The sequence below is a fragment of the Kitasatospora sp. RG8 genome (assembly GCF_017813315.1).
Lineage (GTDB): Bacteria > Actinomycetota > Actinomycetes > Streptomycetales > Streptomycetaceae > Kitasatospora.
Genome location: NZ_JAGIYX010000013.1, coordinates 170,007 through 224,207, shown reverse-complemented (window position 1 = coordinate 224,207; position 54,201 = coordinate 170,007). Strand labels below are relative to the sequence as shown.

Annotated in this window: 52 protein-coding genes and 2 pseudogenes (1 of these 54 cut by a window edge); 39 read left to right on the top strand and 15 right to left on the bottom strand. The window is 73.9% G+C overall.

The window, feature by feature from the left end:
* The 3 genes and pseudogenes from J5Y04_RS41970 to J5Y04_RS21060 all read left to right on the top strand — a co-directional run.
* Positions 1–238, top strand: a pseudogene (locus tag J5Y04_RS41970) (ATP-binding protein); the annotation flags it as partial.
* Between the two features lie 13 nt (positions 239–251).
* A pseudogene (locus tag J5Y04_RS21065) lies at positions 252–551 on the top strand (SDR family oxidoreductase); the annotation flags it as partial.
* Positions 552–593: 42 nt separating this feature from the next.
* Positions 594–1,025 carry an NUDIX domain-containing protein gene (locus J5Y04_RS21060; protein WP_209413614.1) on the top strand — a complete coding sequence of 144 codons (432 nt, stop codon included), beginning with the start codon at positions 594–596 and terminating at the stop codon, positions 1,023–1,025.
* Between the two features lie 495 nt (positions 1,026–1,520).
* Here the strand turns inward: J5Y04_RS21060 and J5Y04_RS43575 are convergent, their stop codons facing one another.
* Positions 1,521–2,522 carry an LAETG motif-containing sortase-dependent surface protein gene (locus J5Y04_RS43575; protein WP_209413613.1) on the bottom strand — a complete coding sequence of 334 codons (1,002 nt, stop codon included), beginning with the start codon at positions 2,520–2,522 and terminating at the stop codon, positions 1,521–1,523.
* 161 nt (positions 2,523–2,683) lie between these two features.
* On the opposite strand from J5Y04_RS43575, the gene J5Y04_RS21050 reads away from it, so the two are divergent.
* The 9 genes from J5Y04_RS21050 to J5Y04_RS21010 all read left to right on the top strand — a co-directional run bounded on the left by J5Y04_RS21050 (position 2,684) and on the right by J5Y04_RS21010 (position 12,814).
* Entirely contained in the window at positions 2,684–3,601 is a 918-nt protein-coding gene (locus J5Y04_RS21050; protein WP_209413632.1) for a LysR family transcriptional regulator, read from the top strand.
* Between the two features lie 59 nt (positions 3,602–3,660).
* On the top strand, positions 3,661–4,749 hold the full coding sequence (alc, locus tag J5Y04_RS21045) for an allantoicase (protein WP_209413612.1): 1,089 nt from the start codon (positions 3,661–3,663) through the stop codon (positions 4,747–4,749).
* 78 nt (positions 4,750–4,827) lie between these two features.
* Positions 4,828–5,067 carry a hypothetical protein gene (locus J5Y04_RS21040; protein WP_148643645.1) on the top strand — a complete coding sequence of 80 codons (240 nt, stop codon included), beginning with the start codon at positions 4,828–4,830 and terminating at the stop codon, positions 5,065–5,067.
* 50 nt (positions 5,068–5,117) lie between these two features.
* Positions 5,118–6,452 carry an amidase gene (locus tag J5Y04_RS21035; RefSeq protein ID WP_209413611.1) on the top strand — a complete coding sequence of 445 codons (1,335 nt, stop codon included), beginning with the start codon at positions 5,118–5,120 and terminating at the stop codon, positions 6,450–6,452.
* Between the two features lie 159 nt (positions 6,453–6,611).
* Positions 6,612–9,143 carry an ABC transporter permease gene (locus tag J5Y04_RS21030; protein ID WP_209413610.1) on the top strand — a complete coding sequence of 844 codons (2,532 nt, stop codon included), beginning with the start codon at positions 6,612–6,614 and terminating at the stop codon, positions 9,141–9,143.
* 118 nt (positions 9,144–9,261) lie between these two features.
* Complete coding sequence (locus J5Y04_RS21025) at positions 9,262–9,951, top strand: TetR/AcrR family transcriptional regulator (RefSeq protein ID WP_209413609.1); 690 nt, start codon at positions 9,262–9,264, stop codon at positions 9,949–9,951.
* 128 nt (positions 9,952–10,079) lie between these two features.
* Positions 10,080–10,982: an alpha/beta hydrolase gene (locus J5Y04_RS21020; protein WP_209413608.1), complete on the top strand. Its 903-nt coding sequence runs from the start codon at positions 10,080–10,082 to the stop codon at positions 10,980–10,982.
* Positions 10,979–11,605, top strand: a complete 627-nt coding sequence (locus J5Y04_RS21015) for a TIGR03086 family metal-binding protein (RefSeq protein ID WP_209413607.1) — start codon at positions 10,979–10,981, stop codon at positions 11,603–11,605. Before J5Y04_RS21020 ends, J5Y04_RS21015 begins: the two co-directional genes overlap by 4 nt.
* A gap of 387 nt (positions 11,606–11,992) precedes the next feature.
* Positions 11,993–12,814 carry an integrase gene (locus tag J5Y04_RS21010; RefSeq protein WP_209413606.1) on the top strand — a complete coding sequence of 274 codons (822 nt, stop codon included), beginning with the start codon at positions 11,993–11,995 and terminating at the stop codon, positions 12,812–12,814.
* 142 nt (positions 12,815–12,956) lie between these two features.
* On the opposite strand, the gene J5Y04_RS21005 is transcribed toward J5Y04_RS21010, so the two are convergent.
* Positions 12,957–13,988, bottom strand: coding sequence for a LuxR C-terminal-related transcriptional regulator (locus tag J5Y04_RS21005; RefSeq protein ID WP_209413605.1), 1,032 nt, complete (start codon positions 13,986–13,988; stop codon positions 12,957–12,959).
* 198 nt (positions 13,989–14,186) lie between these two features.
* On the opposite strand from J5Y04_RS21005, the gene J5Y04_RS21000 reads away from it, so the two are divergent.
* The 14 genes from J5Y04_RS21000 (at position 14,187) to J5Y04_RS20935 (ending at position 28,954) form a co-directional block, all read left to right on the top strand.
* Positions 14,187–14,408 carry a hypothetical protein gene (locus J5Y04_RS21000; protein ID WP_209413604.1) on the top strand — a complete coding sequence of 74 codons (222 nt, stop codon included), beginning with the start codon at positions 14,187–14,189 and terminating at the stop codon, positions 14,406–14,408.
* A gap of 136 nt (positions 14,409–14,544) precedes the next feature.
* Complete coding sequence (locus J5Y04_RS20995) at positions 14,545–16,329, top strand: hypothetical protein (protein ID WP_209413603.1); 1,785 nt, start codon at positions 14,545–14,547, stop codon at positions 16,327–16,329.
* Positions 16,317–18,200: a YcaO-like family protein gene (locus J5Y04_RS20990; protein ID WP_209413602.1), complete on the top strand. Its 1,884-nt coding sequence runs from the start codon at positions 16,317–16,319 to the stop codon at positions 18,198–18,200. Before J5Y04_RS20995 ends, J5Y04_RS20990 begins: the two co-directional genes overlap by 13 nt.
* 11 nt (positions 18,201–18,211) lie before the next feature.
* Positions 18,212–19,798, top strand: a complete 1,587-nt coding sequence (locus tag J5Y04_RS20985; RefSeq protein ID WP_209413601.1) for a hypothetical protein — start codon at positions 18,212–18,214, stop codon at positions 19,796–19,798.
* Positions 19,795–20,778: a thiopeptide-type bacteriocin biosynthesis protein gene (locus tag J5Y04_RS20980; protein WP_209413600.1), complete on the top strand. Its 984-nt coding sequence runs from the start codon at positions 19,795–19,797 to the stop codon at positions 20,776–20,778. Before J5Y04_RS20985 ends, J5Y04_RS20980 begins: the two co-directional genes overlap by 4 nt.
* Positions 20,775–21,248 (top strand): hypothetical protein, encoded by a 474-nt coding sequence (locus J5Y04_RS20975; protein ID WP_209413599.1) that lies wholly within the window; start codon positions 20,775–20,777, stop codon positions 21,246–21,248. The genes J5Y04_RS20980 and J5Y04_RS20975 overlap by 4 nt, the downstream gene beginning before the upstream one ends.
* Before the next feature lie 245 nt (positions 21,249–21,493).
* A complete protein-coding gene (locus J5Y04_RS20970; RefSeq protein WP_148643631.1) occupies positions 21,494–21,664 on the top strand; it encodes a thiazolylpeptide-type bacteriocin in 171 nt (56 codons plus the stop codon).
* A 40-nt stretch (positions 21,665–21,704) separates the two neighbouring features.
* Positions 21,705–21,875 carry a thiazolylpeptide-type bacteriocin gene (locus J5Y04_RS20965; protein WP_148643630.1) on the top strand — a complete coding sequence of 57 codons (171 nt, stop codon included), beginning with the start codon at positions 21,705–21,707 and terminating at the stop codon, positions 21,873–21,875.
* A 189-nt stretch (positions 21,876–22,064) separates the two neighbouring features.
* A complete protein-coding gene (locus J5Y04_RS20960; protein WP_148643629.1) occupies positions 22,065–22,244 on the top strand; it encodes a thiazolylpeptide-type bacteriocin in 180 nt (59 codons plus the stop codon).
* A 49-nt stretch (positions 22,245–22,293) separates the two neighbouring features.
* Positions 22,294–23,379: a hypothetical protein gene (locus J5Y04_RS20955; protein WP_209413598.1), complete on the top strand. Its 1,086-nt coding sequence runs from the start codon at positions 22,294–22,296 to the stop codon at positions 23,377–23,379.
* Between the two features lie 5 nt (positions 23,380–23,384).
* Complete coding sequence (locus J5Y04_RS20950) at positions 23,385–24,449, top strand: LLM class flavin-dependent oxidoreductase (RefSeq protein ID WP_209413597.1); 1,065 nt, start codon at positions 23,385–23,387, stop codon at positions 24,447–24,449.
* A gap of 127 nt (positions 24,450–24,576) precedes the next feature.
* A complete protein-coding gene (locus J5Y04_RS20945; RefSeq protein WP_148643626.1) occupies positions 24,577–25,428 on the top strand; it encodes an ABC transporter ATP-binding protein in 852 nt (283 codons plus the stop codon).
* A complete protein-coding gene (locus J5Y04_RS20940; protein WP_209413596.1) occupies positions 25,425–26,300 on the top strand; it encodes an ABC transporter permease in 876 nt (291 codons plus the stop codon). Before J5Y04_RS20945 ends, J5Y04_RS20940 begins: the two co-directional genes overlap by 4 nt.
* 65 nt (positions 26,301–26,365) lie before the next feature.
* Complete coding sequence (locus tag J5Y04_RS20935; RefSeq protein ID WP_209413595.1) at positions 26,366–28,954, top strand: lantibiotic dehydratase; 2,589 nt, start codon at positions 26,366–26,368, stop codon at positions 28,952–28,954.
* Positions 28,955–29,130: 176 nt separating this feature from the next.
* Here the strand turns inward: J5Y04_RS20935 and J5Y04_RS20930 are convergent, their stop codons facing one another.
* Together J5Y04_RS20930 and J5Y04_RS20925 are read right to left on the bottom strand one after the other, a co-directional pair.
* Positions 29,131–30,081 (bottom strand): pirin family protein, encoded by a 951-nt coding sequence (locus tag J5Y04_RS20930; protein ID WP_209413594.1) that lies wholly within the window; start codon positions 30,079–30,081, stop codon positions 29,131–29,133.
* A 189-nt stretch (positions 30,082–30,270) separates the two neighbouring features.
* Positions 30,271–30,774: an SseB family protein gene (locus J5Y04_RS20925; protein WP_374106062.1), complete on the bottom strand. Its 504-nt coding sequence runs from the start codon at positions 30,772–30,774 to the stop codon at positions 30,271–30,273.
* A 215-nt stretch (positions 30,775–30,989) separates the two neighbouring features.
* On the opposite strand from J5Y04_RS20925, the gene J5Y04_RS20920 reads away from it, so the two are divergent.
* Together J5Y04_RS20920 and J5Y04_RS20915 are read left to right on the top strand one after the other, a co-directional pair.
* Positions 30,990–32,819, top strand: coding sequence for an acyl-CoA dehydrogenase (locus J5Y04_RS20920; RefSeq protein ID WP_209413593.1), 1,830 nt, complete (start codon positions 30,990–30,992; stop codon positions 32,817–32,819).
* Positions 32,820–33,173: 354 nt separating this feature from the next.
* Entirely contained in the window at positions 33,174–34,487 is a 1,314-nt protein-coding gene (locus J5Y04_RS20915) for a M18 family aminopeptidase (RefSeq protein ID WP_209413592.1), read from the top strand.
* Between the two features lie 60 nt (positions 34,488–34,547).
* Here J5Y04_RS20915 and J5Y04_RS20910 read toward each other — a convergent pair whose 3' ends face one another.
* A complete protein-coding gene (locus J5Y04_RS20910) occupies positions 34,548–36,362 on the bottom strand; it encodes an NHL domain-containing thioredoxin family protein (RefSeq protein ID WP_209413591.1) in 1,815 nt (604 codons plus the stop codon).
* Positions 36,363–36,559: 197 nt separating this feature from the next.
* Here J5Y04_RS20910 and J5Y04_RS20905 point away from each other — a divergent pair, with 197 nt between their 5' ends.
* Positions 36,560–37,045, top strand: a complete 486-nt coding sequence (locus tag J5Y04_RS20905; RefSeq protein WP_209413590.1) for an LURP-one-related/scramblase family protein — start codon at positions 36,560–36,562, stop codon at positions 37,043–37,045.
* A 7-nt stretch (positions 37,046–37,052) separates the two neighbouring features.
* On the opposite strand, the gene J5Y04_RS20900 is transcribed toward J5Y04_RS20905, so the two are convergent.
* Complete coding sequence (locus J5Y04_RS20900) at positions 37,053–38,282, bottom strand: glutathionylspermidine synthase family protein (protein WP_209413589.1); 1,230 nt, start codon at positions 38,280–38,282, stop codon at positions 37,053–37,055.
* A gap of 5 nt (positions 38,283–38,287) precedes the next feature.
* Positions 38,288–38,632 (bottom strand): hypothetical protein, encoded by a 345-nt coding sequence (locus tag J5Y04_RS20895; protein WP_209413588.1) that lies wholly within the window; start codon positions 38,630–38,632, stop codon positions 38,288–38,290.
* Between the two features lie 154 nt (positions 38,633–38,786).
* Here J5Y04_RS20895 and J5Y04_RS20890 point away from each other — a divergent pair, with 154 nt between their 5' ends.
* A complete protein-coding gene (locus J5Y04_RS20890; protein ID WP_148643618.1) occupies positions 38,787–39,209 on the top strand; it encodes a DUF350 domain-containing protein in 423 nt (140 codons plus the stop codon).
* Between the two features lie 91 nt (positions 39,210–39,300).
* Here J5Y04_RS20890 and J5Y04_RS20885 read toward each other — a convergent pair whose 3' ends face one another.
* Positions 39,301–39,648 (bottom strand): helix-turn-helix domain-containing protein, encoded by a 348-nt coding sequence (locus tag J5Y04_RS20885; protein WP_209413587.1) that lies wholly within the window; start codon positions 39,646–39,648, stop codon positions 39,301–39,303.
* Positions 39,649–39,746: 98 nt separating this feature from the next.
* Here J5Y04_RS20885 and J5Y04_RS20880 point away from each other — a divergent pair, with 98 nt between their 5' ends.
* Positions 39,747–40,649 (top strand): NAD(P)-dependent oxidoreductase, encoded by a 903-nt coding sequence (locus tag J5Y04_RS20880; RefSeq protein WP_209413586.1) that lies wholly within the window; start codon positions 39,747–39,749, stop codon positions 40,647–40,649.
* Here J5Y04_RS20880 and J5Y04_RS20875 read toward each other — a convergent pair.
* Positions 40,646–41,701 (bottom strand): aldo/keto reductase, encoded by a 1,056-nt coding sequence (locus tag J5Y04_RS20875; protein ID WP_209413585.1) that lies wholly within the window; start codon positions 41,699–41,701, stop codon positions 40,646–40,648. The two genes, J5Y04_RS20880 and J5Y04_RS20875, sit on opposite strands and share 4 nt — an antisense overlap.
* A gap of 276 nt (positions 41,702–41,977) precedes the next feature.
* On the opposite strand from J5Y04_RS20875, the gene J5Y04_RS41960 reads away from it, so the two are divergent.
* The 3 genes from J5Y04_RS41960 to J5Y04_RS20860 all read left to right on the top strand — a co-directional run bounded on the left by J5Y04_RS41960 (position 41,978) and on the right by J5Y04_RS20860 (position 45,195).
* Positions 41,978–42,958 carry a hypothetical protein gene (locus J5Y04_RS41960; RefSeq protein WP_245205126.1) on the top strand — a complete coding sequence of 327 codons (981 nt, stop codon included), beginning with the start codon at positions 41,978–41,980 and terminating at the stop codon, positions 42,956–42,958.
* A 102-nt stretch (positions 42,959–43,060) separates the two neighbouring features.
* Entirely contained in the window at positions 43,061–44,185 is a 1,125-nt protein-coding gene (locus tag J5Y04_RS20865; protein WP_209413584.1) for an NAD(P)/FAD-dependent oxidoreductase, read from the top strand.
* 50 nt (positions 44,186–44,235) lie between these two features.
* Positions 44,236–45,195 (top strand): trans-aconitate 2-methyltransferase, encoded by a 960-nt coding sequence (locus J5Y04_RS20860; RefSeq protein ID WP_209413583.1) that lies wholly within the window; start codon positions 44,236–44,238, stop codon positions 45,193–45,195.
* Between the two features lie 42 nt (positions 45,196–45,237).
* Here J5Y04_RS20860 and J5Y04_RS20855 read toward each other — a convergent pair whose 3' ends face one another.
* Together J5Y04_RS20855 and J5Y04_RS20850 are read right to left on the bottom strand one after the other, a co-directional pair.
* The gene (locus J5Y04_RS20855) at positions 45,238–45,558 is read right to left on the bottom strand and encodes a multidrug efflux SMR transporter (protein ID WP_209413582.1); all 321 of its coding nucleotides are present in this window, start codon (positions 45,556–45,558) and stop codon (positions 45,238–45,240) included.
* 93 nt (positions 45,559–45,651) lie between these two features.
* Positions 45,652–46,023, bottom strand: a complete 372-nt coding sequence (locus J5Y04_RS20850) for a multidrug efflux SMR transporter (RefSeq protein WP_209413581.1) — start codon at positions 46,021–46,023, stop codon at positions 45,652–45,654.
* A 124-nt stretch (positions 46,024–46,147) separates the two neighbouring features.
* On the opposite strand from J5Y04_RS20850, the gene J5Y04_RS20845 reads away from it, so the two are divergent.
* Together J5Y04_RS20845 and cutA are read left to right on the top strand one after the other, a co-directional pair.
* Positions 46,148–46,639, top strand: a complete 492-nt coding sequence (locus J5Y04_RS20845) for a MarR family winged helix-turn-helix transcriptional regulator (protein WP_374106061.1) — start codon at positions 46,148–46,150, stop codon at positions 46,637–46,639.
* 142 nt (positions 46,640–46,781) lie between these two features.
* A complete protein-coding gene (gene cutA / locus J5Y04_RS20840) occupies positions 46,782–47,111 on the top strand; it encodes a divalent-cation tolerance protein CutA (protein ID WP_209413580.1) in 330 nt (109 codons plus the stop codon).
* A 67-nt stretch (positions 47,112–47,178) separates the two neighbouring features.
* On the opposite strand, the gene metG is transcribed toward cutA, so the two are convergent.
* Together metG and J5Y04_RS20830 are read right to left on the bottom strand one after the other, a co-directional pair.
* The gene (gene metG / locus J5Y04_RS20835) at positions 47,179–48,906 is read right to left on the bottom strand and encodes a methionine--tRNA ligase (RefSeq protein WP_209413579.1); all 1,728 of its coding nucleotides are present in this window, start codon (positions 48,904–48,906) and stop codon (positions 47,179–47,181) included.
* 441 nt (positions 48,907–49,347) lie between these two features.
* Complete coding sequence (locus J5Y04_RS20830; protein ID WP_209413578.1) at positions 49,348–49,536, bottom strand: DUF397 domain-containing protein; 189 nt, start codon at positions 49,534–49,536, stop codon at positions 49,348–49,350.
* A 168-nt stretch (positions 49,537–49,704) separates the two neighbouring features.
* On the opposite strand from J5Y04_RS20830, the gene J5Y04_RS20825 reads away from it, so the two are divergent.
* Positions 49,705–49,851 carry a hypothetical protein gene (locus J5Y04_RS20825; RefSeq protein WP_209413577.1) on the top strand — a complete coding sequence of 49 codons (147 nt, stop codon included), beginning with the start codon at positions 49,705–49,707 and terminating at the stop codon, positions 49,849–49,851.
* 27 nt (positions 49,852–49,878) lie between these two features.
* Here J5Y04_RS20825 and J5Y04_RS20820 read toward each other — a convergent pair whose 3' ends face one another.
* Entirely contained in the window at positions 49,879–50,481 is a 603-nt protein-coding gene (locus J5Y04_RS20820) for a GNAT family N-acetyltransferase (protein WP_209413576.1), read from the bottom strand.
* Between the two features lie 120 nt (positions 50,482–50,601).
* Entirely contained in the window at positions 50,602–51,885 is a 1,284-nt protein-coding gene (locus J5Y04_RS20815; protein WP_148643606.1) for an adenylosuccinate synthase, read from the bottom strand.
* 126 nt (positions 51,886–52,011) lie between these two features.
* Between J5Y04_RS20815 and J5Y04_RS20810 the strand changes: the two genes are divergently transcribed.
* Both J5Y04_RS20810 and purF read left to right on the top strand, forming a co-directional pair.
* Entirely contained in the window at positions 52,012–52,881 is an 870-nt protein-coding gene (locus J5Y04_RS20810) for a diacylglycerol kinase family protein (RefSeq protein WP_307853222.1), read from the top strand.
* A 305-nt stretch (positions 52,882–53,186) separates the two neighbouring features.
* Positions 53,187–54,201, top strand: partial view of an amidophosphoribosyltransferase gene (gene purF, locus J5Y04_RS20805; protein WP_209413575.1) — the 5' portion only. Its footprint extends 569 nt past the window's final position; the window shows 1,015 of its 1,584 coding nt (coding positions 1–1,015); it begins with the start codon at positions 53,187–53,189; its stop codon lies beyond the right edge, outside the window.

The following is a 54,201-nucleotide window of genomic DNA, read 5'->3' as shown; positions in this document are numbered from 1 at the left end:
GGAGGGCCGCCCCTACGACACCCATGTCCTCCCGCCCCGCCCACCGGCCCCCACCCTGCGCCCGGTGGACCTCGACACCCTCCCCGAGCTCACCGCCGAGTCGGGCCGCGGCCTCTTCCTGATCCACGCCCTCACCGACCACGTCCAGCTCCGCAACCACCCGCTCCGCGGCGCGATCGTCAGCTTCGACAAGATCCTCAAGTGGCAGGACGACGCCCTCCTGAGGGCGGCCTCGTAGCGCTGCTGCGGGCTTGGCCTACAGCACCGCCAAAGCTGGACTTCTCGGCCTCACCAGGTCGCTGGCCAGGGAACTTGGACCGGCCGGGATCTGTGTGAACACTGTCCTGCCCGGGGCGATTCAGGTCGAGGCGGAGAACGACCTACCCGCCCACCACCGTGCCCGACCCGAGGACCAGATCCGCCGCCAGTGCGTCCAGCGCCGGGGCCGCCCCGAGGACGTCGCCGCCGCGGTCGCCTTCCTCGCGGGCCCCAGCGCGTCCTTCATCACCGGCCGGTCGTTGCACGTCGACGGCGGCCAGCTCCTCCACTGACCTGCCCCACACGCCGAGACCACAGACAAGGAAGAGAACACCATGCAGCACCGCGTCCGCGCCGTCCTCCTCACCCCGAACAACACCATGCTGCTGATCAAGCGCATCCGCCCCGGCATCGACCCGTACTGGGTGATCGTCGGCGGCAAGATCGAACCGACCGACGTCAGCCCTGAAGAGGCCCTGCTGCGCGAGGTCCGCGAGGAGATCGCGGGTGAGGCCGAGATTGTCAGCCTCCTCCACACCATCGAGACGGACGACGAGCGCCAGGACTTCTACCTCGCCACCATCGGGAAGTGGAGCTTCGAGGACCGCACCGGACCCGAGTTCAGCCAGGAAGGCCGGGGCGAGTACATCCTCGAAGAGATCCCCCTGGCTGCCGACGCCCTCGATGCGCTCAACCTCCTGCCCCAGGACTTCGCGGCCGTCCTGCGCGACGCCGTCGAGCGAGGGGAACTCCTCGCCGCCCGCTGACCGCAAAGGTGGCCGGGTCGGCTCGGCCACCCGACATTCGCGCGCAACCCGCGACGGCCACCGCACACGGCTCCGCCAAGAAACGACAGTCCTTGATGTGATCAAGACCGCTGCGGCAAAAGGACCTTGGCGTGGGGGGTGACGTGGTACGTCTCGTGGTCCAACCGAAAATAGGCGACACCGGCGGTGCTACCAACACCCCGGGATCCGATTGATCATCGCTGTCCCTACTGAACCGGCTGGTCTCCCCGGCCATCGCGGGGGCACATCTGGGGCACATGGGGGCCCAAAGTGCCGCTGACCAGTGCGAACTACTGAAGGTAGTTTCGCCTGGTCAGCAGCACTTTTCTGATCGAACCCGCAGGTCACGGGCTTGCGGGGACCAAAAGATCCTCAAGTGGCAGGACGACGCCCTCCTGAGGGCCTGCTGAACGCGGGAACGCCGAAGGGGTACGGGCAGCGCGCCCGTACCCCTTCTTCCGCTGCCGACCGGGGTCAGCTGTGCGAGCCGGCCTTGCGGCGGCGCAGGACGAGCAGGGTGCCGACGCCCGCGGCGAGCACGGCTGCGCCGCCGAGGGCGATCGGGAGGGTGTTGGAGCTGGAGCCGGTCTGGGCCAGCTGCGGGCCGGCCTTCGCAGAGGACGAGCCCGACGGCGACGCCGGGGCGCCCGCGGTGGTGGTGGCGGCGTTCTTGTCGGCCACCTTGAACAGGCCGTCCACCCGGAAGCTGCCGTTGAAGTCGATGCAGCTGTCGGTGGCGGGGGCGCCCGGGACGTCCTTGGGCTGGAAGGTCTCGGAGTCGGCGTCGAGCTGGGCGTAGTAATCGCCGGTGAGTGCCTTGTCCGTGGGCGTGACGCGCACCTGGAAGGCCAGTTTGGCGCCCTTGGCGAGCTTGTGAACGCCGAGGTCGACCATCAGGTAGGGGCCGCCGGCATTCACCGTGCCCGCCTCCGGGGTCTTCCAGTCGCCACCGGGCAGCTTCACCTGGATGGTGAAGGCGTCCGCGCCCCAGGTGACGGGGTTTCCGACCGGCGCCTCGACGACATCGGTGAGGAAGAAGTAGGTGTTCACCTTCTGCAGGTCGACCGAGGCGGTGTTCTCGAAGGTCACCGACAGTTCCCCGGCCGCACCGCCCTTGACCAGGGTGGTGTTGGCCAGGCCGCTGCCCGTGGTCTTCAGTTCGAGGGTGCGGTAGCCGCGGCAGCCGGCGCCGGACGGGGTGGGCGTCGGGACCGGAACGGTCGGCCGGGCGGTGGGCTTCGCCGTGGCGGTGGCCGACGGGGTGCCCGTCGGGGAGGCGCTCGGAGAGCCGGTCGCCGTGGGAGTGGCCGACTTCGTGCCCGTCGGGGTCTGGGTCCCGGTCGGGGTGGGCGTGGCCGAGCTGGTGGCGGTCGGGCTCGGCGAGACGGCGACGGCGCCGGCGGTGGCCGTGCCGACCGTCGCGCCGAGCGAGAGCGCGAGCAGCGTGGACGCGGCCAGTAGGCGGGAAGAGCGCACGGTCTTTGCCCCCAATAAGGTGAATTCTGTCTCTGTCTGCGCGACTTGGCGCCTAATTGTGATCACCGCCAAGTGCGCAGGAGCGGCACCCTATCGAGGAGGTGCCGACCGGCTCCCGGCCGGGGTGACCGGAGCGGACCTACGCTGGCGCGATGGGTGCGGTGGGCGAATGGGATCTGCGGCGGCTGCGGGTGCTGCGGGCGGTCGGTGAGTGCGGGACGGTGACGGCGGCGGCCGAGCGGCTCTGCCTCTCGCCGTCGGCGGTCTCGCAGCAGGTGTCGGCGCTGGCGAAGCAGCTGGGCGCGCCGATGCTGGAGCCGTACGGGCGGCGGGTGCGGCTGACCAGCGCGGCCCGGCTGGTGCTTCGCCACGCGGAGCTGGTCTTCGGGCAGCTGGAGCGGGCCGAGGCGGAGCTGGCCGGGTACCTGCACGGCGAGGCGGGCGAGGTCCGGGTGGGCGCGTTCGCCACCGCGATCGGCGGGCTGCTCGTGCCGGCGATCGCCCGGCTGCGCGAAGCCGCGCCGCGGCTGGCGGTGCGGGTGGTGGAGGCGGAGGCAGCCGGGGCGTACGGGCTGCTGGCGGCGGGCGACGTCGACCTGGCGTTGTCGCTCGCGGTGCAGCCGGCCGGCGGCGACCCGCGGTTCGTGGAGTCGGTGCTGCTCAGCGACCCGCTGGACGTGGCGCTGCCGCCTGGCCACCCGCTGGCCGGCGTGCCGGGGCTGCGGCTGGCGGACCTCGCCGACGAGCCGTGGATCTACGGCGCCGCCGGGCCCTGGCGGGAGATCACGCTGGCGGCCTGCGCGGACGCCGGGTTCGTGCCGGAGCGGGCGCACACCGCGGCGGACTGGACGGCGATCCTGGCGATGGTCGCGGCGGGCCTCGGGGTGGCGCTGGTGCCCCGGCTGGCCTCGGCGGGCCGCGGCGGCGGCGCGGTGGTCCGGGCGCTGCCGGCCGACCTGCCGACCCGCCGGGTGGTCGCGGCGGTGCGGGCCGGGACGGAGGGGACGCCGCCGCTGCGCCGGGTGCTGGCGGCGTTGGCCGAGGTGGCGGGGACCGTGCAGACCGTTCAGTCGGAGTGAACGGTTTGCTCAGTTCTTTGTGATGGACCTGATCAGTGCCCCGGGTTCATGGTGGACGCATGGCCACCGACAACGCTCCCAGGACCCTTCCCGACGCCGACGCCCTGCCCTACGGGGGTGGCAACCCGTACGCCGACTACCGCTCCGGCGACTTCGCCTTCACCGTGCTGACCGACCTGGCCGACCGCCGGCTCGGCGGCGCCGTGATCGCCGCCAACGACGAGCTGTTCGCCGAGCGGGAGAACCTGCTGCTGCCCGAGCCCGCCGAGTTCCGCCCGCACACCTTCGGCAACAAGGGCCAGATCATGGACGGTTGGGAGACCCGCCGCCGCCGCGGCGCCGGCACCGACCGCCCGCACCCGACCGCCGACGACCACGACTGGGCGCTGATCCGCCTGGGCGTGCCGGGAGTCGTCCGGGGCGTGATCGTGGACACCGCGCACTTCCGCGGCAACCACCCGCAGCAGATCGGCCTCGAAGGCACCGAACTCCCGGGCACCCCGGGCCCGGAGGAACTGCTCGCCGACTCCGTCGTCTGGCACCCGCTGGTACCCCGCTCGCCGGTGCGCGGCCACGCGGCCAACGGCTTCACCGTCGAGGGCGGCCGCCGCTTCACGCACCTGCGGCTCAGCCAGTACCCCGACGGTGGCATCGCCCGGCTGCGGGTGCACGGCGAGGCCCGGCCGGACACCGCCTGGCTGGCCGCGCTCGGCACCTTCGACCTGGCGGCGATCGAGCACGGCGGCGCCGTCGAGGACGCCTCGGACCGCTTCTTCTCACCCCCCTCCAACCTGGCCCTGCCCGGCAAGTCCCGCGCCATGGGCGATGGTTGGGAGAACCGCCGGCGCCGCGACGACGGCCACGACTGGGTCCGGCTCCGGCTGGCCGGGCGGGGTGCGATCCGCGCCGTGGAGATCGACACCGGCTACTACGTGGGCAACGCGGCCGGCTGGGCCGCGCTCCACGGACGTGACGAGCAGGCGGCGGACCCGCAGGAGTGGTTCGAGCTGGTTCCGCGCACCAGGCTCCAGCCCGACGCCGTCCACCGCCTGGTGCTGGACGCCCCGCGGCCGGCCACCCACGTCCGGCTCGACGTCTTCCCGGACGGCGGCATCGCCCGGCTGCGGCTGCACGGCAGCCTGGTCTGAGCCCGCCGCCGCCGTCCGGCCGCGGTCCTGGCGCCCTCCCCGGTTGCCGGTGCCGGACGGCCGCCGGACGATGGGGAGATGATGCACCAGATGCGCGCCGAGTACGGCGACGGCGGCCCGGCCGCCGGGGTGAGGCTCTGGCACATGGTCCGCGGCTCCGACGCCGTCGCCATGTGCGGCCGGGACCTCGATGAGGGTGCGCCGATGCGGGAGCCGGTGGACTGGGGCAAGACGCCCGAACTCTGCTGCCACACCTGCGGGGCGTACTACCTGCGCGAAACGCCCTACCTGGGGAGCGAGCACCAGGGGAACCCGTAGGCGTGCGACGGTCGGCGCCGGTACCCGCGGGCGGGTCTACTGTGGTCGGCATGGATGAATCCCTGGTCCGGCCGCGGTCGTTGGTCCGCGAGGCCACCGGTCTGCGGGCCGGCGATCCCGGGCTGGCCGTCCACGTCGACCGGCTCTGCACCCGGATCGAGCAGGTGGACCCGCTGCTCCACGCGTTCGTGCCCGAGCCCGGACGGCCCGGGCGGCTGCACGCCGAGGCGCGCGCGCTGGCCGCGCGCCACCCCGACCCGGCCACCGCGCCGCCGCTGTACGGGGTGGCGGTCGGGATCAAGGACATCGTGCACGTGGACGGCCTGCCGACGCACGCCGGCTCCGCCCTGCCGCCCGGTGTGCTGGCCGGGCCGCAGGCCGCCGTGGTGGACCGGCTGCGGGCGGCGGGCGCGCTGGTCGCGGGCAAGACGGTGACCGCCGAGTTCGCGGGCACCGCCCCCGGCCCGACCCGTAACCCGCACCACCCCGGACACACCCCGGGCGGTTCCAGCAGCGGGTCGGCGGCGGCGGTCGCGGCGGGGCTGGTGCCGCTGGCGATCGGCACCCAGACCGGCGGCTCGGTGATCCGGCCCGCCGCCTACTGCGGGGTGGTGGGCTTCCGTCCGACGCACGGGCGGATCCCGATGGACGGGGTGATCCCGCACTCGCCGACCTTCGACACCCCGGGCCTGTTCACCGCGGACCTCGCGGGCGCCGCGCTGGCGGTGCCGCTGCTCTGCGACGACTGGCGCGCCGAGGAGGCGCGGGCGGCCGGGGCCGCCGCGCCACCCGTTCTCGGCGTGCCGGCCGGCCCCTTTCTGGAGCAGGCCGGTCCGCAGGCGCGGAAGGCCTTCGAGGAGCAGCTGGAGCACCTGGCCGCAGCTGGGCTGAGGGTCCGTCGGATCGAGCTGCCGGCCGACCTCGCGGAGCTGTTGGGCCTGCTGCGGACGATCAACCGCTTCGAGCTGGCCCGTACCCACGCCGACTGGTTCGTCCGCTTCGGCGGCCTCTACCGGGCGGAGACGGCGGCCGGGATCCGGCACGGCCAGGCCGTCCCGCCGGAGGACTACGAGGCGGCGCTGCACGCCCGTGAGCACCTGTGCGGCCTGCTCGCCGAGGCCTGGGCGGCCTCGGGGGCGGACCTCGTCCTGACGCCCGCGGCGACCGGGCCGGCCCCGGCCGGGCTGGGGACCACCGGTGACGCGGCGATGTCGCTGCCGTGGAGCTTCGCCGGGCTGCCGGCGCTCACCCTGCCGGCCGGACCGGCGGCGGACGGCCTGCCGCTGGGCCTCCAGGTGGTCGCCCCGGCCGGCGCCGACGAGCGGCTGCTGGCGCAGTCGGCTCTGCTGGAAGCGGAGTTGGGGGCGCACCGCCGGGGCGAGTAGGGGGTTAACCCCCGCCCGGATCCGCCGGACCGCCGCACTGCGTCCGCGCCCTGCCGCGCGGGAGGGTGGGGCCATGCCGAAGCCGCCCCGTCACCCCAGTCCGCAGTGCCGTTCCCGCCGGGCGGGCCGCGCCCCGATGCGCCCGGGGGTGCGGGCCTGATGCTGCTCTCCTACGCACTCCAGAGCCTGAACGCCCGCCGGTCGAGCTTCGTCGGCGCCTTCTGCGCGTTGTTCTTCGCGGCCCTGACCGTCACCGCCTGCGGCACCCTGCTGGAGACCGGCCTGCGCGGCGAGATCCGCACCGAGCGGTACGCGGGCGCCCCCCTCGTGGTGGCCGGCGACCAGCAGGTGCACCAGACCGTCGTCAAGGACAAGGGCAACGGGAAGACCAAGACCAAGGAGAAGGCCAAGCCGCTCGCCGAGCGGGCCTGGCTGCCCGCCGCGCTGGCCGACCGGATCGCCGCCGTGCCGGGCGTTCGCGCGGTCGTCCCCGAACTCACCTTCCCCGCCCAGCCGGTGGCCGCCGACCGGCTCCCCGGGTACGGGCACTCCTGGGCCTCCGCCGAGCTGACCCCGTTCACCCTCACCGAGGGCCGGGCGCCGGGCGCCGACGACGAGCTGGTGGTCGACGCGGGCCTCGCCGCACGGGCCGGACTGCACGTCGGCGACCGGCTGACCGTCCGCTCCACGCAGACTCCGGCCGCCTACCGGATCTCCGGCGTCGCCGCCGCCCGGGGAGTCGAACTGACCGCGCAGAGCGCGTTGTTCTTCAGCCCGGCCGAGGCCGGGAGGCTGGCCGACCGGCCCGGCCAGGTGGCCGCGATCGCCGTCCTGCCGACGCCCGGCACCGACCCGGCGAAGCTCGCCCGCGACCTCGCCCCGGCGCTGGCCGGCGGCAACGCCGTCGTCCACCGCGGCGCCGACCGCGGGCAGGCGGAGTTCCCGGACGCCGCCGGTGCCCGGGTGAAGCTGGTCAGCATGGGCGCCGCGATCGGCGGCACCGCGCTGCTGGTGGCCGTCCTCGTGGTCAGCGGGACCTTCGCCCTGATGATCCAGCAGCGGGGCCGGGAGATCGCGTTGCTCCGTGCGGTGGCGGCGACGCCCGGGCAGGTGCGGAAGATGATCGGCGGCGAGGCGCTGCTGCTGGGTCTGGCCGCCGGCCTGCTCGGCTCGCTGGCCGGGCTGCCGGCCGGCGGGTGGCTGTACGACGGCTTCGTCGGCCTCGGCGCGGTGCCGGAGACGCTGCACCACACGCTCAGCGTCTTCCCGCTGTTCGCCGCGGTGCCCGCGACCGTGCTGGCCGGCTGGGCCGCCGCCCGGATCTCGGCCCGCCGGACGTCCCGGATCCGCCCCGGCCAGGCGCTGTCCGAGGCCGCGGTCGAGGTGCCGGGCGCCGGGTGGGCGCGGGCGGTGGCGGGCGTGGTGGTGCTGGCCGGCGGCATCGTCCTGGTCGCCGTCCTCGCCGCGCTGGACACCGAGAAGGCGGCCACCCCGGTGACCTTCGCCGCCGTGGTGGTGCTGGCCGTCGCGGTCTCGCTGCTCGGCCCGGTGCTGGCCCGGGGCGCGTCCGCCGTCCTCGGCGGGGCGCTGCGGATCTTCCCGGTGAGCGGCCACCTGGCCGCCGCCAACCTGCGGGCCGAGTCCCGCCGGCTCGGCGCCGCCGCCGCGCCGCTGGCCCTGCTGACCGCGATGGTCTGCACGGTGCTGTTCACCGAGTCCACCCTCGGGGGCGCGGCCGCCCGGCAGGCCGAGGACGGCGTCCGGGCCCCGTGGACGCTGGCCGCGAGCGCGCCGGGGGTGCCCGGCCGGGCGGCGCAGGCCGTCCGGGAGCTGCCCGGCGTCACCGCGGCGACCGAGGTGCTCCGCAGCTCGGCCCGGATCGACCTGGAGAAGTACACCGTGCAGGGCGTGACCACCGGGGGACTGGCGGCGGGCTGGGACCCGGACGTCACGGCGGGCACGCTGGCGGGCTTCGGCGACGGCGACCTCGCGGTCAGCGCGACGGCGGCCGGCGCCCTCGGGGTCCGCCCCGGCTCCACCGTCCGGCTGGTCCTCGGCGACGGCACCCCCGCCACCCTGACCGTCCGGGCCGTCTACGCCCGCGGCCTCGGCTTCGGCGACCTCACGCTCTCGCACGCGCTGCTGGCCCGGCACGTCGACAACCCGCTCGCGTCGGCCGTCCTGGTGGCCGGTGACGGCCGGGTCACCCGGGAGCGGCTGACCGCTGCGGTGGCCGGCTTCCCCGGGGTGCGGGTGCTCGACCGGGCGCAGGCCGGGGAGATCACGGCCGAGGCCCGGCAGAACGGCGCCGAGGCCAACTACCTCGGGATGGCCCTGGTGCTCGGCTTCACCGCGATCTCGGTCGTGAACACCCTGGCCATGGCCACCGCCGACCGCCGCCGGGAGTTCGCCCTGCTCCGGCTGACCGGCACCACCCGCCGCCAGGTCCTCGGAATGCTGCGGTTGGAGTCGGCCGCGGTGGTGGTCACGGGTGTCACCGTCGGCTCGGCGATCGCCTTCGCGGTGCTCACCGCCTTCAGCCTCGGCATGACGGGCGCGGCCGGGGTGGCCTGGGGCTGGACCGGATACGCCGGGGTGCTCGCGCTGGCCGCGGTGCTGGCCCTGGCCGCCACCACCCTGCCGGCGAGGCAGGCTCTGCGGGCACCCGCCCTCGCCGTCCCGGCCGGGTGACGCCGGGCGGGTGGGAGCGGCGACCGCTATACCCTGGCTGGACGCAGGCGCACCGGGCGGCCCACGACTGTGGGCCGCCCGGCGGCGCTCCCGCCACGACGGACAGCTGAGGTGGACCGTGAGCGGTTCGGTCAAGGACGGACGCACCGAGGGACGCACGGCCGTCCGTGCCGACGGACGTGCCGACGGGCGGGTCGTGCGCGGCGAGGAGACCCGCCGGGCGGTGCTGTCGCGGGCCGTCGAGATCGCCTCCGTCGAAGGCCTGGACGCGCTGTCGATCGGCCGGCTGGCCACCGACCTCGGGCTGAGCAAGAGCGGGGTGTTCGCCGGCTTCGGCTCCAAGGAGGAGCTCCAGCTGGCGACCGTCCGGGCCGCCCGGCGGATCTTCTCGGACGCGGTGGTCGCCCCCGTGCAGGGCGTGGCCCCGGGCCTCGGCCGGGTCCGGGCGCTCTGCGAGAGCTGGCTCGCGTACTCGCGGGTCCGGGTCTTCGAGGGCGGCTGCTTCTTCTTCGAGGTGACCGCCGAGTTCGACGCCCGCCCCGGCCCGCTGCGCGACGCGCTGGCCGGCTGTGCCCGGGAGTGGCACGGGCTGCTGCTCGACACGCTGGCGCAGGCCAGGGCGACGGGCGGGCTGCGGGCCGACGCCGACCTGGAGGACCTCGTCTTCGCGCTGGTCGCGGTGATGGAGACGGCCAACTCGCAGGCGCTGCTGTTCGACGAGGAGACCCCGTACGACCGGGCCGGGCGCGCGGTGGTGCGCCTGCTGCGGGCCGAGGCGACCGACCCGGGGGCCCCCGAGCTGGCCTGACGCCCGCTGCGCCGGGCGGAGGAGGCGCAGGTTCGCGTCCATAAAACTGCACGAACGGTCGTGCTAATATCTCCCCGAGTTCGGCCCCCGCACCCAGGCAGACCCGTCAGCACCGACAGGGAGACCCGATGGACCCGGCCGTCACACTGATCCGCACCACTCTCAACGCCACCTCGCTGATCGCCCCCGGCCTGGCCGGCCGGGCCGCGTTCCGGCTGTTCCGCCACCCCGTCCGGCGCGGCCGGGTGCGCACCCACGAGCGCGAGGTCCACCGCAGCGCCGTCACCGAGGAGCTGTCCCACCACGGCGAGCGCGTGGTGGTCTACCGCTGGGGCGACGGCACCCGGCCCGTCCTGCTGATGCACGGGTGGCAGTCCCGCGCCTCGCGGTTCGCGGACTTCGTCCCCCGGCTCCGGGCGCTCGGACTGAGCCCGGTCGCCTACGACGCCCCCGGCCACGGGGACTCCGGCGGCCGCACCTCCACCGTGCTCGACCACCGTGACATCGCCGTCCGGCTCCAGGAGCGCCACGGCGACTTCGAGGCGCTGGTCGCGCACTCGCTCGGCGTCAACGCCGCCTTCCTCGCCCTGCGCGGCGGCCTGCGGGCCGGGCGGCTGGTCGCCGTCGCCGGGGCCGCCGAGGTCTCCTTCATGCCGGCCGCCTTCTGCGCGCGGGCCGGGCTGAACACCGTGGTCGAGCGGCGGCTGCGGTGGCTGATGAACCACGAGATGTTCCCCGGCGTCGCCGACGTCGGCGCGTACTTCGACGCCGCCCGCAGACCCGAGGAGCTCGGCCTGCCGATCCTCGTCGCGCATGACGAGGACGACGACGTGGTCCCCCTCGGCCACGCCCACCGGCTCAAGGCCGCGTACGGGGACCGGCTCGACCTGATCGTCACCCGGGGCCTCGGCCACCGCCGGATCCTCACCGAGCCCACCGTCCTGGACAACGCCATCGGCTTCCTGGCGGCCGGTTCCCCCGCCGGCGGGAAGACCGCGCAGGCGGCCGGACGGGAGGTCGGCGCGGCATGATCCTGCTCGAACTGCACACCAGGTCACTGGAGTTGGCCGGCAAGGTGGTGGCCACCGTCCAGCCCGAGCAGCTGGTGCTGGCGACGCCCTGCGCCGGCTGGACGCTCCGCCGGCTGCTGGAGCACGTGGTCGGCCAGCACCGGGGCTTCGCCGCGGCCGCCCGGGGCGCCGGGCCCGACCCGGCGCTCTGGCGGGACGTCCCGGTCGACGGCGATCCGGCGGGCGCGTTCCGCCTCTCGGCCGGGGAGCTGACGGCGGCCTTCGCCGAGGCGCACGCCGCGCCGCGGGCCGGGCGCGGACTCTGGCTGCCGGAGATCCGCGACGGCGCCGCCTTCCCGCTGCGCCAGGCCGTCGGCTTCCACCTGCTGGACACCCTGGTGCACGCCTGGGACGTCGCGGCCGCCCTGGGCACGCCGAAGGAGGTCGCCGAGGCGGTGGACGCCGACGAGTGGCTCGCGTCCGCCCTGCTCTCGGTGGCCGTGCTGGTGCCGGCCGCGCCCGAGGACCGGGCGCCGGGGGCCGCCTTCCGGGAGCCCCGTCAGCGGCCCCACGGGGCGGGGCCGTTCGACCGCGTGCTGGCGCTCCTCGGCCGCGACCCCGGCTGGGCCCCGCCCGTCCGGTAGGGGAGTCGCCGGACCCCCGGGGGCGGGAGTCCGGCGACGGGCCGGGGCCGGCCGGGGCCGGGCTCAGCGACCGTCGGGCTCCTCGTCGGGGAAGCGCGGTCCGCCGATCAGGTAGAGCAGTGCGGCGATCGGGAAGCCGATCGAGGCGGCCAGTAGGACGAAGAACTGCCAGACCATTTCTCGCTCCTCGACGGTCCGGGGCGGCCCGTCAGCCCCGGAGGGCCCGGCCCCTCGAAGGAGGTCCCAAACCCGGCAGGCCCTGATTGGCCGAATTGTCCACTCGGTATCCGACGGTATGGCCGAATTACCCCCACTGCCACCGGGACGGACCCGCGTGCCGCGTGCACGGGTCTGGGCCTGCGCCCCGCCCGGCCCCACACTGTCGGGATGCAGGTACAGCTCGCAGGGGAAGCACGGCGGCCGGACCGCGAGAGCGAGGACTTCGCGGCGGCCTCGCCGGAGGCGCTCGTACTGCTCGACGGTTCGAGCTCGCCGACCGGCCTGGAGTCCGGGTGCCGCCACGGCACCCCCTGGTACGTCCGGCGGTTGGGGGTGCACCTGCTGGCCAGACTCACCGACCGCGCGGACCGGTCGATCGGGGAGTGCCTGGCCGACGCCATCGCGGAGACCGCCGCGCTGCACGGCGGCCGCTGCGACCTGGGGCACCCCAACACGCCGGCCGCCATGGTGGTGGCGGCCCGCCGGCACGGCGCCGCGCTGGAGTACCTGGTGCTCGGGGACTCGCTGCTGGTCCTCCAGTTCAAGGACGGACCGCCGAAGGTCATCGGCGACAACCAGCGCTTCCCCGGCGGCGAGGAGCTGCGCCGGCAGGTCTGGTCGACGGTGCCCGGCTCGGCCGAGCGCGCCGCGCTGCACCTGGAGTACGCGCTGGCCGTCCGCGCCGCCCGGAACACCGGCAACGGCCCGTGGATCGCGGCGGCCAGCCCGAAGGCGGCCCGGTACGCCGAGACCGGCTTCGTCGACGCGGAGCGGCTGCACGCGGTGGCCGCGCTGACCGACGGCGCCTCGCGCTACACCGAGCGCTTCGGCCTGGGCAGCTGGGCCGACGCGCTGCGGCTGCTCGCCGAGTCGGGCCCGGGCGAGCTGATCGCCCAGGTGCGGGCGGTCGAGCGGACGGACACCGCCTGCGAGCGCTGGCCGCGCGGCAAGGCGCACGACGACGCCTCGGCCCTCTACGCGCTGCTGTGACGGGGGCCGTGGCCCTGGTCACGCCGGGAGCCCCGGCCTGCGGTCCGGGCCGGCCGGCCGCACGTGCCGGACCGGTGCGGCGGTCCGGTCCGGGGCGGGCCGGGGGCCGGTGCGGCGGCCCCTGGCGGCGACGGCGATCCGCTCAGGCGGCCGACGCGGTGACGACGCCCGCCCGTTCGGCGAGGACGCCGGCCTGGAAGCGGCTGTCCGCGCCCAGGCTGTCCATGAGCTCGGCGATGTGCCGGCGGCAGGTGCGGACGGACATGCCCAGGCGCCGGGCGGCCTGCTCGTCGGTGCTGCCCTCGGCCAGCATCCGGGCGATGGAGCGCTTGATCGCCGCGCCGGCCTCGCCGTAGCCCGCGACCACGCTGCGGGTCTCCTCCTGGTCGAACGGCATGGCCCGGCCCCAGCACTGTTCCAGCGAACGGTAGATGTAGTCGACGAGGGCGGGCTCGCGCACCATGACGGCGCCGGCGGGCGCGCCGATCCCCGTCCGGGGGATGAACGCCACCTCGCGGTCCACGATGACGACCCGGTCGACGATCTCGTTGTCGGTGCGCAACTCGCAGCCAGAGGCGGTGAGTTGACTGGCGTAGCTCTGCATGGCCGGGTTGACGCGGACGGTGTGCTGGTACAGCGCCCGCATCCGCACGCCGCGTTCGAGCAGTTCGAGGTTGCGGGCGAGCGCGTCCGTCATGCCCTCGGTGGAGCCGATGCCCGGGTGGGCGCTGAACACCTCCGTACGGCAGTTCGCGGCCAGCTCCTGGAACATGGCGCGGACGTCGTCGGGGTTCTCCATCACGTCGATCGCCTCGGCGCTGCTGCGCTCGCGCCGCATCTCGTAATAGAAGGGCACCAGCCCGAGCAGTTCGGTCCGCACCTGGGCGGCCTGCTGCTGGCGTGCCTGCAGGGCGGCGTTGATGGGGCCGATCAGTTCCGCGGCGGCGAGCTCGGGGTTGGTGGCGATCAGCGCCGAGGAGCCGTCGGGGGCGGGTCGCAGAAGGTGGAGCGCGGAGAGGTCGTCGGTCGCCCGTTCCAGCTGGTCGGGGGTCAGGCCGAGCTCGTCGGCCGCCCGTTCGTCCAGCCGGCCGTGCCTGACGGCCCAGGTGAACACCCTCGCCGCGGTCTCGTCGAGACGGCCTGAAAGTGATGGAAGGATGTCCGGAAAGACCATGATTGCCCCCGTTTGATCATAGTGATTTCACTGCGCTGCAACTTTATGACAGGGGCGCCAGGTGGAGATCCCCCCGATCGGCGGGCCAATGTGGAGCTGCACCGGAAAGCAGGTGCGGCTCCCGGCCGGAAACGGCGGAGGGGCCCGAGAGAACGTACGACGCCGTGATCCGGCATCGACACAACGGGGGAAAACACCATGGGCAAGCGCCTTGCTTCCTGCTTCGTTCTGACCGCTCTCGCCACCGCCGTCATGGCCGGCCCGGCGTCCGCCGCCACCGCCACGGCCACCGCCGCCGCTGCCGCCACCATCACCGTGCGGGCGGCCGGGCCGGACGCCGACCCGCTGCACCTCGTCCCGAAGCCGGTCGCCCACAAGCCGGGCAAGGACGGCGGCAGCGGCGACCTCCGCTGGGAGTGACCGCGGAGCCCCGCCGGAGCCCGGCCCGGCCGCGCCCCACCCGACCTGACCCGACCTGACCCGGCCTGATCCGCCTGATCCGACCCGCGATCGAGGACCCATGTCTGCCGCACCTTCTCCGCTGCCGCTCCGCGGCGTGCGATCCCGCCCCGGCGTGCACTACGCACCGGTCAGCAAGGGCGTGTACGTCTCCGCCGCCAAGGGGGCGTTCCTGCTGGCCGGCCCGGCGAGCCTGTTCCAGCTGGTCGACCGGCTGACCCCGCTGCTGGACCGCGGGGCCACCGAGGACGAACTGGTCGCGGCGGCCGGCGCCGAGAAGACCCGCGGTGTCGTGCGCTGGGTGGCCGGCCAGCTCCTCCTGCGCGAGCTGCTGTTCGACCTCGACCGGCTGGACACCCCGGAGCCCGGGCCGGACGAGCGCGCCGCCTACGGCGACTCGCTCGCCTACCTGGAGACCCGCAGCGACGACCCGTACACCGCCTTCCGACGGGTGCGCGAGGGCCGGGCGGTCGTCCTCGGCCGGGGACCCGCCGCCGAGTCGGCGGCCCGCGGCCTGTCCGCGGCCGGCTTCGGCAGCGTCGTCCTGGCCGGTACGGACGGGAGCGCCCCGGACCCGTCCGAGCTGCTGCTGCTCGACCCGGAGCTCGACCGCGTCGTGCTGCCCGCCTCCGCCGCCGAGGCCGCCGGACTGCTGTCCGGCGCCTGCGTGGCGGTGGTCGTGGACGCCGCGCCGTCGGCCGACGCGACCGCCGAACTCGCGCCCGGTGCCGCGATCGTCCCGGTGACCACCGCGGACGCGTCGCGGGCCGGTGGTCCCCAGGTCGTCGGCCCGCTGCGGACGGCGGGCGAGGCGCCCGGTCTGCACGGCAGGCTGGTCGAGCGCGCGGTGATCCGGCAGGGCGACCAGGCGCGGACCGTACCGTCGTCCACCGGCGCCATCATGGCCGGTGCGCTCGCCGCCCACCGGGCCTTCCAGCACATCGGCCTCGGCACGCCGGAGAGCTCCGTCTCGGTGGTGCACGGCCCCGCACTGGAGACCGACGAGGCCGTGCTGGCCGGGACGGGCCAGGCCGAGTGGAGCGGCATCCGCAGCCTCGGTGACGCCGACCCGTCGGGGCTCGCGCCGGTCGTGACCGAGGAGGTGCTCACCGACTCGCTGCCGCTGTTCGCACCCTGGACCGGCCCGTTCCGGTGGATCGCCCCCGACGACCTGCCGCAGCTCCCGTCCGCCCTGGCCGTCCTCGAAGGCCTCACCCCCGACTTCGGCGCGCCCCTCGTCCGCCGCGGCATCGACCACGGCTCCGCCGCGGTCCAGGCGATCCTCGCCGGGCTGCGCGTCCTGGCCGCCGTGCCGTACCCGCCCGGGATCCGTCTCCTGGAGCGCTCGGTGTCGGCCGCCGGAACCACCGAGGCGCGCTGGCTGCTGGACGGTGTCCTGCGGATCCTGGCCCGCTCGGCCGCGGCTCCGGCCACCGTCCTGGGCTGGGACGACATCACCGACCACGACACCCTGCGGTTCTGGCGCACCCTGGAGGAGTACGAGGACCAGCCGGTCGTGCTCACGCTCGGCCGCCCGGCCGGACTCGCCGGCCCCTGGTGCACCGTCACCGTGGCCGACGCCCGTACCGGCGCGGTGCTGGGCTCCGCCTGGGGCGACAGCACCGACCGGGCCGCCGGCCTGGCGCTGGCCGCGGCCCACGGCGCCCGCCGGGCCGGACAGGCCGGTCACCCCGGCACCGTCGACCCGGCGCCCGGAACCGAACTGATCGACCTGATCACCGAGCCGGCGCTGAACGCGCTGGCCGGGGACATCGAGGCCTACTGCCACGCGCACGGGGTGCGTCCGCTCGGGGTCCGCGTCGTCGCCGACCCGCTGGCCGGGGAGCAGAAGCTGTGCTGGGGGCCGGTATGGCTGTCCTGACGACCGCCGAACCATCCACTCCCTGGGCGGAGTTCGCCGAGCTGCACGGTGCCCGCCTCAGTCTGAACGAGGGCTGGGACACCGAGGCTGAGCGCGCCGCCTGGACGGCGGCCCGCGAGGCCGGGGTGCCGCTGCTCTCCGTCCGGGTCCTCCCGGACGAGGTGCAGATCGGCCCGCTGTGGGACCCGGCCGCGCCCGCGCCCTCCTGCGCGGGCTGCGCCGAGGCGCGGGAGCGGCTCGCCGCACCGATCGCCCACGGCCACCCGATCGTCCGCGAGTGGGGTGCCCGGCGCTCCGGCACCGGCGCGTCGCCGCTGCTCCCGCTGCTGGCCCGGGCCGCACTGGCCGCCGGAACGCCCCTGGCCCCGGGTGAGTTGCTGTCCGTCCGTCCGGGCGGACTGCGCCGGCACCCGATCGCCCGGTACCACGCCTGCCCGGTTTGCGGGGATGCGGGCATGCCGCACGACCGCACCGCCGCGCCGCCCGTCCGGACGCCGGAACCCCTGGTTCTCGCCGACCGCCCGTCGCCGCAGCAACTGCCGCTGCGCGAGCGCCCCGGCCTGCCGATGCCCGCCGACGAGCTGCACCGGCGGACCGTCGACGCCCGCTTCGGCCCCTTCATCGGGGTGCAGCGGGAGACCCAGGCCCCGTTCGCGATGAGCAACGCCGTGATGCCGGGCGGACCGGTCGGCGCGGGCCACGGCCGCGGCGCCACCTACCGGGAGAGCGATCCCGTCGCCATCCTGGAGATGTACGAGCGGATCGGCGGCTTCCCGTACGGCACGGGACGGGTCGTCAGGGACCTGGCCTACCAGGGCATCGACCTGCCCGCGCTGGACCCGGCCGCGCTGGGTGGGCACACCGCCCGACAGCTCGCCCACCCCTACTGCCGGGTGCTGCCGTACGCGCCGGAGAACCCGACCGACTGGGTCTGGGGCCACCGCATCCCCACCGGCGAGCCGGTGCTGGTCCCGGCCGAGGTCGGCTTCTACCAGTACAAGCTGCAGCGGGAGGGCGACCGGAAGATCCACTTCCTGGAGTCCTCCAGCGGCTGCGCGCTCGGCGCGAGCCTGGAGGAGGCGGCGCTGCACGCCCTCTTCGAGGTCACCGAGCGCGACGCGTTCCTGCTCGCCTGGCACCGGCGGCGCCCGCTGCCGGCCATCGACCCCGCGTCGGTGCGCCGGGAGCGCAGCCGGGAGCTGATCGGCCTGATCCGCTCACGCGGCTACGACGTGCACCTGCTGGCGGCGAGCCAGGACGTCCCGCTGCCCTCGGTGTGGGTGCTGGCCGTCCACCGGGACGGGCTGTTCCCCGCCAGCTACTCCGCGGCCGGCACCCACCCGGACCCGGAGGCCGCGGTCGAGGCCGGCCTGTGGGAACTGGCGCAACTGGTCCACGAGCGGGTGCCGTTCGACCCGGCGGCGGTGGAGCGGATGATCGCCGACCCGTTCGAGGTGCGCGTGCTCGACGACCACTACCAGCTCTACAAGCGGCCCGAGCTGCTGCCCCGCGTCACCGAGGTGCTGGGCGGGCCGGTCGTCCGGCTGGACGAGGCCTTCCCCGGCTGGCCCGACGCCCTGCGTCCGGCGGCCGGCGCGCGGCCCGACGTACGGGCCTCGCTGGAGACCGTGCTCGGCCTGTACGCCGATGCCGGAATGGACACCGCGATCGTCGTCGACCAGTCCACCCGGGACCACCGCGACCTGGGACTGGCCGCCGCCAAGGTGATCGTCCCCGGCACGCTGCCGATGACCTTCGGCCACGCCAACCAGCGGTTGCTCGGCCTCACCAGGCTGACCGACGGCCTCCTGGTCGACGGCCGCCCGGTCACCGACGACGACCTTCCGCTCGACCCCCACCCGTTCCCGTGAGAGGAGGACCGATGAGCCTGACACTCGAACGCGGCGCTCTGCCCGGCACCGCCGAAGCGCGCCGCACCACAGCCCCGCACGGCACCGAGGCCCCGCACGGCACCGCCGAGGCGCGGCGTCCCGAGGCCCCGCACGGCACCGTCGACGAGCTGCGGGAACTGCGCCGCTTCGCCTTCGAACAGGGCGCCGGCAAGGCCTTCGTCGCCCCGGGCCCGCAGATCGACCCCTCGATCGGCACCACCAGCGGGCAGCTCCCCGCAGCGGTCCGCCCCGACGCCGGCCGCCCGCTCGCCCTCGGAACGTCCCGGCTGCTGCGCCGCACCCCCTTCCCCACCGGCCTCGGGCCGGCGGACGGGCCGGCAGCCGGTGCGCAGACCCTGGACCACCTGCTGGTCACCGCGTTCGGCCTGCAGCGCCGGGAGCCGTCGAACTCCTTCAACGACCACCGCGTCGTGCCGTCGGTCCGCAGCAAGTTCCCGGTCCGCCCCTACCTGCTGCAGGACGGCGCCACCCGCTACCTGGACGTCCAGCGCCACGCGCTCCTGGACGTCGAGGGCGCCCCCGCCGCCGACGGCGAGCACGGCACCACCGTGGTGCTGGCCGGGCGGCACACCGACCTGCCACCGCAGTACGCGCTGCTGCGCGGCCCGCTGGTGGACCTCGAAATCGGTCACAACCTGCGCAGCCTGTACCTCGCGGCCCAGCTGTTCGGGGTCCGGGCGGAGCTGGAACTGCCGACCCCCGAGCCCGAGGGCCTGGCCGAGCGGATCGGCATCCGGCCCGCCGAGGGCTGGGCCTACCCGGTCGCGGTCCGGCTGGACGGCGCGACCCCGCGCTGGCGCCCCGGCACCGACCGGCCGGCGCCCACCGGGGACCCGGCACTGGACCGGGTGCTGCGGATCGACCGGATGACCCGGCCGTCCGGCGCGCCCGCCCCGGCGGCCGAGGCCACCGGCACCGGCCCGTACCCGGTCGAGGGCAACGGCCTGAGCTGGGCCGAGGTGCTCTGGAACCGTACGGCCGGGCGCACCCCCGAGGGGATCGGAGGCTTCTCCGGCGTCCGGGCGCCCCAGCCGTACGCGGCCGTCGCCGACAGCCTGGCGCTGGCCTGCGCGCCGCCGCCGTCCCCGCTGCTCGCCGCCGTCGCCGGACACGTCCGGCTCACCCTCTGCGCCCAGGACGTCGAGGGGCTGCCGGACGGCATCCACCGCGTCGAGGACAACCGGCTCACCGGGCACCTCGCCCGGCCCGGCGTGCACACCGCGCTGGACTCCCAGTTCGGGTACCCGCTGAGCGGCGGCAACGACTGCTCGGTGCGGCACGCCACCTTCGTCTGGACCTTCACCGCCGACCTGCGCGCGCTGTTCGCCGAGCTCGGGCCCAGCGCGTGGAAGCTGCTGCAGTACGTGTGCGGCTGGTCGGCACAGGGCCTGGTGCTCGGAGCAGCGGCGTACGGCATGTACGCCCGGCCGGCCCGCGCCTTCGACGAGGTGCGGATCGCCCGCACGCTGGAGCTGGACCGCGACCAGACCGCCGTCTTCCAGGTGGTCTGCGGCACCGGCCGGTTCCGCGAGCCGATGCTGGACCTGCGGTCATGACCGCCACCCCGGGCGGCAGCCCCCGCTGGAGCTGCTGGCACCTCCACCTCGACTCCGCCGTGCCGGCGCTGGTGGACACCGTCCTGCTGGACGTGGTCGAGCCGGTGGTGCGCGAGCTGCGGGCCGACGGTGCGATCACCGGCTGGTTCTTCATCCGGTACTGGCAGCACGGGCCGCACCTGCGGCTGCGGCTCGCCGGTCTGGACGAGTCGGCCGAGCCCGGCGTCACGGCGGCGCTCGCCGAACGGCTGGCCCCGGTCAACGCCGGCATCCCGGACGGCGAGCGGATGAGCACCGAGCAGTACCACCGGAGCACCGGCCCGATCGCCAAGGCCGGCGAGGGCGGCGCGGACGGCTTCGAGGCGTTGCCGCTGGCCGAGCTGCGGCCGGGCGGGGTGCACCGCGAGCCGTACACCCCGGAGACCGACCGCTACGGCGGGCCGGCCCTGCTGGGGCTCAGCGAGTCGCTGTTCGGCGACAGCAGCGAACTGGTGACGGCCGTTCTGCGGACCCGTCCGAGCTGGAACGGCCGGGTCTCCTTCGCCCTGCTCGCTATCGCGGCGGCGGTCCGCGCGGCCGACCCGGACCAGGTCTCCCAGGAGCGGTTCCTGCGCGGACTGCGCACCTCCTGGCTGACCTGGGCCGGGCGCGCCGAGCACCCGGGCATGAACCCGCTCGCCGCCCGCGAGGCGTCGCTGCGCTCCGCGGGACTGCTCGCCGAACGCTTCCCGGGCGGGCCGGGCGCCCTGCCCGGTGCCGGCCGGGCCGCCGACCGGTGGGCGGAGCGGCTGGGCGCCGCCATGGACGTCTGGCGGGACGCCGCCCGGGCCGGGACGCTGAGCTCCAGCCCGCCGGAGATCCTCGCCTCGCACCTGCACATGACGCTCAACCGGCTGGGCTTCGGCCCCGAGCAGGAGGTCTTCCTGCTCAGCGTGCTGATCGAGCTCTGGGCGGGCCACCGTACGGCGGCCGCGGCGTGACCGTCACCGCGACGGCGGCCGGGACGACGGCCGTCCCGGCGAGCGGGTACGAGCGCGCCTGCGCCACCCTGCTGCCGGAGCTCGCCGAGCGGGTCGGGCCGTCGCTGGCGGAGGGCCGCTGGTTCGCACTGGAGCGGACGGCGGGCCGCTACGGCCGGGTCCTCCTCCCGCTCGGTGGCCGGGCGTACCACGGCCACGCCTTCGCCGAGGCCTTCGCGGCCGCCCTCGGCACGCCGGCCGCAGGGCCGGACGGATCCTTCTGGTGCGCGCTCGCCGGTGAGCCGCGGACCGACCCGGCCGTGCTGGACGGGCTGCGCTGCGGTCTGGCGCACGCCGCGGCCGCCCACGGCTTCGCGGTGCGCTGGCCGCGGGTGCAGGATCAGGAACTGCTCGACATGGCCGCGCAGTTGGACGGCCTGGACACCGGCGTCCTGCTGGTCGCCGAACTGTCCGACCAGGCGCCCGCGTAGCCGGTTCAGGCGCCCGCCCGGCCCGACCGGGCGCCCCGCCGCGGGCCGGCCGAACGGCCGGGCCGCCCGTGCGGCCCATTCCCCGGGATCGGTTGATCCCCCCACAGACCTCCCCCGTCAGGGGTGAGCGCCGGCCCTTTCCGGGCCGGCCCAGCTCCGCCGGCGTCCGCCGCGCGGAGTCCGGAACGCGGCCCGAACGGGCCCGCTCCCGGAACGAACCGATGACATCCCATGGAGATCCACAGATGAGCGAGTCCGTGAACACCCCGCAGGTCGAGTCGGCCGAGGTTCCGGCGGTCGACGTCGAGGAGCTGTCGGTGCTGGAGGTCGGCGACGCCGCCGCCCTGCCGGAGATGGGTGCTTCCAGCGGCGGCACCATGTGCTGCTCGTCCTCCTCGTCCACCTGCTGCTGCTGATTCAGCTTCAACAAGCGCACTGAGAAACGGAGTTCCAATCATGAGCGAGTCCATCAACACCCCGCAGGTCGAGTCGGCCGAGGTTCCGGCGGTTGACGTCGAGGAGCTGTCGGTGCTGGAGGTCGGCGACGCCGCCGCCCTGCCGGAGATGGGTGCTTCCAGCGGCGGCACCATGTGCTGCTCGTCCTCCTCCTCCACCTGCTGCTGCTGATCGAGCGGTACGCACACCGGCGCGCGGCCGCGACCGCGGAGCGGCGCGCCAGGCATCGTCCCGCGGGTGTTCCGGACCACCGGGCACCCGCGGGGCCCCGCACCTCCCGTACCACCCGCACCATCCCGGGCAGCCCCGAGCCGCCCCGGACCCCACCCCACCCCAGTCGCCGAACCATCGCGAGGAGCCATGACCGAGCACCACCGGGCCGGACGTACCGAATCGCCGGCCGATCCCACCGAGCTGGAGATCGAGGAGCTGTCCGTACTGGAACTGGGCGACGCGATCGCCCTGCCCGAGATGGGCGCCTCCAACTGGGGCGGCTGGTTCTGCTGCTCCTCGTCCTCCTCCGCCACCTGCTGCTGCTGACCCCGGACCGTCCGCCGTGCCGAACCCGACGCCCGCCAAGGAGATCCGCATGACCACCGCCACCGACCCGCTGGTGATCCGGATCCACGGCCGCCCCGAGCAGCCCCGCGCCTACGTCGCCGACGTCCTGGGCCCGCTCGCCACCGGACTGCGCCGCGAGCACCGGCTGCGCGCCGTCCACCTGCGCCGCGGCTGGCGCGGCGGGCCCCACTACGAGGTCGTCGTGCGGCCCGAGAACGGCCGCCCGCTGGACGTCTCCGGCTGGTCCGCCCTGGCCGAGTCCGCCCTGGCCGGCACCGCGCTCGACGGCCCCACCGAGGCGGACTACCTCGGCCAGGCCCGCCGGATGGAGCAGTGGGAGCAGACCGGCCGCTCCGCGCCGCCGCTGCGTTCCCCCGGCACCGTGCTGATCGCCTCCGACGAGGCCGGCGCCGACTGGCTGCCCGACCTGCGCGAGGCCCGCACCGCCGTCCAGGCCGCCCTGCTCGACCCGCTGCTCGCCACCCTGCGCGAGCACCGCGACGAGGACGCGCTGCTCGCCCACCTCGCCGAGGTGATGGCCACCCTGGCCGGCACCCACCCCGGCCGGCTGCCCTTCGGCACCATGTCCTTCCGCTCGCACGCCGAGGCCTTCCTCGCCTCGCCGCTCGCCGGGCAGGACCACCGCCCCGACTTCCGGCGCCGCTTCGAGCGGGACGCCGACCGCCTCACCGCCCTGGTGCGCCGCCACCTCGCCGACGGGCCGGGGCCGGAGACCGCCGGCTGGCACGCCGGCTTCCGCTACGGCTGGGGCTACCTGGACGCGCTGGTCCGCTCGGGACGGCTCGCAAACGCCTACCTGGACGGCTTCGCGCCCGCCGCCCCCGACGGCAGCACCCGGCCGCCGACCCGTTTCCACGCACTGACCGAGCAGTACGGGATCACCACCAACCCCGACGACTCCTTCGCCTCCTACCGCAGCCTCCTCAACTTCTTCTACGAGCTGCTGCCGCTGCTGGACGTCACCCCGCTGCACCGCTACTACCTCTGCTTCGCCCTCGCCGAGGCCACCGACCTGGCCCTGGGCGAGACCTGGGAGGAGCGCATCCGCCGCGCCGCACCCGCCCCGACCACCGCCACCACGACCACGGAGTGAAAACCATGGACTTCGGAATCTCGCTGCTCCCCGACGCCGGGCCGGACACCAAGTCGCCGACCGCCTACTTCGACGACGTCCTCGCGCTGGCCCGGATCGCCGACGAGGCCGGGATGAGCCACGTCAAGATGACGGAGCACTACCTGCACCCGTACGGCGGTTACTGTCCCAGCCCGCTCGGCTTCCTGGCCGCCGTCGCCGCGCAGACCACCAACATCCGGCTGATGACCGGCTGCGTCCTGCCGGCCTTCCACCACCCGGTGAAGCTGGCCTCGTACGCCGCGATGGTGGACGCGATCAGCCACGGCCGGGTCGACATCGGCTTCGCCCGCGCCTACCTGCCGTACGAGTTCGAGACCTTCGGCGTCGACATGGACACCAGCCGGGAGCGCTTCGAGACGACCATCAAGGCCGTGCTCCGCCTGTGGACCGAGGAGAACGTCACCGAGGACACCCCGTTCTTCTCCTACCGGGACGCCACCATCCTGCCCCGGCCCACCCAGACCCCGCACCCGCCCGTCTGGGCCGCCGCGGTGCGTTCGGCGGAGAGCTTCACCCGGATCGGCGAGCTCGGCCTCGGGCTGCTGATCACCCCGTCGCTGACCCCGCTGGAGGCCGTCCGCGAGCAGGTCGCGCTCTACCGCGACGCGTTCGAGCGCACCCACGGCGACAGCGGGCAGCAGCCCCGGGTGGCCGCCAGCCTGCCGGTGTTCACCGCCGAGACCGACGCGGAGGCGCAGCGCCTCGGCGACCCGCTGCTCGCCGAGTACCTGCGGGTCTGGGGCGGGGCCACCTCGTCCTGGAACAGCGCCACCTCCAAGGCGTACCCCGGCTACGACCAGGTCGGGAAGTACGTCGGGATGATCACGCCGGAGCGGCTGCGCACCGAGGGCGGCGCGGTCGTCGGCTCCGCGGCGACCGTCGCCGAGAAGCTCGCCGCGTTCCAGGACGTCGTGCAGGCCGACCACATCCTGCTCCAGGCCGACTTCGGTGCGATGCCCGGCGACGTCGCGGAGCGCAGCCTGCAGCTGTTCCTGGAGGACGTCCGCCCCAAGTTCCTGGCGGCCTGACCGGCCGCCACCCCGGCGGCGGCCCGACCGGCCGCCACCCCCCCCGGCCTCACCGGCCGCCCACCGGCGGACAGCACCGCCGCACCACACCGCCCGGCCGCCCGGAGCGGGAGAACGAGGAGATGAGATGAGTCACGACGCACCCGCGATCGTGCTGAGGGGCCTTCAGGTCAGCTACGGCTCCCACCGGGCCGTCGACGGTGTCGACCTGGAGATCCCGCGCGGCGAGGTGTTCGCCCTGCTCGGCCCGAACGGCGCCGGAAAGACCACCACCGTCGAGGTCCTGGAGGGCCTGCGCCCCCGCTCCGGCGGCGAGGTCCTGGTGCTGGGGCAGGACCCGGCCCGCGCCGACCGCCGCTGGCGGTCCCGGATCGGCGTGGTCCTGCAGACCGCGCAGGACCAGCCGGACGCCCGGGTGCGGGAGATGCTCGCCCAGTTCGCGTCGTACTACCCGGACCCCCGCGACGTCGACGAGGTGCTGGAGGTCGTCGGCCTCACCGAGAAGAAGGACGCGGCCCTGCGCGACCTCTCCGGCGGCCAGCGCCGCCGGATGGACGTCGCCCTGGGCATCGTCGGCCGCCCCGAGCTGCTCTTCCTGGACGAGCCGACCACCGGCTTCGACCCGGAGGCACGCCGCCAGTTCTGGCAGCTGATCCGCGACCTCGCCGCCGACGGCACCACGATCCTGCTGACCACCCACTACCTGGACGAGGCCGAGCAGCTCGCCGACCGCATCGGCGTGCTGGCCAACGGCCGGCTGGTGGAGGTCGACACCCCGGAACGCTTCGGCGGCCGCGCCGAGGCCGGCACCGTCGTCACCTGGCAGGGCCCGAACGGCCGCGAGCGCCGCGAGACCACCAACCCCGCGCAGCTGATCGAGGAGCTGTCGCGGGAGTTCGCCGGCGCCGTACCCGACCTGCAGGTGCACCGCCCGAGCCTCGAGGAGACCTACCTCGCCATGATCGGAGAAGCCCGATGACCATCGCCGCCCCCGCCCCCGCCGCCCCCCGCGCCCCCGCCACGCCGCGCGCGGCCGCGGCCGCCGGGTCCGCGCCGCTCCCGTCCCCGATCCGCCTGGGCCTGGCCCGCGGCCTGTTCGAGGTGCGGCTGCTGATCCGCAACCGCGAGGCCATGGTCTTCAGCATCCTGATGCCGATCATGCTGCTGGTCATCTTCGGCAGCCTCTTCGACCAGGTCGTGCCCGGGACCGGCATCAAGATGCGCGAGGTCACCGTGGCGGGCATGATCGGCTCGACCATCATGTCCTCCGCCCTCGGCACCATGGGCATCGGCATCGCGGTGGACCGCCACGAGGGCACCCTGCGCCGGCTCGCCGGTACGCCGTTCCCGCTGGTGTCGTACTTCATCGGCAAGGTCGTGCTGATCCTGACCCAGGCCCTCGTCCAGGTCGGCGTGATCCTGGCCCTGGGCGTCGCGATGTTCGGCTTCCAGCTGCCGAAGGACGCCGCGCACTGGTTCACCTTCCTGTGGGTCTTCCTGCTCGGCACCGTCTCCACCGCGCTGATCGGCATCACCATCGGCTCCCTGGCCCGGTCCGCCCGCAACGCCCCCGCGCTGGTCAACTTCCCCTACATCGGCCTGCAGTTCATCTCCGGAGTGTTCTGGGTGATCACCGCACTGCCCAAGCCGGTCCAGATCGTCGCCTCGCTCTTCCCGCTCAAGTGGATGACCCAGGGAATCCGCTCCGCCTTCCTGCCCGAGTCCTTCGCCGCCGCCGAACCGGCCGGGGCCTGGGAGCACGGACGGATCGCGCTGGTCCTCACCGCCTGGCTGATCGGCGGCCTGGCCCTGTGCTGGGTCACCTTCCGCCGCAACGCCCGCCGCTTCTGAGCGACTGCGGCCTCCGGGCCGCGCCGGGCGTACGGCCCCACCACTGGTCCCCAGAGAGGATGGCCATGAACCACCCCGACCACCCCGCCGATCCGCCCCGCGCGGACGGCGGCATCGCCGACACCGTCCAGCTCCGCGTCAACCCGCTGCCCGCCCACCGCCTCTCCACCGAGGACCTGCGCAGGTCGCTCGCCCACCTCGCGCTGATCAAGCAGCAGCGGGACTCCTGGCAGCCGCTGGCCTGCGACGAGCTCTACTCGCTCGCCGGCACCGTCGAGGACCCGGAGCGCCGGCGAGGGGTGGTCGCGCTGCGCCGGGCGATCTTCAACGGCCGCGACCCGGGCGCGGCGGCGGACGGACTCCCGGAGGCGACCAGCGCCTGGCTCGCACTCCACCGGGAGTACACCGCCGTCGCCGACCGGATCCGCGAACGCTACGGCGAGGCCATCGAGCTGGAACGGCGCAACCTGGCCGGCCTGCTCGACAACCCCACCTTCGGCAAGGCCGTGTCGCTGCTCGCCCCGACCGTGCACGACACGGCCGTCCGGTACGGCGCCGCCGGCGGCGCCGCCGACCGCAGGCTGCGCAAGTCCGAGCGCGGACTGATCCAGTACGTCACCCGGGCGCTGCTGCGGACCAGCCCGCTCTCCCAGTTCACCGCCGTCGGCCTGGCGCACTGGGACGAGGACGGCCCGCAGCTCGACGAGGTCGAGTTCGACGGCGACGCGGCGCGGGCCTTCGCCGAGATCGACCGCTCCGTGCTCAACCACGTGCTCGGCGGCCTGCCGGTCACCGGCGGCCCCACCGGCTGGGTCACCGTCTCACCGACCCTCCGGGCCGAGGCCGACCGGGTCTACTTCCCCCGCGTGGACGGCGACCAGGTGCGGATGCTCTCCGCCCCGCTCACCCGTCACCTGCGGCTGCTGCTCGCGATGGCCGGGATGGGCCCGTACCACGTCGACCACCTGGCGGAGGACCTCGCCGCCAGGACCGGCGGCAGCCGGGAGGCCGGCGCCGACTACGTCGCCAAGGTCGTCGCCGCCGGCATGCTCACCGCCGCTCCCGGCCCGGACGAGCAGGACCGCACCGGCCTGCGCGCACTCGGCCGCCGCCTGTCGGGCGACCACCCGGCGGCGGGCCTGCTGCTCGACGAACTCGCCGACGTCGTCGAGGGCATCGAGACCGCGCCCGCCGGCCAGCGCCCCGCGCTGGTCGGCCGGCTGCCGCACCTGGAGGAGCGGCTCCTGGAGGTCAGCGGGCGCCCGGCCCGGCTGCACGTCAACGAGGACCTCGTCTTCCCGCCCACCGCCCCGAGCACCGCCGGCTACGCCGGCGCCCTCGGCGACCTCGCGCACGTCCTGGAGTTCCAGTCCGCCTACGACCGCTTCCACGAGGTCCGGGCCCTGCTCACCGCCGCCTTCGTCGAGCGCTTCGGCGCCGGCGCCTCGGTGGGGCTGATCGAGCACGCCGAGGAGCTGGTGAACGAGGTCTACCGGCGCGAGGACCTGCTGCGCACCGCCGGCCCCGACGGCCTCGGGCCCGACGACGGCAGCCTCGGGCAGCTCCACGCCCTGCGCCGCCGCGCCGTCGGGGCCCTGGTCCGCGAGGTGCACGCCGGCCGGCACCGCGACGAGGTGATCTGGGACGCCGGCTACCTCGCCGAGCTCACCGCCGGGCTGCCCGACCGCTTCCGGGCCGTTCCGCTCTCGTACGGGGTGCTCATCCAGCCCGCCGACGACCTGCTCGTCGTCAACGACGCCTACGCGGGCCACGCCTCGCTGAACTCCCGCTTCCTGCACGCCGCGAGCAGCACCGGCGGCCCTGCCGTCGACCGGCTCGCCGAGCGCCTGCTCGGCCTGTACGGCGCCGACGGCGCCCGGGTGCTGGAGGACCGCGGCCTGTACCGCACCAACATCAACCTGCACCCCCAGGTGCTCCCCGAGACCGTCACCCCGCGCGAGTGGGCCACCCTGACGCTCCGCCACGACCCGTCGGCGGACCGCCTGGAACTGCTCGACCGCGACGGCCGGCCGGTCCGGGTGCTCCCGCTGGGCTCGCAGTACAGCGAGATGTACCCCTTCCCGCTGCGGCTCGCCTACTGGCTGGTCGGCTCCGGCCGTCTGGTGCTCGACCTGCAGGAGAAGGCGCGCCAACGGCTCGCCGAGCGCGACCGCGGCGGCGTCCTCGGCCTGCCCCGGCTGCGGGCCGGCCGGGTCCTGCTCCACCGCCGCCGCTGGTTCCTGGGCGAGGGGGAGCTCCCGCAGCCCGGACCGGCCGAGGAGGAGGTCTCCTACCTGCTCCGCCTGACCGACTGGCGGGCCGGGCACCGGGTGCCCGACGAGGTCTTCGTCAAGACCTCGCTCTTCCAGCAGGACCCGTCCGACTACGTCGGCAGCGCCTCCGAGTGGCGGTCCTTCATCGACCAGCGCCGGCGCGGCAAGCCGCAGTACGTCGACTTCTCCAGCGCCCTGATGGCCCGGGTCCTGCCCAAGCTCCTGGAACGGCGCGGCGGCGGGTACCTGGAGGAGGCCCTGCCGAGGCTCGGGGAGCGGCCCAACACCTTCGAGTGGATCGTGGAGTTCGACCGCGCTTCCGGCGGCCGCTTCAGCGCCCTCCGCAGGGACGTGATCCGCGCGGGCCTGGTCGGCGTCTGACCGCTCCGCCGCCCGGGCTCGCGCGTCCGGCGACGGCGGCCGACGAGGGACGGGCGAGAGACCGACGACCGACGGGTGCGAGCGACGACCCGACGGGCGAGAGCGACGACCGACGACACACGGGCGGCCGGTGCGGCAGGAACCTGCCGCACCGGCCGCCCGTGCCGGTCACCACCTCAGCTGGTGGGGATGGTCCCCAGGCGGCCGGCCTGGTAGTCCTCCATCGCCTGCTGGAGCTCGCGGTGGCTGTTCATCACGAACGGGCCGTAGTGGGCGACGGGCTCCCGGATCGGCTGCCCGCCGAGGAGGACGACCTCGAAGTTGGCGCTTCGGGTGTCCTGGGCCTCGTCCGCCCGGATGGTGAGCGAGTCGCCCTCGCCGAAGACGACCGCCTGCCCCATGTGGAACGGGCGCCGCTCCTCACCCGCGGAGCCGCTGCCGGCGAGGCCGTACGCCAGGCCGTTGAAGTCGGCCCGCCAGGGCAGGGTGACCTGGGCGCCGGGGTTCACGGACACGTGGATCATCGTGATGGGCGTGTGCGTGGCGCCGGGGCCCTGGTGGCCCGCGATGTCACCGGCGATGAGCCGGACGAGCGCGCCGCCGTCCTGCGAGGCGAGCAGCTTCACGCTGCCGCCCCGGATGTCCTGGTACTTCGGCGCGATCATCTTGTCCGCGGCGGGCAGGTTCACCCACAGCTGCAGCCCGTGGAACAGGCCGCCGGACATGACCAGCGACTCCGGCGGGGTCTCGATGTGCAGCAGGCCGGAGCCGGCCGTCATCCACTGGGTGTCGCCGTCGGTGATGACGCCACCGCCGCCGTGCGAGTCCTGGTGCACGAAGGTGCCGTCGATGATGTAGGTGACGGTCTCGAAGCCCCGGTGCGGGTGCCACGGGGTCCCCTTCGGCTCCCCGGCCGCGTAGTCCACCTCGCCCATCTGGTCCATCATGATGAACGGGTCCAGGTACTTCTGGTTGATCTTGGCGAAGGCGCGGCGGACCGGGAAGCCCTCGCCCTCGAAGCCTTCCGGGGCGGTGGAGACGGCCAGCACCGGGCGCGGTCGGGCGCCTTCGGCGGCGGCCGCGACGCGCGGCAGAACGAGCGGGTTTTCGACGGTCACGGCGGGCATGTCGGCCTCCTTCGGGGGGTTCCTCTGGCCTACGTCCACGAGATTAGTTCAATCCTCAACAAGAAGCAAGTTGAACTTTGAACTATGTGGTGACGACTCGGCCTCGCGCCCCCCTCAAGGATGGATCGGGTCCGAAGCGACCGCCAGTCGCCGGCCGTGCGGCGGGCGGTCGCCCAGGGCTGCCGACCGTCAGCCGTACATCCGGCGCATGGTGAAGTCGACCATCTGCTCGACCGCCTTGGCGTCGAACACCATCCGGTGCTCGCCCTCCATGTCCAGCGCGAAGCCGTACCCGGTCGGCAGCAGGTCCAGGACCTCGGCGCCGGTGACGGTGAAGTGCTTGGAGTCCTTGCCGGCGTACCGGCGCAGCTCCTTCAGCGAGCTGAACATCGGGATCACCGGGGTCGGCGTGTTGTGCAGCGCCAGGAACCCGGGCCGGTCGCCGCGCGGGCAGTGCACCTTGGAGGTGATGAAGATGGCCTGGAAGTCCTCCACCGCCATCGACCCGGTGGTGAAGGCCCGGACGGCGTCCGCCAGCGAGGGCGGCGACGGTTCGGGGTAGAGCGACTGCTGCGACGCCTGCGGCTGCTCGCCGTACGGGCCGGGGCCGGGCATGCCGTTCATGCCCGGCTGCGGTCCCGCCTGCTGCTGGTAGGGGTCACCCGGGTATGCGTTCTGGTCATAGCCGTACACACGGACAGGCTATCGGGAGCGCAGCCGCTCGTGCGGGCGCCGATCCTGACAAGGAGTGGGCGTCCCGGCTTGTGGGACGTGACCACGTTCATAGCGGATTCACCGCCAGGGGCTTGAAACAAGTTACCGCTGGGTAGCATCATGATGCTTACTGGTGGGTACGGGACGCCCGAACGCGGCGGTCTCCCGGAAGCGACGAACCGGAGAAAACGGCCATGGGTCACTACAAGTCCAACCTGCGGGACGTGGAGTTCAACCTCTTCGAGGTGTTCGGCCGCGAGCAGGTCTACGGCACCGGACCGTTCGCGGACATGGACGTCGAGACCGCGAAGAGCATCCTGAGCGAGATCGCGCGCCTGGCCGAGAACGACCTCGCCGAGTCCTTCGCCGACGCCGACCGCAACCCGCCGGTGTTCGACCCGGAGACCAACACCGCCCCCGTCCCGGCCTCCTTCAAGAAGAGCTACCAGGCCTTCATGGACGCCGAGTGGTGGCGCCTGGGCATCCCGGAGTCGATCGGCGGCCAGGTCACCCCGTCCTCGCTGATCTGGGCGTTCGCCGAGCAGATCCTCGGCTCGAACCCCGCCGTCTGGATGTACTCCTCCGGCCCGGCCTTCGCCGGCGTCATCGCCGAGGAGGGCACCCCGGAGCAGCTGGAGGTCGCCAAGCGGATGACCGACCGCCTCTGGGGCTCCACCATGGTGCTGACCGAGCCCGACGCCGGCTCGGACGTCGGCGCCGGCCGCACCAAGGCGATCAAGCAGGAGGACGGCTCCTGGCACATCGAGGGTGTGAAGCGCTTCATCACCTCGGGCGAGCACGACATGTCCGAGAACATCATCCACATGGTGCTGGCCCGCCCCGAGGGCGGTAAGCCGGGCACCAAGGGCCTCGGCCTCTACATCGTGCCGAAGTTCGACTTCGACTGGGAGACCGGCGAGCTCGGCGAGCGCAACGGCGTCTACGCCACCAACGTCGAGCACAAGATGGGCCTCAAGGCCTCGAACACCTGCGAGATGACCTTCGGCGCCAAGCACCCGGCCAAGGGCTGGCTGCTGGGCGAGAAGGTCGACGGCATCCGCCAGATGTTCAAGATCATCGAGTTCGCCCGGATGATGGTCGGCACGAAGGCCATCGCCACCCTCTCCACCGGCTACCTCAACGCCCTGGAGTACGCCAAGGAGCGCGTGCAGGGTGCGGACATCTCGCAGTTCCTGGACAAGACCGCCCCGCGCGTCACCATCACGCACCACCCGGACGTGCGCCGCTCGCTGCTGACCCAGAAGGCGTACGCCGAGGGCATGCGCGCCCTGGTCCTGCTCACCGCCTCCACCCAGGACGACGTGCTGGCCGCCCGCCTGCGCGGCGAGACCGACGAGGCCGCCGAGCGCCTGAACGACCTGCTGCTGCCGATCGTCAAGGGCTACGGCTCCGAGAAGTCCTACGAGCAGCTCGCCCAGTCCCTGCAGACCTTCGGTGGCTCCGGCTACCTGCAGGAGTACCCGATCGAGCAGTACATCCGGGACGCCAAGATCGACACCCTCTACGAGGGCACCACCGCGATCCAGGGCCAGGACTTCTTCTTCCGCAAGATCGTCAAGGACGGCGGCCAGGCGCTCACCGCGCTGTCCGAGCAGATCCAGAAGTTCCTCGGCTCGGCCGCGGGCGGCGACGCCCTGGCCGCCGAGCGCGAGCTGCTCGCCAAGGCCGCCGGCGACCTGGAGGCCATCGTCGGCAAGCTGCTGGCCGACCTCTCCTCGGTCGAGCAGGACGTCAAGAACATGTACAAGGTGGGCCTCAACACCACCCGCCTGCTGATGGTCTCCGGCGACGTCGTGGTCGGCTGGCTGCTGCTGCGCCAGGCCGCGGTGGCCCTGGCCAAGCTGGAGGCCGGCGCCTCGGAGAAGGACGTCCCCTTCTACCAGGGCAAGGTCGCGGCGGCCCGCTTCTTCGCCAGGAACATCCTGCCGACCGTCACCCCGCAGCGCCTGATCGCCGAGGGCGTCGACAACGAGATCATGGAGCTGGCGGAGGAGGCGTTCTAGCCTCCGCCCACCCGGCGCCCGCCGTCACCCTTCCCGGGACGCCCCCCGGACACCGTCCGGGGGGACCCCGTCGAGTGACGCCTCATTGACCGCCTGACCCAACCCTCACGCCGAAGGGCCCGGTTCCGACCGGGCCCTTCGGTGTGCCCGGAGCCGTCGGCGGTCCGCCATGACCGTCCGCGACCGGGCGCAACCGTTGGGTGCGCGACACCCTTCACGGCGTCAGTTCACGGTTCTGTCTGCGTTCTGCATCCGTTGGGAGGTTCCGAGTGTCATGTCCGTGTACGGGCATATGCTCAAGGTGCGAAGCCGACCCCCCATCCGGCTTCAGCCCTCCCTCGACTCAGGAGCAGCATGTCGACCGCCGCCCGCCAGGCCTTCTTCGACCGGACGCACACCGATGATCTGATCGCGTTTCTCGGTACCTCACCGTCGCCGTACCACGCGGTCGCCAGCGCCGCGGAGCGGCTGGAGAAGGCGGGCTTCCGGCAGGTCTCCGAGACGGACGCCTGGGACGCGGCGGCCGGCGGGCGGTACCTGATCCGCGGCGGCGCGCTGATCGCCTGGTTCGTGCCGGAGGGCGCCGGCCCCCAGACGCCGTTCCGGGTGGTCGGCACCCACACCGACTCGCCGAACCTGCGGGTCAAGCCGGTGCCGGACACCGGCTCGGCGGGCTGGCGGCAGGTCGCGGTGGAGATCTACGGCGGCGTGCCGCTGAACACCTGGCTCGACCGGGACCTCGGCCTCTCCGGCCGGCTCGCCCTGCGCGACGGCAGCGCGCGGCTGGTGCAGCTGGACGAGCCGCTGCTGCGCGTGCCGCAGCTGGCGATCCACCTGGACCGCCAGGTCAACGAGGGCATGAAGCTCGACAAGCAGCGCCACCTCACGCCGATCTGGGGCCTCGGCCCGGTGGACGAGGGCTCGCTGATCGCGTACGTCGCGCAGCGCGCCGGTGTCGAGGCCGCCGACGTGGCCGGCTGGGACCTCATGACGCACGACGTCCAGCCCGCCTCCTACCTGGGCCGGGACCGCGAGCTGCTGGCCGGTCCGCGGCTGGACAACCTGCTCTCGGTGCACGCCGCCGCCGCCGCCCTGGCCGCCGTGGCCGCCGCGGCCGGGACGGAGGGCGCCGAGCTGCCGTACATCTCGGTGCTGGCCGCCTTCGACCACGAGGAGACCGGCAGCGAGTCGGACACCGGCGCGCAGAGCCCGCTGCTCGGCAACGTCCTGGAGCGCTCCGTCTACGCGCGCGGCGGCAGCCCCGAGGACCGCGCCCGGGCGCTGGCCGGCACCGTCTGCCTCTCCTCCGACATGGGCCACGCCGTCCACCCGAACTACAGCGAGCGGCACGAGCCGGGGCACCACCCGATGCCCAACGGCGGGCCGATCCTGAAGGTCAACGTCAACAACCGGTACGCCACCGACGGCGTCGGCCGGGCGGTGTTCGCGGCGGCCTGCGAGAAGGCCGGCGTGCCGTGGCAGACCTTCGTCTCCAACAACGCGATGCCCTGCGGCACGACGATCGGCCCGATCACCGCGGCCCGCCTCGGCATCCAGACGGTGGACTGCGGCATCGCGGCGCTCTCCATGCACTCGGCGCGCGAGCTGTGCGGGGCGGACGACCCGTACCTGCTGGCGAGCGCGATCAAGGCCTTCCTGGAGGGCTGAGCAGCGGTACGACGAAGGGCCCGGCGCGGTTGCCGGGCCCTTCGTCGTGCGGTGCGGCGGCTACTCCATCCCGGCCAGCACCAGCGGCAGCCGGCGCGCGCCGTCGGCGACCAGCTTCACCGGCACGCCCCAGTCCTGCTGGTGCACGTGGCAGGCCGGGAACTCGATCTCCGGGTCGTCGTCGCAGGACGCGGCCATCGCCGAGACGTGCAGCACGCCCTCGGTCACCTCCTCGGAGAGCACCAGCTCGCGGGAGAGCGCGGAGTCCGCGCCCGCTCCGGAGACGAGCAGCTCCGGCGGGGTGGAGCTGACCAGCAGCCGGGTGGACGGGCCGTAGCGCTCGTCCAGCTTCTGGCCGGCCGGCGCCGAGAAGACGACGTCGAGCCGGAACGCGCCCGGCGCGACCTCGGTGGCGGCCCGCTGGGTGCGGTGCGCGACCGACTCGACCCGGACGGCCTCCTCGGGCAGCCGCAGCCTGGTCAGCCGGTGCCGGGCCGACTCGACCACGACGATGTCGCCGTCGACCAGCACCGCACCCGAGGGCTCGCGCAGGTCGGTGGCCAGCGTGGTGACCTCGCCGCTCGCCGGGTCGAAGCGCCGCAGCGCGTGGTTGTAGGTGTCGCTGACGGCCACCGAGCCGTCGGGCAGCACGGTGACGCCCAGCGGGTGCTGGAGCAGAGCCTGCTCCGCGGCGCCGTCGCGGTGCCCGAAGTCGAACAGGCCGGTGCCGACGGCGGTGTGGACGGCGTTCGTTCCACGTGAAACCCACCGGAGGGCGGAGGTCTCCGAATCGGCGACCCAGAGCCTCTCGCCGTCCGCCGAGACGGCCAGGCCGGACGGCTGGGCGAACCAGGCCTCGGCGGCCGGTCCGTCGACCAGGCCCTCGTTGGTGGTGCCGGCCGCCACGCCGACGGTGCCGGCCGCCGGGTCGTAGGCCCAGAGCTGGTGGACGCCGGCCATGGCGATCCAGACCCTGCCGTCGAACCAGGCCACGTCCCACGGCGAGGAGAGGTCTACCTCAAGGGCCGGCCCCTCGGTGGCGGAGCCCTGCCACCACTGCCGGCCGGTGCCGGCCAGGGTGGTCACCTCGCCGTCCGACAGCCGGACGCCGCGCAGCGCGTGGTTGACGGTGTCGGCCACCACGACGTCGTACGGGGACCCCTCCGGCAGCAGCGCCAGGCCCTGCGGTTCGCTGAACCGGGGGGTGGTGCCGTCCACCAGGCCGCGCACCCCGTCGCCGATCCGGCGGACCACCGTCTCGCCGTCCTCGGCCAGCTCGACCAGCGAGTGGTGCCCGGAGTCCGCGACCAGGAAGTGCCCGTCGGGCAGCCGGACCGCCTTGCCGGGGAACTTCAGGTCGCCCGCGGTGGGCTCCGGCGCCACGTACGGGCCGTCGCCGCGGCGCAGCGTCCCCTTGGCGGCGTGCTCCGCCTCCAGCTCCTCCACCAGCCGGGCGATGGCGTGCGCGTGCCCCTCGCCGGCGTGCTGGGCGACCACGTACCCCTCGGGGTCGATCACCACCAGCGTCGGCCACGCCCGCACCGCGTACTGCTTCCACGTCGCCAGCGCCGGGTCGTCCAGCACCGGGTGGTGCACCTCGTACCGCGCCACGGCGTCCACCACGGCCTGGTGGTCGGCCTCGTGCACGAACTTCGGCGAGTGCACGCCCACGATCACCACGGTGTCGCGGTGCTTCTCCTCCAGCTCGCGCAGCTCGTCCAGGACATGCAGGCAGTTGATGCAGCAGAAGGTCCAGAAATCCAGGATGGTGATCTTGCCGCGGAAGTCGGCGAGCGCCAGTTCCTTGCCGCCGGTGTTCAGCCAACCGCCTGCCCCGACCAGCTCGGGGGCGCGTACACGTGCACGAGATGCCATGAGGCAATCAAACCCCACCCGGCGGGCGGGTATTCCGGCCGCCGGCGGAGTCGGCCGTTCGCGGTGCCCGTGTGGCGGTGCTTCACGGCGGGCGGACGATCGGGTCGAATGGCGGGCGGGGGGCACACCCACGGGGCGCAGCCGCGGCTCGCACCCGGGGGCACACCCACGGCGCACGCCCACGAACTGGAGACGGTATGCGGTACCTGGTCAGGGAGAAGCTGTTCGCGATCGGTGACGACTACTGGATCGAGGACGACCACGGGAACAAGGCGTTCCTGGTGGACGGCAAGGTGCTGCGGCTCCGGCACACCTTCGAGCTGAAGGACGCCGGTGGCCGGGTGGTCGCGGTGGTGAAGGAGAAGGCGTTCACCGTCCGGGACGCGATGCGGATCGAGAACACCGACGGGGACACGGTCGCGACCGTCCGGGAGAAGCTGTTCACGCCGTTCCGCGACAAGTACCGCGTGGAGCTGGCCGACGGCGGCGAGCTGAAGATCCACGGCGACCTGATCGACAAGGACTACCGGATCGAGAACGGCCACGGCGACGAGCTCGCCCGGATCTCGCGCAAGTGGTTCCGGGTCCGGGACACCTACGGCGTGGAGATCGCCGACGGGGCCGACACAGGCCTGCTGCTCGCGGTCGCGGCCTGCGTCGACCACCTGACGGAGGAGGACTGACCCGCGGCTACACGATGACGTGGGGCAGGAAGCGGGCGCCCTGGTGGGTGATCGGGCTGTCGTCCGTCTCGCGGATGCCGAGGCCCGCCGCCTCGCCGTCGACCACCCAGGCGCCGAGCACCGGGCGGTTGCCGTCGAAGTCGGGCAGCGGGTGGTACTGCTGGTAGCAGTGGCCCTCGGGGCCGTAGCGGTCCGGGTCGCCGGCCCAGTCGGCGAGCCGGGTCTCCCGGCCGTCCGGGCCGACGATCCGGATGCCGGCGCCCTCGCGGCCGAGCAGCGGCTTGGCCGCGTAGCCCGGGCCGTCCGGGCCGGCGAGCTCGCGCGGGCCGTCGAGGTAGGCGGGGAGCAGGTTGGGGTGGCCGGGGTTGAGCTCCCAGAGCACCGCCAGCAGAGCCTTGTTGGAGAGCAGCATCTTCCAGGCCGGCTCGATCCAGAGGGTGGAGCCGGTGCCGCCGCCGTGGTCGATGACGTCGAGCAGCTGCTCACCGAACTCGTCCTCGGCCAGCCACTCCCACGGGTAGAGCTTGAACGCTGCCCGGATGAAGCGGTGTTCGAGGTCGACGAAGCGGCCGGAGAGGCCGTCCCAGCCGATGTCCTCCATGGCGATGCCGACCGTCTCGATCCCGGCCTGCTCGGCGCACTCCTGGAGGTAGAGGGTGGTCATCCAGTCCTCGCCCTCGGTGTCGCCGCGCGAGTGCGCGAAGTGCACCGGGCCGGGCGGCAGCAGGTGTTTCTGCCGCGCCCAGGAGGCGACCAGCCGCTCGTGCAGCGAGTTCCACTGGTCGGCCTGCGGGAACCGCTCCTCCATCCAGAACCACTGCGGGCCGGCCGCCTCGATCAGCGAGGTCGGGGTGTCCGCGTTGTACTCGAACAGCTTGGCCGGGCCGGTGCCGTCGTACCCGAGGTCGAACCGCCCGTAGACGGCCGGCTGCTCGTCGCGCCGCCGCCAGGACTCGGCGACGGCGGCGGCCAGCCGCGGGTCGGTGATGCCGTAGTCGGCGAACCGGCCGGTGCGCACCACGTGGTCGGCGGCGGCCAGGCACATCTCGTGCAGCTCCTCGACCACCTCCTCCAGGGCCTCCACCTCGGGCAGCGAGAACTCGTAGTACGCGCTCTCGTCCCAGTAGGCGTGCGGGCCGCCCTGGTTGCACGGGTCGGAGCACATGGCGTAGATCAGGCCCTGGGCCTCGACGGTGGCCAGCCAGTCGGGGCGCGGGGCGATGGTGCGCCGGCGCATCGCGGTCAGCCCCCGCCCGAGCCGCTGGAGCCGGACGGGCAGCCGAAGCCGCCGCGCTTGGTGGCGGCCTTGTCGAAGGTGCCGCCGGCCGCGGTGGTGCTGCCGGAGCCGCAGTAGTACCAGCGGCCGGCCGTGGTGCCGCCGCTCTTGCAGGAGTGGCTGTCCAGCACCTTCAGCGTGGCGGGGTCGACGCAGCGGCTCGGCGGGCTGCTGCTGGAGGAGGAGCAGCCGGACAGGGCCAGAGCCAGGGTGCCGACCATGCCGAGGGCGACGAAGCCCGAGCGGCGTCGGGCGTCCGGTACCGGGGTACCGGATCCGGTGGCTGTGGCGGAGGGCGGTGGCGACGTCATGGCGCCCGATGGTACGCGTGGGGCCGGAGGATACGGGAGGGGGCCCGCTTCCCCGGCCGTGCCGAGGCCCGATGGGATATGTTTTGCCGATCCTTGACCGTTGGACCCAGCCGGACCGGGCTGGAATCAGTGAGTGGACGCGGGGGACTGACCTGTGAACGACATCCTGCACGGCCTCGGTGCGGCCGCCGCCTTCGGCGGCGTCGGCGTGGTGCTGCTGCTCCTCGGCGTCGGCCTGGTGGACGTGCTGACGCCCGGGAAGCTGGGCCACCAGATCTGGGTCGAGCGCAACCGCAACGCCGCCGTGCTGCTCAGCTCGGCGCTGCTCGGCATCGGCGGCATCGTCTTCACCGCGATCCTCTACACCTACGAGGACTTCGGGAAGGGCCTGGTCTCCACCGCCTGCTTCGGTGTGCTCGGGCTGGTGCTGATGGCCGTCGCGTTCTGGGTGGTGGACCTGCTCACGCCGGGCAAGCTCGGCGCGATCCTGGTCGACCCCGAGCCGCACCCGGCGGTCTGGGTCTCGGCCAGCTGCAACCTCGCGGTCGCGGCGATCGTGGCCGCGTCCATCGCCTGACGGTACTGGTCGCCGGCGATACGGGGCGTCCTGCGGTACTGGTCGCCTGACGGCACGGGTGGCCCGGCGGCACGGTCCGCCTGACGGTGGCTCACGCCGGGTGCGGCTGCCCGCCGAGGACGTGCTCGCGCCCCCAGGCGCCCAGCGGCGCCAGCGCGTCGTTGAGCCGGACCCCGGCCGCCGTCAGCGAGTACTCGACCCGCGGCGGCACCTCGTCGTACGACTCGCGGTGCACGATGCCGTCCGCCTCCAGCTCGCGGAGGTGGGCGGCGAGCACCTTCTCGGTGATGCCCGGCACCTGGCGGCGCAGTTCGCCGAACCGCCGGTTCGGGAGCTCCGCCAGTGCCCAGAGGATCAGCACCTTCCACTTGCCGCCGATCACGTCCATCGCGGCGTCGATCCCGCAGACGTACGCACCGGGCCTCGGAACCGTCGCCATGCCCCCACCTCTCCGGCCTGCTCGCTCACCTCAGGGTAACCACCTACTTCGAAGTGCGTACTTGATCGGCCCCCGGGCCGGCGACGAGCCTGATCGGCATGGCACACAACACCGTTGACCCCGCTGCGAAGACCCCCCTCACCCTGCTCGGCCTCGGCGCGATGGGCACCGCGCTCGCCCGGACCTGGCTCGCCGCCGGGCACCCGCTGACCGTGTGGAACCGGACCCCGGCCCGGGCCGAACCGCTCGCCGCCGAGGGCGCCGCCGTGGCCGCCACCGCCGCCGGGGCGGTCGCGGCCAACCGGCTGCTGGTCGTCTGCCTGCTGGACGACGCCTCCGTCGGGGCGGCGCTGGACGGCGTCGACCTGACCGGCAAGGACGTGGTCAACCTGGTCACCGGCACTCCCGGCCAGGCCCGGGCCCGTGCCGAGTGGGCCCGCGCGCGCGGTGCCCGCTACCTGGACGGCGGGATCATGGCCGTCCCGCCGATGATCGGCGTCCCGGCGGCCGGCCCGTACGTCTTCTACAGCGGCTCGGCCGCGCTCTTCGAGGAGCACCGGGCCACCCTCGCCGTCCCGGCCGGCACCACCTGGGTCGGCGAGGACGACGGCTTCGCGGCCCTGCACGACGTGGCGCTGCTGAGCGCGATGTACGGCATGTTCGCCGGCGTCGCGCACGCCTTCGCGCTGTTCCGCGACGAGGCCGTGGCCCCGGCCGACCTCGCCCCGCTGCTGACCTCCTGGATCACCGCGATGTCCGGCTCGGTGGCGAGGACCGCCGAGCAGCTGGAGAGCGGCGACTACACCCGGGACGTCGTCTCCAACCTCGCCATGCAGGTCGCGGGCACGCCGACGTTCCTGCGCACCGCCGAGGAGCAGGGGGTCAGCCCCGAACTGATCGACCCCTACTTCCGGCTGATGCGGCGCCGGCTCGCCGAGGGCGGCGGTGACGAGGACCTCACCGGCGTGATCGACCTGCTGCGCGGGGCGGCCCGAGCCTAGCCCGCCGCGCGGTCGGTGAGGGGGCGGCGGCGGAGGGCGGCGTCGGTGAGGGCGGGGGGCTGCCAGACGCCGTCGGGGTGGTAGAGGTTGGTGCCGGGCGCGACGATCGCGTCGATGCGGTCGAGGGCGTCGTCGTCCAGGACGAGGTCGGCACCCTTGAGGGCCGCCGCCAGCTGCTCCGCGGTGCGCGGGCCGATGATCACCGAGGTGACGGCCGGGTGCGCCAGCGGGAAGGCGAGGGCGAGTTCGGGCAGGGTGCGGCCGAGGTCGTCGGCGAGCGCGGTGAACTCCTCGACGGCGTCGAGCTTGGCCGCGGTGACCGGCAGTGCCGGGTCGAAGCGGGCCGGGGTCAGGGCGGCCCGGCCGGTGGTGAGGTCGATCGGGCGGTTCCTGCGGTGGCGGCCGGTGAGGAACCCGGAGGCGAGCGGGCTCCAGGTCAGCGCGCCCATGCCGAGCCGCTGCACGGTGGGCAGCACGTCCCGCTCGATGCCGCGGGCGAGCAGCGAGTACGGCGGCTGCTCGGTGCGGAAGCGCGGCAGGTTGCGGCGTTCGGCGACGTGGTGGGCCTCGACGAGCAGCTCGGCGGGGAAGGTCGAGCAGCCGAAGGCGCGGATCTTGCCGGCCCGCACGAGGTCGCCGAGCGTGGAGAGGGTCTCCTCGATGTCGGTGGTGTGGTCGGGCCGGTGCACCTGGTAGAGGTCGATCCAGTCGGTCCGCAGCCGCCGCAGGCTCTCCTCGACCTCGCGGACGATCCAGCGCCGCGAGTTGCCGCGCCGGTTGCGGCCCTCGCCCATCGGGAAGTGCACCTTGGTGGCGAGGACGACGTCGTCGCGGCTGCCGTGGCTCTGCAGCGCCTTGCCGACGATCTCCTCGGACTCGCCGGCCGAGTACATGTCGGCCGTGTCGATGAAGTTGACGCCCTGGTCGAGCGCGGTGTGGATGATGCGGGCGCAGTCGTCGTGGTCGGGGTTGCCGACCGCCCCGAACATCATGGTGCCGAGGCAGTACGCGCTCACCTCGATGCCGGTGCCGCCGAGGACGCGGTAGCGCAAGGTTCTGTCTCCCTGGTGGTGGATGGGTGGCCGGGGCCCGGGCGGGGCCGCGGCCGCTGGGCCCCGAGGGTAGGGCTTGGAGTGCACTCAAGGGCAAGTGGTGGGCCGTCGGGGCGGGGCAAGTGGTGGTCCGTCAGGACTGGGCAAGGGGTGGGCGGTCGGGACGGCGCAAGGCGTGGGCGGTCGGGGCGAGGGGCGGGTCGTCCCTCTGCCGGGGGAGCGGGTTCCCCCGGGAAGGGGAGGCCTGGGCGGTGCGGCCGGTGCGAGCTTGGGGGCATGACGGCAACGAGCGGTTGGGCGACGGTGAGGGTGGCGGCGCGGGCGGCGGACGGCCGGGCGGTGATGGCCTGGGGCGTCGCGTACGCGGCCTTCGGGGCCGGCTGCGCGGTGAGCGGGACGGCGCTGTTCGGCGCGACCTGGCCGGGATGGGTGGTCGCCACGGTGGGCGCCGCCGCCTTCCTGGCCGCGGCGGCGTTGGCGCGGGGCGGGCCGGCCCCCCGGTTGCGGTCGGTGCTCTGGACGCTCTGCGTCCTGGCCGGCGCGGCGGCGTTCGGCCTGCTGATGGACGTCATCACGCTGGTCTTCAGCCAGGAGGTGGACAGTTGGCCGGCCACGGCCCACCGGGTGCTGTCCGCGCTCGGCGCCGTCCTGCTGGCGGCTGCCGCCCGCGCCGGTCGTCCGCCCGCCCGGACGGCGGGCACGGGTACGGCGCCGGCGCCTTCGGCGGCTCCAGGGGGCGTCCAACTGGCGGCCTTGGCAGGGACGTTGGCGTTCGCACCGTACGTCGTGATGAAGACGACCTGGGCGATTGGCGGGACGTTCGCGGGTCTGAGCGGTGACGCGATGCTGGCCGACGCCGAGCGCAACGGCGCCTCCGGGGTCTGGCTCACCCTCGCCTCCTGGGGCGTCGACGCGACGGCGCTCCTGGCGGCGCTCGGCGTGTTCCTGCTCTGGGGCCTGGTCCGTCCGTGGGGACAGGTCTTCCCGCGCTGGACCCTGCTGCTGCACGGCCGCCGCGTCCCCCGCTGGCTTCCGCTCACCCCCGCGCTGCTCGGCGCCGCCACCCTCGCGCCGTACGGGATCATCGGCATCGGCTACGCGGCGCTCGGCACGACCGGCGTGGTGACCGTGCCGCGCGGGGACTTCCCCACCGAGGCGGACGTGCTGCTGGTCTGCTGGATCGGCCTCGGCGCCTTCGCCGTCTACGGTGTGGCCCTCGCGGTCGCCGCCCGCTCGTACTGGCGCCGCACCGGGTGACCGGCGGGGTGGCGCCCGGGCGGCGCCGCCGTTTGCGGAACCGGCAACAAATCTTGCCGGTGCCGTGGGGGTCGTCGCAGCCTGGCGGTGGAGGTGATCGCCGTGAGCGACCGACGGGACAGGGCCGACAGGAACAGCAGGGCCGGCAGGAGCAGCGCGACCAGCACCGCCAGCACCACCAGCAGGGCCGGTGGGCATGGCAGTACCGGCGGGGCCCCGGACGGTCGCCGTGCGGACGGCTACGACGCGGGCAGCCACGACGCGGACGGCTACGACGTGGTGGTGGTGGGCGGCGGGGCCGCCGGGCTGAACGCGGCACTGGTGCTGGCCCGGGCCCGCCGCCGGGTGGCCGTGCTGGACGTCGGACAGCCGCGCAACGCGCCGGCCGCACACCTGCACGGCTTCCTCTCCAGGGACGGCATGTCCCCGGCCGCGCTGCTGGCGGTCGGCCGGGACGAGCTGGCCGGGTACGGCGTCGACCTGCTCGACGCCCGGGCCGACCACCTCGCACCCGTCGACGCCTCCGGTGCCACGGACGCCACCGGCGCCCCCGCGCCGCAGGGCCTCGGCTTCCTCGTCCACCTCGCCGGCGGTCCGGTGCTCCGCGCCCGCCGCGTGATCGTCGCCACCGGCCTGCGCGACGGTCTGCCGGAGCTCCCGGGCCTCGCCGAGCGGTGGGGTCGCGACGTCCTGCACTGCCCGTACTGCCACGGCTACGAGGTGGCCGACCGGCCGCTCGGCGTGCTCGGCACCCGTCCGGGCTCCGTCCAGCAGGCGTTGCTGGTGAAGCAGTGGTCGGACGACGTGGTCTTCTTCCCGCACGCCCGGCCGCTGGACGACGGCGACCGTGACCGGCTGGCCGCGCGCGGCGTGCGCGTCGCCGAGGGGACGGTCCGGCGGCTGGTGGCCGACGGCGACCGGTTGCGCGGCGTCGAACTGGCCGGGGGTGAAGTGGTGCCCCGCGAGGCCGTGTTCGTCTTCCCGCAGCCGGCGCCCCGAGACGCCCTGCTCTCCGGCCTGGGCTGCGCCCGGGACGCGCAGGGCTGGGTCGTCACCGACCGCACGGGGCGCACCAGCGTGCCCGGGGTCTGGGCGGTGGGCAACGTCGCCCACCCGAGGGCCCTGGTCGTCACCGCGGCCGGCCAGGGTGCGGCGGCGGGGTTCGCCGTCAACCACCACCTCCTGGACGAGGAGGTCGAACAGGCGCTCGCCGCCGCCCCCCTCTGAAGTGCCGCCCCGAAGCCGCCCCGAAGTCACCGATCCGAACGGAGTCAGCCATGCACCGACCGCACCACCACGACGCCCCCGAGCCCGCCCTCGCCCCCGCCGCCGCCACGCACGACCACAGTCACGACCACAGTCACGGTCAGGGGCACGGCCATGGCCACGGCCACCATGCGACCGACACGGACTGGTCGGCGCTCGCCGCCCTCCTGGAGCGCGAGGGCGAGCTGCACACCCCCGCATTCGCCCAGGCCGCCCAGTGGCTGGGCGAGTTGACGGCCGGTGCCCCCGTCGGCCGGGTGCTCGACGTCGGCAGCGGCCCGGGTGTCGTGGCGGGCCTGCTCGCCGACGTGTTCCCGGCCGCCGAGGTGGTCGCCGTCGACCGGTCGGCCGCTCTGCTGGCCCGGGCCGAGGCTCGCTCGTCCGGCCGCGTCACCACCCGACAGGCCGATCTGCCCGGTGAGTTCGGCCTGCTCGGTGCGGCCGACCTGATCTGGTCGTCCCAGGCGATCCACCATCTCGGCGACCAGCAGGCGGCGTTGGCATCCCTGGCCGGTTCGCTGCGCCCGGGAGGGCTGCTCGCGGTCGCCGAACGCGGGCTGCCGCTGCGGTTCCTGCCGCGCGACCTCGGCCTCGGCCGTCCCGGCCTCCAGGCCCGGCTGGACGCCGCGTACGAGGATGCCTTCGCCGCGATGCGTGCCCAACTCCCCGGTGTCGTCGACGAGGTGGAGGACTGGTCGGCCATGCTCTCCCGGGCCGGCCTCACCCCCACCGGCTCGCGCACCTTCCTCGTCGAGTGGCCGGCCCCGCTCGCCGCGCCGGCCCGTGAGCACCTGCACGCCCAACTCGAACGCCGTCGTGAGCAGTTGGACGGGATCCTGGCCGCCGACGATCTCGCCGCCCTGGATGTCCTGCTCGACCGCGACTCCCAGGCCGGCATCCTCGCCCGTCCCGACGCGTTCTACCTCGTCGCCGTCACCGTCCACACCGCCCGGGCGGCCGCCGCGGAGTAGGGGCCGTCGGGGCAGGTGCGTGAGGCGCACCTGCCCCGACGGTCAGATGCCGGACGCCAGCTTGAGGGTGACGGCCCCGGCGATGATCGAGGCGAAGGAGAGCAGCTTGGGGACGGTGATCCGCTCCTTGTAGATCAGGGCGCCGAAGACGACGGTGCCGATCGAGCCGAGGCCGGTCCAGATGGTGTAGCCGACGCCGACGTCCAGCGTCCTGAGCGCGAGGCTGAGCGTGAAGATGCCGCCCGAGGCCGCGACCAGGGTGAGGACGGACGGCCAGAGCCGGGTGAAGCCGTTGGTGGCGTTGGTGCCGAGGGCGAAGGCGATCTCGAAGACGACGGCGATCGCGAGGAAGACCCAGGCCATGACGGTGTGCTCCTTGAGTGGTTGGGGTCGGTCAGTCGGTCAGTCGGTCAGTCGGTCAGGGCGAGGGGCGCGGGGCGAGGTGGGCGTGCGGGGTCAGGCGGTGACGGGCTGCTCGGAGCCGCCGGGCTTGTCGGCGGGCTTGTCGGCGACCTTGTCGGCGAGCTTGAGGCCGAGCACGCCGCCGATGATCAGGACGAAGGCCACGGCCTTCCCGGGGTTCATGGACTCGTGGAAGAGCACCGAGCCGAGGACGACGGTGCCGACCGAGCCGATCCCGGTCCACACCGTGTAGCCGACGCCGACGTCGAGGGTCTTCAGTGCGAGGCTGAGGAAGAAGATCCCGCCCGCGGCGGCCGCGGCCGTCAGCAGGGACGGGCCGAGCACGGTGAAGCCGTGGGTGGCGTTGGTCGCGAGGGCGAAGACGACCTCGAAGACCGAGGCGATGAGCAGGTAGATCCAGGCCATGGGAACCCCCGGGTGCATGGTGCGGCAGTGGTTGCATGTATGTGCAAATTGATTTCGACTGGGCAAGAGCATGCATGTACAAGTAACCTGTGTCAACCCGCCCCGCCTGCGCCAGGAGCAGCCCATGGCCTCGGAACACCGCCCCACCAGCGGCGGCGCACGCCCCCGCACTCCGGACGCTCCGGACGCCGGCCCGTCGGACTCCCGGATGTGGAGCCGGCTCACCGCCCTGCACGCCCACGTCGAGAGCCGCCTCACCACCGTCCTCCAGCGCCGGCACGGCCTCGGCCTCTCCGAGTACCGTGCCCTCGGCCTCCTCGCCGAGGCCCCCAAGGGCGAGCTGCGGATGCAGGACCTCGCCGCCGGCCTCGGCCTCAACCAGAGTTCGGTCACCCGTCTGGTCGCCCGCCTGCACGCCGCGGACTTCACCTACCGGGACCTCTGCCCGGACGACAAGCGCGGCGTCTACACCGTCATCACCGCCGCCGGCCGCGCCCGCCACCAGGAGGCCCGCGCCACCTACGAGGAGACCCTCACCGCGGCCCTGGACGAGGAGGCGGCCGCCGTCCCCGACCTCGTCCCGCTCCTCACCACGGCCCGCCACTCGCTCGGCTGATCGCGCCTGCCCCGCCCGCTACGCCGTCGCGCCCGCGCCCGGCTCTCGCGCCCGGCTCTCGCGCCCGCCCCCGCGCACGGGAGGTCGAGCCGGCCGACTTCCCGTGCGGCCCCGCCCCGCGGTGGGGCGGTACGGTCACCGCATGGCAGCCTCGAACCCCGACGTCGTCGTGGTGACCACGACCCACGACGCCGAGCCCGCGGCCCGCGCCCTGGCCGCCGCCGTGGTGCGCGAGCGCCTGGCCGCGTGCGCGCAGGTCTACCCCGTCCGGTCGGTCTACTGGTGGGACGGCGAGGTGCAGGAGGGCGCCGAGTGGCGCGTCGACCTGAAGACCCGAGCCGACCTCGCCGCCCGCCTGACCGCCTTCATCACCGAGCACCACACGTACGACACCCCCGAGGTCGTCGCCGTCCCGGTGGTCGCCGGCAGCAGCGGCTACCTCGCCTGGGTGGCCGCCGAGACCGCCCCCTGACGGGAAGCGCGCGGCCCCCGTCGCGCAGTCGCGACGGGGGCCGCCCCCGCATGTGCCCGTCCGGCGCCTACTCGCCGCCGAACCGGGAGGTCCAGCCGGCCAGGTCCTCGTCGGTGATCTTCGCGAACAGGACCGGCGGCACGGTGAACGCCGTCCCGGCCGGCACGAAGTCCAGCGCGCGCGCCTCCTCCGGGCTCACCCACGCCTGCGTGCCCGCCGGGGCCCCGGCGGGCAGCGCGAAGGCGTCACGCATCGCCCGGGCCGCGGCCGGGATGAACGGCTCGGAGACCACCGCGTACAGGTGGATCAGGTTCATCGCCGTGCGCAGCGTCAGCGCGGCCGCCTCCGGATCCGTTTTCACCTGGAGCCACGGCGCCTTCTCGTCCAGGTACGCGTTGCCCGCGCTCCACAGCGTGCGCAGGCTCTGCGCGGCCTTGCGGAAGTTCAGGGCGTCCAGCTGGGCCTCGTACTCGGCCAGCAGCTCGGCGATCTGCGAGCCCAGCCGCTCCTCCGCCTCGCCCGCCGCGTGCCCGGCCGGGACGTCGTCGCCGAAGCGCTTGCGGCTGAAGGAGAGCACCCGGTTGACGAAGTTGCCGAGGGTGTCGGCGAGGTCCTTGTTGACGACCGAGGCGAAGAGGTCCCAGGTGAAGCTGGAGTCGTCCGACTCGGGCGCGTGCGCCATCAGGAAGTAGCGCCAGTAGTCGGCCGGCAGCAGCTCCAGCGCGACGTCGGTGAAGATGCCCCGCTTCTGGCTGGTCGAGAACTTGCCGCCGTAGTACGTCAGCCAGTTGAAGGCCTTGACGTAGTCGACCTTCTTCCACGGCCTGCGCGAGCCGAGGATGGTCGCCGGGAACATCACCGTGTGGAACGGGACGTTGTCCTTGGCCATGAACTCGGTGTAGCGGACGGTCTCGTCGGCCTCGTACCACCAGGACTTCCAGTCCCGGACCTCGCCGTCGGCCGCCGCGTCCGCCCACTCCTTGGTGGCGCCGATGTACTCGATCGGGGCGTCGAACCAGACGTAGAAGACCTTGCCCTCCGCCGCCAGCTCCGGCCACACGTCGGCCGGCACCGGCACGCCCCACTCCAGGTCACGCGTGATCGCGCGGTCCTGCAGGCCCTCGGTCAGCCACTTGCGGGCGATCGAGGAGGCCAGCACCGGCCACTGGTCGCCGTGCTCGGCCACCCACGCCTCGACCTGGTCGGTCAGCTTCGACTGGAGCAGGAACAGGTGCTTGGTCTCGCGCACCTCCAGGTCCGAGCTGCCGCTGATCGCCGAACGCGGCTCCAGCAGGTCCGTCGGGTCCAGCACGCGGGTGCAGTTCTCGCACTGGTCGCCGCGCGCCTTGTCGTACCCGCAGTGCGGGCAGGTGCCGACGATGTACCGGTCCGGCAGGAAGCGCCCGTCGGTGACCGAGTACACCTGGCGGATCGCCCGCTCCTCGATGAACCCGTTGGCGTGCAGCTCGCGCGCGATCTCCTGGGTGATCTCCCGGTTCTGCGGCGAGGAGCTGCGCCCGAAGTGGTCGAACGACAGGCGGAACCCGTCGTACACCGCCTTCTGCTGGTCGTGCGCCTGTGCGCAGAACTCGGCGACCGGCAGCCCCGCCTCCTGCGCCGCCAGTTCGGCCGGCGTCCCGTGCTCGTCGGTCGCGCAGATGTACAGCACCTCGTGCCCGCGCTGCCGCAGGTACCGCGAGTAGACGTCCGCCGGGAGCATCGACCCGACCATGTTGCCCAGGTGCTTGATCCCGTTGATGTAGGGAAGGGCGCTGGTGATCAGGTGCCGAGCCATCCTCGGATGCTCCAATTTCTCCCGCACGCACCCCTACCCCGGAGTGCCGTGACAGGCGCAGGGTCTGGGGGCCGCAACGGGAGTCCGACGCATCCGCCGGCTCCCGGGCTGCCACACAGAGCGAAGTTCCACTGTGGGCACCCCAATCCTATCGAAGCCCGGACCCGCTCCTCCCGCCCGTTTCACCCGGTGGACGGCCGTCCCGCGGGCGGCGGTGCGGACGGCCCGCCGCCACCGCACCCCGTCCGGGCCCCCGTACCCCGGCGCCATGCGGTCCGGCCGGGCCGCCGGCGTCCGGAACCGGCCCGGCACGGACGCCGTCGACGCCGTCACCGGACGCACCGAACGGACCTGCCAGGACCCCGGGTGGTCAGGCCCGGTGCGCCCTCCGCCGGAGGCTCGCCGCCCGCGCTGCACGTGCCGCCCGCGCCGCCCACGCCGTCAGGCGACGAAGTGGTCGAACTCGCCGGCCTTCACGCCGAGGAGGAAGGCCTCCCACTTGCGCGGGGTGGTGCGGACGATGATGTCGCCGGTGCCGGGATCGCGGATCTCGACCATGCCGTCCACGGTGCGGACTTCGAGGGACTCGTCGGATTCGCCGGTGGGCGAGGGCTTCTGCCAGTCGTTCATGGCTACCAGCCTGTCAGATCGCGGCACTTGGCGCGGCCGGTCGTCGGCGGTGGGCCGGGTGCCGGCCGGAACGCTTGATCTCGTGCCGGCGCATGCCGATGGAGGGGGTGTGGAACTCATCGGGTCGGACGGCGGGGCAGCGCGGGCCGTCGTGGCGGTCGGTGGCTGATGGCCGTCGTCCTGCTGGCCGGGCTGTTCGTCTCGCTGCTGTTCATGGGCTGGCTGGTGTGGCTGGTCAACTCCGTCCCGCACGAAGGGCGTTCGGCCGGCCGTGAGGTGACCTCGGGTCGTTCGCGGGCCGGCGGGGAGAAGTAGGGGCCGCCCGGCCGGGGATGCGGGCGGTCAGCCGGCGGCCAGCCTGGCGGTCAGTCGTTCGCGCGCGGCCGGCCACTCGTCGACGAGCATCGAGAAGTACGCGGTGTCCCGCCAGACCCCGTTGGCCCGCAGCTTCTCGCGCCGGTGGACGCCCTCGAACCGGGCGCCCAGCCGCTGGATCGCGTTGCGCGAGCGGTCGTTGAGGGCGTCGGTCTTCCAGAACACCCGTCCCATGCCCAGGTCCTCGAAGGCGTGGACGAGCAGCAGCAGCTTGGCCTCGGTGTTGACGGCGGTCCGCCACACCGAGCGGGCGTACCAGGTGCCGCCGATCTCGACGTACTCGTCCGTCGCGTTGAACGCGTAGTACCCGGTGACGCCGACGGCGCGGCCGCTCGCCAGGTCGATCACCGCGAACTTCACGGCCTCGCCCGCCGCCACCGCGGCGATGCGGACGTCGAGGATCGCGCCGAGCTCCTCCTCGGTCGCCGGCGGGAGGTTCGGGATCCAGCGCCACACCTCCGGGTCGGGGCCGACGGCGGTCCAGAGGTCGGGGAGGTGGTCCCGGCTCAGCGGCTCCAGGCGGACGTGGCGGCCGGTCAGGGTCACGGGTACGGGAAGCTTCGCAGTCATGATCCCGAAGGTAGCCGCACTATGCACTAGATGCAATGGGTTGTTGCACTAGTGCAACAGTGGGAGGGCAGCGAAAAGGCCGTGCGGGACGACGCGCGTCCCGCACGGCCTTCAGTCGGCTCAGATGAACGAGTTGATCTGGATCGTCTCGTCGCGGCCCGGGCCGACGCCGATCGCCGAGATCGGCGCGCCGGACATCTCCTCCAGCGCCTTCACGTACGCCTGGGCGTTCTTCGGCAGCTCGGCGAAGGTCTTCGCCTTGCTGATGTCCTCGCTCCAGCCCGGCAGCGTCTCGTAGACCGGCTTGGCGTGGTGGAAGTCCGACTGGTTGTACGGCAGCTCCTCGACCCGCTTGCCGTCGATCTCGTAGGCGACGCAGACCGGGATCTGCTCCCAGCCGGTGAGCACGTCGAGCTTGGTGAGGAAGAAGTCGGTGAGGCCGTTGACCCGGGTCGCGTAGCGCGCGATCACCGCGTCGAACCAGCCGCAGCGGCGGTCGCGGCCGGTGGTGACACCGCGCTCGCCGCCGATGCGGCGCAGGGCCTCGCCGTCGGCGTCCAGCAGCTCGGTCGGGAACGGGCCCGAGCCGACGCGGGTGGTGTACGCCTTCAGGATGCCGATGACCCGGTCGATCTTGGTCGGGCCGATGCCGGCGCCGGTGCAGGCGCCGCCCGCGGTCGGGTTCGACGAGGTCACGAAGGGGTACGTTCCGTGGTCGACGTCCAGCAGGGTGCCCTGGCCGCCCTCCAGCAGGACGACCTTGCCGGCCTTGAGCGCCTCGTCCAGGACGAGCGTGGTGTCGGCCAGGAACGGCTTGATCTTGTCCGCGTAGCCGAGGTACTCCTCCAGCACCAGCTCGGCCGGGATGGCGCGGCGGTTGTAGAGCTTGACCAGCAGCTGGTTCTTGTCGTGCAGCGCGGCTTCGATCTTCTGCTGCAGGATCGACTCGTCGAAGAGGTCCTGCACGCGGATGCCGACGCGGTTGATCTTGTCCGCGTAGGTCGGGCCGATGCCGCGGCCGGTGGTGCCGATCCGGCGCTTGCCGAGGAAGCGCTCGGTGACCTTGTCCAGGGTGCGGTGGTACGGCGTGATCAGGTGGGCGTTGCCCGAGATCAGCAGCTTGGAGGTGTCGATGCCGCGCTCGTTCAGGCCGTTGAGCTCGGAGAGCAGCACGCCCGGGTCGATGACGACGCCGTTGCCGATCACCGGCGTCACATTCGGGCTGAGGATGCCGGAAGGGAGCAGGTGCAGGGCATACTTCTGGTCGCCGATGACCACCGTGTGACCGGCGTTGTTGCCGCCCTGGTAGCGGACGACGTAGTCGACGGAGCCACCGAGGAGGTCGGTCGCCTTCCCCTTGCCCTCGTCCCCCCACTGAGCGCCAACGAGCACGAGTGCCGGCACAGGCGTACACCCCTTCCGGTTGGGGCATCCTGCGTAGGCCGCAGTCTGCCCCGAGATAGACGAAGCCCCTGGCGCAATAGCGCAAGGGGCTCTTGCACCGAGAGATTACCTGAGGAAGGACCGGTCGTGTCGTCCCTGTCCACGCCTGCAACCGGCGGCCCCGAGCCGCTCCTGCTGCTCCTCGACCCGGCGGCCCGGCAGACCGACGGCGAGTCGGTGCGGATCGCGAAGGACGTCCTCTGCGGAGGGGCGGACGTCAAGGTGGCGTATCCCGAGAGCCCGTCGGAGCTCGACCGGGTGCTTTCGCACCGGGGTCGGAGGCGACCGGTGGTGATCGGTTCCGATCTTGCGCTGCAACGCGTGCTCCAGGCCCTGTACCGGCAGCGTGAGCTGGGGGCGGACCCGGTGGGCATGGTCCCGGTGGGCCGGGCGAACGAGCTGGTGACGGCCCGTGGGCTGGGCGTGCCGGGGGAGCCGGTGCCGGCGGCGCGGGCGGTGCTCTCGGGCGTGCCGCGCAAGCTCGACCTGCTGGTGGACGACGGTGGCGGGGTGGCGCTCGGCGGGGTCCGGATCTCCGGCGCCGGGGCGCGCCGGGTGGTGGGCCGGACGGGTGGCTGGCGTTCGCTATGGGCGAAACTGGCTGCGGCCGAGCAGGCGACCCCACTCACGTCCGACGGCGGTGCGGCCGGGGGCGCCGGCAGGGGCGAGCACAGCTCCCGGCTCCGCGTCGAGGCGGACGGGAAGCTCCTCGCCGACGTCCACCGCCCGGTCCGGGCGGTCCAGGTGACCCTGCCGGGCGGCGAGGCGGTCGGGGCCGGCGTCATGGAGATCGTCGTCCGCGCACCGGGCGCACTGGTGCGGGCCCGGGCGGCGAGCGTCTCGGTGGCCGGGCGCGGGTTCGGCTACGAGGCCGACGGTCACCCGGTCGGCCCGGTCCGGGCCCGGACCTGGACGGTCCACCCGGGTGCCTGGGGACTGCTGCTGCCCGCCGTCTGACGGCTTCGGGGCCCGCCGGGGCCCGCCGGGGGGCGCCCGGCGGGCGACGCCGGAGCCCGGGTGAGCAGGCTCACGTTCCCCGCCGTTCACCCGCACGTCGTCCGCACACGGAAGGCACCGGCGAGCCGCCGACAGCGCACCAACGGGCGCGAACCACAAGGCCATGCGCCCCCGGGGCGAATTCCGCCCCGGCGAAATCCGCGCCTGGTAAGGGGTTTTGTCTACGCGCGTCGCCAAACGATCGCCCAACAATCCCGCCCGCCCGGGTTCCGGAAGCCTGTGCCAACTGCCCTAGACTCGAAGGCGTGCCACGTGGTGACGGAAGACTCAACCACGATCTTCTTCCCGGCGAGAAAGGCCCCCAGGACGCTTGCGGCGTCTTCGGTGTCTGGGCTCCCGGCGAGGAGGTCGCCAAGCTCACGTTCTTCGGCCTTTACGCCCTGCAGCACCGCGGTCAGGAATCCGCGGGCATCGCAGTGAGCAACGGCTCCCAGATTCTCGTCTTCAAGGACATGGGGCTTGTCTCCCAGGTCTTCGACGAGGCCTCCCTGGGGTCGTTGCACGGGCATATCGCCGTCGGACACGCCCGCTACTCGACCACCGGTTCCTCGGTCTGGGAGAACGCCCAGCCGACCTTCCGGGCGACCGTTCACGGTTCGCTGGCCCTCGGGCACAACGGAAACCTGGTGAACACCGCCGAACTGGCGGCCATGGTCGCCGAACTCCCCGGCGAGGAGCACGTCTCCCGCTCGGGCCGGACGGCCGCGACCAACGACACCGACCTGGTGACCGCCCTGCTCGCAGGCCACCCCGACCTCTCCATCGAGGAGACGGCCAAGCTGGTCCTGCCCAAGGTCAAGGGCGCGTTCTCGCTCGTCTTCATGGACGAGCACACGCTCTACGCCGCCCGCGACCCGCAGGGCATCCGCCCGCTGGTGCTCGGCCGGCTGGAGCGCGGCTGGGTCGTCGCCTCCGAGACGGCGGCGCTCGACATCTGCGGTGCCTCCTTCATCCGCGAGGTCGAGCCCGGCGAGCTCATCGCCATCGACGAGAACGGCATGCGGACCTCCCGCTTCGCCGAGGCCAAGCCCAAGGGCTGCGTCTTCGAGTACGTCTACCTGGCGCGCCCCGACACCTCCATCGCCGGCCGCAACGTGCACCTCTCCCGCGTGGAGATGGGCCGCAGGCTGGCCGCCGAGGCGCCCGTCGAGGCCGACCTGGTGATAGCGACCCCGGAATCCGGGACGCCGGCCGCCATCGGCTACGCCGAGGCCAGCGGCATCCCGTACGGCTCCGGCCTGGTGAAGAACGCCTACGTGG

Coding starts and splice junctions, on each gene's coding strand:
- J5Y04_RS21060 (WP_209413614.1), top strand. CDS start 594: ATGCAGCACCGCGTCCGCGCCGTCCTCCTCACCCCGAACAACACCATG.
- alc (WP_209413612.1), top strand. CDS start 3,661: ATGGCCACCGACAACGCTCCCAGGACCCTTCCCGACGCCGACGCCCTG.
- J5Y04_RS21040 (WP_148643645.1), top strand. CDS start 4,828: ATGATGCACCAGATGCGCGCCGAGTACGGCGACGGCGGCCCGGCCGCC.
- J5Y04_RS21035 (WP_209413611.1), top strand. CDS start 5,118: ATGGATGAATCCCTGGTCCGGCCGCGGTCGTTGGTCCGCGAGGCCACC.
- J5Y04_RS21030 (WP_209413610.1), top strand. CDS start 6,612: ATGCTGCTCTCCTACGCACTCCAGAGCCTGAACGCCCGCCGGTCGAGC.
- J5Y04_RS21020 (WP_209413608.1), top strand. CDS start 10,080: ATGGACCCGGCCGTCACACTGATCCGCACCACTCTCAACGCCACCTCG.
- J5Y04_RS21015 (WP_209413607.1), top strand. CDS start 10,979: ATGATCCTGCTCGAACTGCACACCAGGTCACTGGAGTTGGCCGGCAAG.
- J5Y04_RS21010 (WP_209413606.1), top strand. CDS start 11,993: ATGCAGGTACAGCTCGCAGGGGAAGCACGGCGGCCGGACCGCGAGAGC.
- J5Y04_RS21005 (WP_209413605.1), bottom strand. CDS start 13,988: ATGGTCTTTCCGGACATCCTTCCATCACTTTCAGGCCGTCTCGACGAG.
- J5Y04_RS21000 (WP_209413604.1), top strand. CDS start 14,187: ATGGGCAAGCGCCTTGCTTCCTGCTTCGTTCTGACCGCTCTCGCCACC.
- J5Y04_RS20990 (WP_209413602.1), top strand. CDS start 16,317: ATGGCTGTCCTGACGACCGCCGAACCATCCACTCCCTGGGCGGAGTTC.
- J5Y04_RS20985 (WP_209413601.1), top strand. CDS start 18,212: ATGAGCCTGACACTCGAACGCGGCGCTCTGCCCGGCACCGCCGAAGCG.
- J5Y04_RS20980 (WP_209413600.1), top strand. CDS start 19,795: ATGACCGCCACCCCGGGCGGCAGCCCCCGCTGGAGCTGCTGGCACCTC.
- J5Y04_RS20970 (WP_148643631.1), top strand. CDS start 21,494: ATGAGCGAGTCCGTGAACACCCCGCAGGTCGAGTCGGCCGAGGTTCCG.
- J5Y04_RS20965 (WP_148643630.1), top strand. CDS start 21,705: ATGAGCGAGTCCATCAACACCCCGCAGGTCGAGTCGGCCGAGGTTCCG.
- J5Y04_RS20960 (WP_148643629.1), top strand. CDS start 22,065: ATGACCGAGCACCACCGGGCCGGACGTACCGAATCGCCGGCCGATCCC.
- J5Y04_RS20955 (WP_209413598.1), top strand. CDS start 22,294: ATGACCACCGCCACCGACCCGCTGGTGATCCGGATCCACGGCCGCCCC.
- J5Y04_RS20950 (WP_209413597.1), top strand. CDS start 23,385: ATGGACTTCGGAATCTCGCTGCTCCCCGACGCCGGGCCGGACACCAAG.
- J5Y04_RS20945 (WP_148643626.1), top strand. CDS start 24,577: ATGAGTCACGACGCACCCGCGATCGTGCTGAGGGGCCTTCAGGTCAGC.
- J5Y04_RS20940 (WP_209413596.1), top strand. CDS start 25,425: ATGACCATCGCCGCCCCCGCCCCCGCCGCCCCCCGCGCCCCCGCCACG.
- J5Y04_RS20935 (WP_209413595.1), top strand. CDS start 26,366: ATGAACCACCCCGACCACCCCGCCGATCCGCCCCGCGCGGACGGCGGC.
- J5Y04_RS20930 (WP_209413594.1), bottom strand. CDS start 30,081: ATGCCCGCCGTGACCGTCGAAAACCCGCTCGTTCTGCCGCGCGTCGCG.
- J5Y04_RS20920 (WP_209413593.1), top strand. CDS start 30,990: ATGGGTCACTACAAGTCCAACCTGCGGGACGTGGAGTTCAACCTCTTC.
- J5Y04_RS20915 (WP_209413592.1), top strand. CDS start 33,174: ATGTCGACCGCCGCCCGCCAGGCCTTCTTCGACCGGACGCACACCGAT.
- J5Y04_RS20910 (WP_209413591.1), bottom strand. CDS start 36,362: ATGGCATCTCGTGCACGTGTACGCGCCCCCGAGCTGGTCGGGGCAGGC.
- J5Y04_RS20905 (WP_209413590.1), top strand. CDS start 36,560: ATGCGGTACCTGGTCAGGGAGAAGCTGTTCGCGATCGGTGACGACTAC.
- J5Y04_RS20900 (WP_209413589.1), bottom strand. CDS start 38,282: ATGCGCCGGCGCACCATCGCCCCGCGCCCCGACTGGCTGGCCACCGTC.
- J5Y04_RS20895 (WP_209413588.1), bottom strand. CDS start 38,632: ATGACGTCGCCACCGCCCTCCGCCACAGCCACCGGATCCGGTACCCCG.
- J5Y04_RS20885 (WP_209413587.1), bottom strand. CDS start 39,648: ATGGCGACGGTTCCGAGGCCCGGTGCGTACGTCTGCGGGATCGACGCC.
- J5Y04_RS20880 (WP_209413586.1), top strand. CDS start 39,747: ATGGCACACAACACCGTTGACCCCGCTGCGAAGACCCCCCTCACCCTG.
- J5Y04_RS41960 (WP_245205126.1), top strand. CDS start 41,978: ATGACGGCAACGAGCGGTTGGGCGACGGTGAGGGTGGCGGCGCGGGCG.
- J5Y04_RS20860 (WP_209413583.1), top strand. CDS start 44,236: ATGCACCGACCGCACCACCACGACGCCCCCGAGCCCGCCCTCGCCCCC.
- J5Y04_RS20855 (WP_209413582.1), bottom strand. CDS start 45,558: ATGGCCTGGGTCTTCCTCGCGATCGCCGTCGTCTTCGAGATCGCCTTC.
- J5Y04_RS20850 (WP_209413581.1), bottom strand. CDS start 46,023: ATGGCCTGGATCTACCTGCTCATCGCCTCGGTCTTCGAGGTCGTCTTC.
- J5Y04_RS20845 (WP_374106061.1), top strand. CDS start 46,148: ATGGCCTCGGAACACCGCCCCACCAGCGGCGGCGCACGCCCCCGCACT.
- cutA (WP_209413580.1), top strand. CDS start 46,782: ATGGCAGCCTCGAACCCCGACGTCGTCGTGGTGACCACGACCCACGAC.
- metG (WP_209413579.1), bottom strand. CDS start 48,906: ATGGCTCGGCACCTGATCACCAGCGCCCTTCCCTACATCAACGGGATC.
- J5Y04_RS20830 (WP_209413578.1), bottom strand. CDS start 49,536: ATGAACGACTGGCAGAAGCCCTCGCCCACCGGCGAATCCGACGAGTCC.
- J5Y04_RS20825 (WP_209413577.1), top strand. CDS start 49,705: ATGGCCGTCGTCCTGCTGGCCGGGCTGTTCGTCTCGCTGCTGTTCATG.
- J5Y04_RS20820 (WP_209413576.1), bottom strand. CDS start 50,481: ATGACTGCGAAGCTTCCCGTACCCGTGACCCTGACCGGCCGCCACGTC.